Source organism: Pantoea sp. SGAir0180 (assembly GCF_043546245.1).
The window spans coordinates 4,077,115-4,133,862 of sequence record NZ_CP028071.1; the positions used below are offsets into that span (position 1 = coordinate 4,077,115).

General features: G+C 54.9%; 55 protein-coding genes (2 of these 55 cut by a window edge). 35 read left to right on the forward strand and 20 right to left on the reverse strand.

What is annotated here, in order from left to right:
• Window positions 1–324 carry the 3' portion of a glycogen phosphorylase gene (glgP, locus tag C1N58_RS19055; RefSeq protein ID WP_033738164.1) on the forward strand. Its footprint begins 2,124 nt before the window's first position, so the window shows 324 of its 2,448 coding nt (coding positions 2,125–2,448); its start codon lies off the left edge, out of view; it ends in the stop codon at window positions 322–324.
• Window positions 325–1,428: 1,104 nt separating this feature from the next.
• Here the strand turns inward: glgP and glpD are convergent.
• Entirely contained in the window at window positions 1,429–2,934 is a 1,506-nt protein-coding gene (gene glpD / locus C1N58_RS19060; protein WP_394564415.1) for a glycerol-3-phosphate dehydrogenase, read from the reverse strand.
• Between the two features lie 231 nt (window positions 2,935–3,165).
• Between glpD and glpE the strand changes: the two genes are divergently transcribed.
• The 5 genes from glpE (at window position 3,166) to malQ (ending at window position 9,778) form a co-directional block, all read left to right on the forward strand.
• Window positions 3,166–3,492 (forward strand): thiosulfate sulfurtransferase GlpE, encoded by a 327-nt coding sequence (glpE, locus tag C1N58_RS19065; RefSeq protein ID WP_006121025.1) that lies wholly within the window; start codon window positions 3,166–3,168, stop codon window positions 3,490–3,492.
• Between the two features lie 29 nt (window positions 3,493–3,521).
• Window positions 3,522–4,340, forward strand: a complete 819-nt coding sequence (gene glpG, locus C1N58_RS19070) for a rhomboid family intramembrane serine protease GlpG (protein WP_394550221.1) — start codon at window positions 3,522–3,524, stop codon at window positions 4,338–4,340.
• 39 nt (window positions 4,341–4,379) lie between these two features.
• Window positions 4,380–5,138: a DeoR/GlpR family transcriptional regulator gene (locus C1N58_RS19075; RefSeq protein ID WP_006121023.1), complete on the forward strand. Its 759-nt coding sequence runs from the start codon at window positions 4,380–4,382 to the stop codon at window positions 5,136–5,138.
• A gap of 152 nt (window positions 5,139–5,290) precedes the next feature.
• The gene (gene malP / locus C1N58_RS19080) at window positions 5,291–7,696 is read left to right on the forward strand and encodes a maltodextrin phosphorylase (RefSeq protein WP_394564416.1); all 2,406 of its coding nucleotides are present in this window, start codon (window positions 5,291–5,293) and stop codon (window positions 7,694–7,696) included.
• Between the two features lie 9 nt (window positions 7,697–7,705).
• Window positions 7,706–9,778 (forward strand): 4-alpha-glucanotransferase, encoded by a 2,073-nt coding sequence (gene malQ / locus C1N58_RS19085; RefSeq protein WP_277283404.1) that lies wholly within the window; start codon window positions 7,706–7,708, stop codon window positions 9,776–9,778.
• A gap of 37 nt (window positions 9,779–9,815) precedes the next feature.
• Here the strand turns inward: malQ and nfuA are convergent, their stop codons facing one another.
• Complete coding sequence (gene nfuA, locus C1N58_RS19090) at window positions 9,816–10,391, reverse strand: Fe-S biogenesis protein NfuA (protein WP_033741605.1); 576 nt, start codon at window positions 10,389–10,391, stop codon at window positions 9,816–9,818.
• Between the two features lie 58 nt (window positions 10,392–10,449).
• Window positions 10,450–11,130, reverse strand: coding sequence for a DNA utilization protein GntX (gene gntX / locus C1N58_RS19095; protein WP_324020746.1), 681 nt, complete (start codon window positions 11,128–11,130; stop codon window positions 10,450–10,452).
• A 38-nt stretch (window positions 11,131–11,168) separates the two neighbouring features.
• Here gntX and bioH point away from each other — a divergent pair, with 38 nt between their 5' ends.
• A complete protein-coding gene (bioH, locus tag C1N58_RS19100) occupies window positions 11,169–11,945 on the forward strand; it encodes a pimeloyl-ACP methyl ester esterase BioH (protein ID WP_394564417.1) in 777 nt (258 codons plus the stop codon).
• Between the two features lie 169 nt (window positions 11,946–12,114).
• Window positions 12,115–12,384 carry a YdgH/BhsA/McbA-like domain containing protein gene (locus C1N58_RS19105; RefSeq protein ID WP_006121016.1) on the forward strand — a complete coding sequence of 90 codons (270 nt, stop codon included), beginning with the start codon at window positions 12,115–12,117 and terminating at the stop codon, window positions 12,382–12,384.
• Here the strand turns inward: C1N58_RS19105 and C1N58_RS19110 are convergent, their stop codons facing one another.
• The 4 genes from C1N58_RS19110 to yjbE form a co-directional block, all read right to left on the reverse strand.
• Entirely contained in the window at window positions 12,385–14,070 is a 1,686-nt protein-coding gene (locus tag C1N58_RS19110) for a sugar phosphorylase (RefSeq protein ID WP_394564418.1), read from the reverse strand. It abuts the gene before it with no gap.
• Window positions 14,071–14,294: 224 nt separating this feature from the next.
• On the reverse strand, window positions 14,295–16,619 hold the full coding sequence (locus C1N58_RS19115) for a Tex family protein (RefSeq protein ID WP_185200421.1): 2,325 nt from the start codon (window positions 16,617–16,619) through the stop codon (window positions 14,295–14,297).
• Window positions 16,620–16,718: 99 nt separating this feature from the next.
• A complete protein-coding gene (gene greB, locus C1N58_RS19120; RefSeq protein ID WP_033741594.1) occupies window positions 16,719–17,195 on the reverse strand; it encodes a transcription elongation factor GreB in 477 nt (158 codons plus the stop codon).
• Between the two features lie 148 nt (window positions 17,196–17,343).
• Window positions 17,344–17,592 (reverse strand): exopolysaccharide production protein YjbE, encoded by a 249-nt coding sequence (gene yjbE / locus C1N58_RS19125; RefSeq protein ID WP_006121012.1) that lies wholly within the window; start codon window positions 17,590–17,592, stop codon window positions 17,344–17,346.
• A gap of 533 nt (window positions 17,593–18,125) precedes the next feature.
• Here yjbE and ompR point away from each other — a divergent pair.
• Both ompR and envZ read left to right on the forward strand, forming a co-directional pair.
• The gene (ompR, locus tag C1N58_RS19130) at window positions 18,126–18,845 is read left to right on the forward strand and encodes an osmolarity response regulator transcription factor OmpR (protein WP_001157751.1); all 720 of its coding nucleotides are present in this window, start codon (window positions 18,126–18,128) and stop codon (window positions 18,843–18,845) included.
• Window positions 18,842–20,206 carry a two-component system sensor histidine kinase EnvZ gene (envZ, locus tag C1N58_RS19135; RefSeq protein WP_006121011.1) on the forward strand — a complete coding sequence of 455 codons (1,365 nt, stop codon included), beginning with the start codon at window positions 18,842–18,844 and terminating at the stop codon, window positions 20,204–20,206. Before ompR ends, envZ begins: the two co-directional genes overlap by 4 nt.
• 36 nt (window positions 20,207–20,242) lie before the next feature.
• Here envZ and pckA read toward each other — a convergent pair whose 3' ends face one another.
• From pckA to C1N58_RS19160, 5 genes are all read right to left on the reverse strand, one after another.
• Window positions 20,243–21,862 (reverse strand): phosphoenolpyruvate carboxykinase (ATP), encoded by a 1,620-nt coding sequence (gene pckA / locus C1N58_RS19140; protein WP_054686900.1) that lies wholly within the window; start codon window positions 21,860–21,862, stop codon window positions 20,243–20,245.
• Window positions 21,863–22,143: 281 nt separating this feature from the next.
• On the reverse strand, window positions 22,144–23,010 hold the full coding sequence (gene hslO, locus C1N58_RS19145) for an Hsp33 family molecular chaperone HslO (RefSeq protein WP_006121009.1): 867 nt from the start codon (window positions 23,008–23,010) through the stop codon (window positions 22,144–22,146).
• Window positions 23,011–23,056: 46 nt separating this feature from the next.
• Window positions 23,057–23,458, reverse strand: coding sequence for a ribosome-associated heat shock protein Hsp15 (gene hslR, locus C1N58_RS19150; RefSeq protein ID WP_006121008.1), 402 nt, complete (start codon window positions 23,456–23,458; stop codon window positions 23,057–23,059).
• On the reverse strand, window positions 23,455–24,120 hold the full coding sequence (gene yrfG, locus C1N58_RS19155; protein ID WP_394564902.1) for a GMP/IMP nucleotidase: 666 nt from the start codon (window positions 24,118–24,120) through the stop codon (window positions 23,455–23,457). The genes hslR and yrfG overlap by 4 nt, the downstream gene beginning before the upstream one ends.
• Before the next feature lie 57 nt (window positions 24,121–24,177).
• Complete coding sequence (locus C1N58_RS19160; protein ID WP_039342672.1) at window positions 24,178–26,313, reverse strand: intracellular growth attenuator family protein; 2,136 nt, start codon at window positions 26,311–26,313, stop codon at window positions 24,178–24,180.
• A gap of 387 nt (window positions 26,314–26,700) precedes the next feature.
• Between C1N58_RS19160 and nudE the strand changes: the two genes are divergently transcribed.
• A complete protein-coding gene (gene nudE, locus C1N58_RS19165) occupies window positions 26,701–27,267 on the forward strand; it encodes an ADP compounds hydrolase NudE (RefSeq protein WP_006121006.1) in 567 nt (188 codons plus the stop codon).
• A 62-nt stretch (window positions 27,268–27,329) separates the two neighbouring features.
• Here nudE and mrcA read toward each other — a convergent pair whose 3' ends face one another.
• On the reverse strand, window positions 27,330–29,882 hold the full coding sequence (mrcA, locus tag C1N58_RS19170; RefSeq protein ID WP_039342670.1) for a peptidoglycan glycosyltransferase/peptidoglycan DD-transpeptidase MrcA: 2,553 nt from the start codon (window positions 29,880–29,882) through the stop codon (window positions 27,330–27,332).
• Between the two features lie 116 nt (window positions 29,883–29,998).
• On the opposite strand from mrcA, the gene pilM reads away from it, so the two are divergent.
• From pilM to C1N58_RS19235, 13 genes are all read left to right on the forward strand, one after another.
• On the forward strand, window positions 29,999–30,805 hold the full coding sequence (pilM, locus tag C1N58_RS19175; RefSeq protein ID WP_394564419.1) for a pilus assembly protein PilM: 807 nt from the start codon (window positions 29,999–30,001) through the stop codon (window positions 30,803–30,805).
• Window positions 30,805–31,347 carry a PilN domain-containing protein gene (locus C1N58_RS19180; protein ID WP_058701420.1) on the forward strand — a complete coding sequence of 181 codons (543 nt, stop codon included), beginning with the start codon at window positions 30,805–30,807 and terminating at the stop codon, window positions 31,345–31,347. Before pilM ends, C1N58_RS19180 begins: the two co-directional genes overlap by 1 nt.
• Complete coding sequence (gene gspM / locus C1N58_RS19185) at window positions 31,340–31,828, forward strand: type II secretion system protein GspM (protein WP_172913555.1); 489 nt, start codon at window positions 31,340–31,342, stop codon at window positions 31,826–31,828. The genes C1N58_RS19180 and gspM overlap by 8 nt, the downstream gene beginning before the upstream one ends.
• Window positions 31,815–32,210 carry a HofP DNA utilization family protein gene (locus C1N58_RS19190; protein WP_058715068.1) on the forward strand — a complete coding sequence of 132 codons (396 nt, stop codon included), beginning with the start codon at window positions 31,815–31,817 and terminating at the stop codon, window positions 32,208–32,210. Before gspM ends, C1N58_RS19190 begins: the two co-directional genes overlap by 14 nt.
• A complete protein-coding gene (hofQ, locus tag C1N58_RS19195; protein WP_394564420.1) occupies window positions 32,146–33,417 on the forward strand; it encodes a DNA uptake porin HofQ in 1,272 nt (423 codons plus the stop codon). The genes C1N58_RS19190 and hofQ overlap by 65 nt, the downstream gene beginning before the upstream one ends.
• Before the next feature lie 363 nt (window positions 33,418–33,780).
• Window positions 33,781–34,302 (forward strand): shikimate kinase AroK, encoded by a 522-nt coding sequence (gene aroK, locus C1N58_RS19200; protein WP_033741572.1) that lies wholly within the window; start codon window positions 33,781–33,783, stop codon window positions 34,300–34,302.
• 38 nt (window positions 34,303–34,340) lie between these two features.
• Window positions 34,341–35,429 carry a 3-dehydroquinate synthase gene (aroB, locus tag C1N58_RS19205; protein WP_058701419.1) on the forward strand — a complete coding sequence of 363 codons (1,089 nt, stop codon included), beginning with the start codon at window positions 34,341–34,343 and terminating at the stop codon, window positions 35,427–35,429.
• Window positions 35,430–35,500: 71 nt separating this feature from the next.
• Entirely contained in the window at window positions 35,501–36,556 is a 1,056-nt protein-coding gene (locus tag C1N58_RS19210; protein ID WP_054686915.1) for an SPOR domain-containing protein, read from the forward strand.
• Window positions 36,557–36,652: 96 nt separating this feature from the next.
• Window positions 36,653–37,465, forward strand: coding sequence for an adenine-specific DNA-methyltransferase (gene dam / locus C1N58_RS19215; RefSeq protein WP_394564421.1), 813 nt, complete (start codon window positions 36,653–36,655; stop codon window positions 37,463–37,465).
• A 66-nt stretch (window positions 37,466–37,531) separates the two neighbouring features.
• Complete coding sequence (rpe, locus tag C1N58_RS19220; protein ID WP_006120997.1) at window positions 37,532–38,215, forward strand: ribulose-phosphate 3-epimerase; 684 nt, start codon at window positions 37,532–37,534, stop codon at window positions 38,213–38,215.
• Window positions 38,199–38,876: a phosphoglycolate phosphatase gene (locus tag C1N58_RS19225; RefSeq protein ID WP_006120996.1), complete on the forward strand. Its 678-nt coding sequence runs from the start codon at window positions 38,199–38,201 to the stop codon at window positions 38,874–38,876. The genes rpe and C1N58_RS19225 overlap by 17 nt, the downstream gene beginning before the upstream one ends.
• A gap of 17 nt (window positions 38,877–38,893) precedes the next feature.
• Complete coding sequence (gene trpS / locus C1N58_RS19230; RefSeq protein WP_033741566.1) at window positions 38,894–39,898, forward strand: tryptophan--tRNA ligase; 1,005 nt, start codon at window positions 38,894–38,896, stop codon at window positions 39,896–39,898.
• A gap of 353 nt (window positions 39,899–40,251) precedes the next feature.
• Window positions 40,252–41,535: a cytosine deaminase gene (locus C1N58_RS19235; protein WP_039342664.1), complete on the forward strand. Its 1,284-nt coding sequence runs from the start codon at window positions 40,252–40,254 to the stop codon at window positions 41,533–41,535.
• 36 nt (window positions 41,536–41,571) lie between these two features.
• On the opposite strand, the gene tsgA is transcribed toward C1N58_RS19235, so the two are convergent.
• Window positions 41,572–42,750, reverse strand: coding sequence for an MFS transporter TsgA (gene tsgA / locus C1N58_RS19240; RefSeq protein ID WP_006120993.1), 1,179 nt, complete (start codon window positions 42,748–42,750; stop codon window positions 41,572–41,574).
• A 259-nt stretch (window positions 42,751–43,009) separates the two neighbouring features.
• Here tsgA and ppiA point away from each other — a divergent pair, with 259 nt between their 5' ends.
• The 5 genes from ppiA to C1N58_RS19265 all read left to right on the forward strand — a co-directional run bounded on the left by ppiA (window position 43,010) and on the right by C1N58_RS19265 (window position 46,466).
• Window positions 43,010–43,582: a peptidylprolyl isomerase A gene (gene ppiA / locus C1N58_RS19245; protein ID WP_033741562.1), complete on the forward strand. Its 573-nt coding sequence runs from the start codon at window positions 43,010–43,012 to the stop codon at window positions 43,580–43,582.
• Between the two features lie 78 nt (window positions 43,583–43,660).
• Window positions 43,661–43,831: a YhfG family protein gene (locus C1N58_RS19250; RefSeq protein WP_006120991.1), complete on the forward strand. Its 171-nt coding sequence runs from the start codon at window positions 43,661–43,663 to the stop codon at window positions 43,829–43,831.
• Window positions 43,821–44,420: a putative adenosine monophosphate-protein transferase Fic gene (locus C1N58_RS19255; protein ID WP_006120990.1), complete on the forward strand. Its 600-nt coding sequence runs from the start codon at window positions 43,821–43,823 to the stop codon at window positions 44,418–44,420. The genes C1N58_RS19250 and C1N58_RS19255 overlap by 11 nt, the downstream gene beginning before the upstream one ends.
• Window positions 44,421–44,581: 161 nt before the next feature.
• Entirely contained in the window at window positions 44,582–45,157 is a 576-nt protein-coding gene (locus C1N58_RS19260; protein WP_006122311.1) for an aminodeoxychorismate synthase component II, read from the forward strand.
• Window positions 45,158–45,245: 88 nt separating this feature from the next.
• Window positions 45,246–46,466, forward strand: coding sequence for a bifunctional acetylornithine/succinyldiaminopimelate transaminase (locus C1N58_RS19265; RefSeq protein ID WP_033741559.1), 1,221 nt, complete (start codon window positions 45,246–45,248; stop codon window positions 46,464–46,466).
• Window position 46,467: 1 nt separating this feature from the next.
• Here the strand turns inward: C1N58_RS19265 and C1N58_RS19270 are convergent, their stop codons facing one another.
• Window positions 46,468–48,543, reverse strand: a complete 2,076-nt coding sequence (locus C1N58_RS19270; RefSeq protein WP_394564422.1) for a YccS/YhfK family putative transporter — start codon at window positions 48,541–48,543, stop codon at window positions 46,468–46,470.
• A 58-nt stretch (window positions 48,544–48,601) separates the two neighbouring features.
• Window positions 48,602–49,234 carry a cAMP-activated global transcriptional regulator CRP gene (gene crp, locus C1N58_RS19275; RefSeq protein ID WP_000242758.1) on the reverse strand — a complete coding sequence of 211 codons (633 nt, stop codon included), beginning with the start codon at window positions 49,232–49,234 and terminating at the stop codon, window positions 48,602–48,604.
• A 302-nt stretch (window positions 49,235–49,536) separates the two neighbouring features.
• Here crp and C1N58_RS19280 point away from each other — a divergent pair, with 302 nt between their 5' ends.
• Window positions 49,537–49,941 carry an OsmC family protein gene (locus tag C1N58_RS19280; protein WP_033741554.1) on the forward strand — a complete coding sequence of 135 codons (405 nt, stop codon included), beginning with the start codon at window positions 49,537–49,539 and terminating at the stop codon, window positions 49,939–49,941.
• 29 nt (window positions 49,942–49,970) lie between these two features.
• Here the strand turns inward: C1N58_RS19280 and C1N58_RS19285 are convergent, their stop codons facing one another.
• The 3 genes from C1N58_RS19285 to C1N58_RS19295 form a co-directional block, all read right to left on the reverse strand.
• On the reverse strand, window positions 49,971–50,840 hold the full coding sequence (locus C1N58_RS19285; protein ID WP_394550238.1) for a phosphoribulokinase: 870 nt from the start codon (window positions 50,838–50,840) through the stop codon (window positions 49,971–49,973).
• Window positions 50,841–50,901: 61 nt separating this feature from the next.
• Window positions 50,902–51,120, reverse strand: coding sequence for a YheU family protein (locus C1N58_RS19290; protein ID WP_006120556.1), 219 nt, complete (start codon window positions 51,118–51,120; stop codon window positions 50,902–50,904).
• A 4-nt stretch (window positions 51,121–51,124) separates the two neighbouring features.
• The gene (locus C1N58_RS19295) at window positions 51,125–52,141 is read right to left on the reverse strand and encodes a hydrolase (protein ID WP_006120557.1); all 1,017 of its coding nucleotides are present in this window, start codon (window positions 52,139–52,141) and stop codon (window positions 51,125–51,127) included.
• A gap of 52 nt (window positions 52,142–52,193) precedes the next feature.
• Between C1N58_RS19295 and C1N58_RS19300 the strand changes: the two genes are divergently transcribed.
• Window positions 52,194–52,796 carry a LysE family translocator gene (locus C1N58_RS19300; RefSeq protein ID WP_033741549.1) on the forward strand — a complete coding sequence of 201 codons (603 nt, stop codon included), beginning with the start codon at window positions 52,194–52,196 and terminating at the stop codon, window positions 52,794–52,796.
• Between the two features lie 2 nt (window positions 52,797–52,798).
• Here the strand turns inward: C1N58_RS19300 and C1N58_RS19305 are convergent, their stop codons facing one another.
• Window positions 52,799–53,779 (reverse strand): LacI family DNA-binding transcriptional regulator, encoded by a 981-nt coding sequence (locus tag C1N58_RS19305; protein ID WP_006120559.1) that lies wholly within the window; start codon window positions 53,777–53,779, stop codon window positions 52,799–52,801.
• Window positions 53,780–54,014: 235 nt separating this feature from the next.
• Here C1N58_RS19305 and tauA point away from each other — a divergent pair, with 235 nt between their 5' ends.
• The 4 genes in view from tauA to tauD are tightly spaced (at most 10 nt apart) and all read left to right on the forward strand, a layout consistent with a single transcriptional unit that may run on beyond the window.
• Window positions 54,015–54,992 (forward strand): taurine ABC transporter substrate-binding protein, encoded by a 978-nt coding sequence (gene tauA, locus C1N58_RS19310; RefSeq protein ID WP_033741547.1) that lies wholly within the window; start codon window positions 54,015–54,017, stop codon window positions 54,990–54,992.
• A 10-nt stretch (window positions 54,993–55,002) separates the two neighbouring features.
• Window positions 55,003–55,770 carry a taurine ABC transporter ATP-binding subunit gene (tauB, locus tag C1N58_RS19315; protein ID WP_394564423.1) on the forward strand — a complete coding sequence of 256 codons (768 nt, stop codon included), beginning with the start codon at window positions 55,003–55,005 and terminating at the stop codon, window positions 55,768–55,770.
• Window positions 55,767–56,597, forward strand: coding sequence for a taurine ABC transporter permease TauC (gene tauC / locus C1N58_RS19320; RefSeq protein ID WP_394564424.1), 831 nt, complete (start codon window positions 55,767–55,769; stop codon window positions 56,595–56,597). The genes tauB and tauC overlap by 4 nt, the downstream gene beginning before the upstream one ends.
• Window positions 56,594–56,748 carry the beginning of a taurine dioxygenase gene (tauD, locus tag C1N58_RS19325; protein ID WP_394564425.1) on the forward strand. Its footprint extends 685 nt past the window's final position, so the window shows 155 of its 840 coding nt (coding positions 1–155); its start codon is at window positions 56,594–56,596; its stop codon lies off the right edge, out of view. Before tauC ends, tauD begins: the two co-directional genes overlap by 4 nt.

Sequence of the window (56,748 nt, forward strand, 5' to 3'; positions counted from 1 at the left end):
AACCCGCGTAAGTACTATGAAGAAGATGCCGAACTGCACCAGGTGCTCACCCAGCTCGCCTCGGGCGTCTTTAGCCCGCAGGATCCGGGCCGCTACCGTAACCTGTTCGATTTGCTGGTGAACTTTGGCGATCACTATCAGTTGCTGGCGGATTACCGCAGTTATGTGGATACGCAGGATAAGGTCGATGAACTGTATCGTCAGCCAGACGAATGGCAGCGCCGCGCCGCCATGAATATCGCCGGCATGGGCTATTTCTCGTCTGACCGCACGATTCAGGAGTATGCGGATGAGATCTGGAATATTTCGCCGGTGAGGCTGTAGTCTGGCGGTAAAGTTGATATTGAGGGGGCTGGTGACAGCCCCTTTTTTATTGGGGGCGTTGTTCGTGGGGTGAGGGTTTACGGTTGTGCGCCGGGAATATTTTGCCCGCGGGGCGGGGGAGATTACGGTTGTGTGTCGGGAATATTTTGCCCGTGGGGCGGGGGAGATTACGGTCGTGCGCCGGGAATATTTTGCCCGCCGGGCGGGGGGAGATTACAGTCGTACGCCGGGAATATTTTGCGCGCCGGGCGGGGGAGATTACGGTCCTGCACCGGGAATTTTCCGCCCGCCAGGCGACAGGGAGTTTCAGCCTGTCCGTGCAGGCGGCCGGGTTAAGGGGCTCGCGCCAGCCCCCTTAACAATCCCGGCGGCCGGCAGCCGTCGCTGTTCCTTCGTCTCTCACTCCGGCCTGACGGACCGTCCGGATGCGCCGTCCCTGGCGCAGCCGTCCTCTGCGCGGCATCCTGCCGCTCCGTCCTGGCCTCCGTTCCCTCCTCAGCGCGCCGGATGCCGGCAGAAAAATCCCCGCCTGTCAGTCCTGGTTTCTTTTAAAAGCGGGTGTTGTCTGTAGTGAATGTGTGCAGTGGGATTCAAAAAAGTTTTTATAAACAGGTATTGATTCAAAACCAGCAGACTGTAGGACTTTCCGGTCACCTACAGCGACACCGGAAGTGGCTTTAACACAGAGATAGTGAAGCGGGGGTTTGGGGCGGCCTTCCCACCCGCTGAGCGGATGAGGGATTTCCGGATGAGCCGACAGGACGTCGGCGAGAGCCGGGCCGCGCCACGGATGGCGCGTCCTGGCGGTCCGCAGAAATCCTGAAGGAGCGAAGGCACCGCGAAGCGGCGGGTGGGCAGGACGGGAGCCCGGGGTCAAGGGGCCGCGGCGGCTGGCGGCCCCTTGTCGGTCGCCCGCACCGGGCAAGCTGAAACTCCCGGCCGTCTGGCGAGCGAAACCCTCTCAGCGCTTCATGAGCAGTCAGCGACTCAAACCCTCTCAGCATTTTATCAGCCGCTTTCCCACCACCGCGCAGCCGCGCCGGCAAAAAAAACGGCACAACAGGCCGTAACCTGTTGTACCGCGTGCTCAGCGCTGACGCGCTGTTACGAGGCCAGCGACAGCGTCGGCTTGGCCTTTGCCGCCAGCCACTCAGCGATACGGGCCTGCTGGGCTTCGTTGAGCCACATACCTTGCTTGGTGCGGCGCCAGATAGCGTCGTCGACTTCACGCACCCATTCATGCTGAACAAGGTAACGCAGTTCGGCCTCATAAAACTCGTGGCCAAAGTTCTCACCCAGATCTTCCAGCGACGTTGCATCGTTGAGCAGCAGTTCCGTGTTGCTGCCGTAAGTGCGGGAATAGTGGCGCGCCATGTTTTCAGTAATAAACGGATAACGGCGGCGCAGGCTGGCAGCGTAGTCATCACTGGTGCCAGAGATATTACCGCCGGGCAATACGCAGTTCTTCGTCCAGGCCGGGCCAGCCTTAGGATAATACTTCGCCAGTTTCTCCATCGCATGCTCAGCCAGCTTGCGATAGGTCGTTAATTTACCGCCAAAGACCGACAGTAATGGCGTTTTACCGTTTTCATCATGAACGTCCAGCGTGTAGTCACGGGTGATGGCCTGCGGCGAATCCGATTCATCATCACAAAGCGGGCGCACGCCGGAATAGGTCCAGACGATATCGTCAGGCGTTAACTGCTTTTTAAAGTGGCCGTTGTACACTTTCAGGATGTAGTCGATTTCGTTATCGTCGATAGCGACATTTTTCGGATCGCCTTTGTATTCCACGTCGGTTGTGCCGATGATGGAAAACTCGTCCATCCACGGAATGACAAACACAATGCGGTTATCTTCGTTTTGCAGGATATAAGCCTGCTTTTCGTTGTGAACGCGTGGCACCACGATATGGCTGCCTTTGATCAGGCGGATACCGTAAGGCGACTTCAGCGCCAGTCCGTCGTCAAAGAACTGCTTGACCCAGGGGCCGGCTGCGTTGACCAGACCTTTGGCCTGCCAGGTCAAGGTTTTGCCGCTGTCAATGTCTTCTGCTTCGACCATCCACAGGCCATTTTCACGCCACGCGCGGGTAACGCGGGTACGGGTGCGCACTTCACCGCCATGCTTAACCACTTCCTGCGCATTGAGGACGACCATACGGGCATCATCGACCCAGCAGTCGGAATACTCGAAACCACGTTTAATTTCAGGCTTCAGCGCCGAATCCGGCCCAAAGGTCAGGCTTTTACTGCCCGGCAGGCTGGTGCGTTTGCCCAGGTGGTCATACATGAACAGACCGGTGCGAATCATCCAGGCCGGGCGCAGATGCGGACGGTGCGGCAGGCGGAAACGCATCGGGAACGCGATATGCGGTGCCATTTTTAGCAGCACTTCGCGCTCAGCCAGCGCTTCACTTACCAGACGAAACTCATAATGTTCAAGGTAGCGCAGGCCACCATGAATCAGTTTTGAACTGGCGGAAGAGGTCGCGCAAGCCAGGTCCCGCGCCTCTAGCATTAACACCGACAGTCCGCGTCCTGCAGCGTCTGCTGCGATGCCAGCACCGTTGATGCCGCCGCCGATAACGATCAGGTCTTTGGTTTCCACGTTGTCTCCTCCGATGTTCGGAATAGTTCACTTATGTTCGTTTTCGAGCATAATCATAATCGCAAACCAACATTGATGCCAGTATTTAACCGCTTAAAAACAATTTTGCGTGATATGGATAACATTATGTGTGCGGAAAGGTGAGTAGCCACAATTATTGTCAGGTTATTGCCGAGGATTATCGGGTTACACTAGCTGTCATTTTGATGATGAAACATGATGAGAGACACCATGGAAACCTACCAATGTATCGATGTTCACCAGGCGCAGGCGCATCTTGAGCAGGGCGCAGTGCTGGTGGATATTCGCGATGCGCAAAGTTTTGCACTCGGCCATGCCCGCGGCGCCTTGCATTTGTCGAACAGCAACCTCAATGATTTCATCAGCACCACTGACATGAGCCTGCCTGTACTGGTGATGTGCTATCACGGCAACAGCAGTAAGGGCGCGGCGGACTATCTGCATGGTCAGGGATTTGCCACGGCTTACAGTATAGATGGCGGATTTGACGCCTGGCGCGCCGCCTTTCCTCAACAGGTTGCCAGCGGCGCTGAATAAATAAGCGGGCGTAACACGGAGAGTGAGTAATGCGCATTACCCAATTTAATCAGCCGCGCATGGCGCAGGCTTTTGTTGACTACATGGCGACGCGTGGCGTGAAATTGCGTATTGAGCATGAAAGTCACTATGTCATTGTGCTGGATGATGAAAGTCAGCTTTCAATGGTCGAAAACGAACTTCAGGCGTTCGTGCGCGATCCCAATCATCCGCGCTACCAGGCAGCGAGCTGGCAAAGTGGTAAAACCGACAGCGGCCTGCGCTATGAGCGCAGCAACATCTGGGCAAACATACGTGAGCGGGCCGGACCATTGACGACCGTCGTGATGCTGGCCTGTATCGCCGTCTTTATTCTGATGCAGGTGCTGGGCGATCGCACCGTAATGTACTGGTTAGCCTGGCCCGATGCCGATCAGCACTTTGAGGTCTGGCGCTGGTTTAGTCATGCGTTGCTGCATTTTTCGCTGCTGCATATCCTGTTTAACCTGATGTGGTGGTGGTATCTCGGTGGAGCGGTTGAAAAACGGTTAGGCAGCGGCAAACTTTTTGTCATTTTACTGATCTCCGCCCTGCTCAGTGGCTGGCTGCAGGCAAAGTTCAGCGGCATCTGGTTTGGTGGTCTGTCCGGCGTGGTCTATGCATTAATGGGATATTGCTGGCTGCGTGGCGAACGCGATCCTGACAGTGGTATCTGTCTGGAGCGCGGGTTAATCGGATTTGCCCTCGTCTGGCTGGTGGTCGGCTGGTTTGGGGCCTTTGGTCTGGCCATCGCCAATGCCGCGCACGTGGGTGGGCTACTGGTTGGCCTGGCGATGGCATTTGTTGATACGCGCAAGAAAAAACGCTAGTCACAACGAAGAAGAATAAGCCCGAAACAGGAGAGGAATGTGAAGCAGACGCAACGTCATGACGCCATTATTGATCTGGTTCGGCGTCAGGGATATGTCAGTACTGAGGAGCTGGTCGACCATTTTGAAGTCAGCCCACAAACGATTCGTCGTGATTTAAACGACCTTGCCGATCAAAATAAAATTCAACGGCACCACGGTGGGGCGGCTTTGCCCTCCAGCTCGGAGAACACCGCCTGGCAGGACCGTAAAATGATGTGGTCGGCCGAAAAAGCGCGCATTGCCCAGCGCGTTGCCAGCCAGATTCCCGACGGCGCAACGCTGTTTATTGATATCGGCACCACGCCGGAAGCGGTGGCGCATGCGCTGCTGGGCCACAGCGATCTGCGCGTGGTGACGAACAACCTGAACGTAGCCATGTTGTTGATGGGCAAGCCGGACTTCAGAGTCATTATTGCGGGTGGCGAAGTACGTACCCGTGATGGCGCGGTCATGGGCGAAGCGACGCTGGACTTTATTTCACAGTTTCGCCTTGATTACGGCATCCTCGGGATTAGCGGCATTGATATGGACGGATCACTGCTGGAGTTCGACTACCACGAGGTGCGCACCAAGCGCGCCATCATCGAGAACTCACGCTGTGTCATGCTGGTTGTGGATCACTCGAAATTTGGACGTAATGCCATGGTCAACCTGGGCAATATGAGCCAGCTTGATTATCTTTATACCGATAAAATGCCGCCCGCCAGCGTCATGAAGGTGATTGAACAGCACGACGTTCACCTCGAACTTTGCTAATTCCTGCCCGCCAGTGAGTAAACTGGCGTTTTTTACCTCAGTCTGTCGCTTTTTCCCGCACTCACGTATTTAATTAAAACGGTCGCTGGCCATGTTGCCGGCCCATGCGCATGCCATGTTTACCTTACCCATATGGATACAAAGGGAGTGATATGCCACAGCAGAAATTCAATAAATCCCGCTTTCAGGCTGCATTAACCCGCCAATGGCAACATCTTGGCTACACCTCCGCCAGGCAAATGACGCCGCATCAGTGGTGGCAGGCACTCAGTGCCGCAGTGAATGATGTGATCAGTGTGCAGCCCACCGCCCGATCCCTCTCGCCACAACGTCATGTGAACTATCTGTCGATGGAATTTCTGCTGGGACGTCTTACGGGCAATAACCTGCTTAATCTGGGCTGGTTTGATGAGGTAAAAGCCCTGCTGGCTGAACATCAGGTTGAGCTGAGCGAACTGCTGGAAGAAGAAGTCGATCCAGCCTTAGGTAACGGCGGCCTGGGAAGGCTGGCGGCCTGTTACATGGACGCCATGGCGACGGCAGGCCAGCCTGCAACCGGACATGGGCTTAATTATCAATATGGTCTGTTCCGCCAGCGCTTCGCAGAGGGCAAACAGGTTGAAGAACCGGATGACTGGGAGCGCGACACCTATCCCTGGTTTCGCCATAACGCAGCGCTGGATGTGCGTGTCGGGCTGGGTGGAAAAGTGATCAAGCGCGATGAAGGTCGCCTGGAATGGGTACCTGCCCTTTATCTTCGCGGGGAAGCCTGGGATCTGCCGATTACGGGATACCGTAACGGGGTGACGCTGCCGTTACGGCTGTGGAAAGCCACCAGCGAACATCCTTTTGACCTGACGCTGTTTAACGATGGTAAGTTTTTACAGGCTGAACAGCAGGGGATTGATGCCGCCAGCCTGACCAAAGTGCTTTATCCCAACGATAATCACCCACAGGGAAAACGCCTGCGCCTGATGCAGCAATATTTTCAGTGTGCCTGCGCAGTGGCGGATATTTTGCGACGTCATCATCAGGCAGGGCGCAGTATCCATGCCCTGCCAGACCATGAAGTGATCCAGCTAAACGATACGCATCCCACCATCGCTATACCGGAAATGCTGCGTGTATTACTGGATGCGCATCAGCTGAGTTGGGATGAGGCCTGGCATATCACCAGCCGCGTGTTTGCCTATACCAATCACACCTTAATGCCTGAAGCGCTGGAACGCTGGGATGAAAAGCTGATGCGCAGTGTGCTGCCGCGTCATATGGTCATTATCAAAGAGATCAATCGCCGCCTGAAACAGCAGGTTAAACAGCGCTGGCCAGGTGATAAATCGATATGGAAGAAGCTGGCAGTGGTGGCCGATGGTCAGGTGCGCATGGCAAACCTGTGCGTGGTGAGCGGTTTTGCAGTGAATGGCGTGGCGGCCCTGCATTCCGGCCTGGTCGTGACCGATCTTTTCCCCGAGTACCATCAGCTTTGGCCGCAAAAATTCCACAATGTCACGAACGGCATCACGCCGCGCCGCTGGATTAAGCAGTGTAATCCCGCCCTGTCGAGCCTGATTGACGACACGCTTCAATGCGAATGGGTCAATAATCTGACGGCCTTACAGGGGCTGGAGCCCTGTGCGGATGATCCTGCCTTCCGTGAGCGCTTCCGTGCGGTTAAGCGCCATAACAAAGCGCGTCTGGCTACCTACATTGCGCAGCGCACCGGCATCCTTGTTAATCCAGAAGCGATCTTTGATGTGCAGATCAAGCGGCTGCATGAGTATAAGCGTCAGCATTTAGGCCTGTTGCATATTCTGCACTGCTATAAACGCGTTCGCGATAATCCCGATGATGCCAGCATGATTCCCCGCGTGTTTCTCTTTGGTGCCAAAGCCGCACCGGGTTATTACCTGGCAAAAAACATTATCTATGCCATCAACAAGGTGGCAGACGTGGTGAATAACGACCCGCTTGTTGGCGACAAACTCAAAGTCGTCTTTATGCCGGATTACCGCATTACGGCAGCCGAATACCTGATCCCTGCTGCCGATCTGTCGGAGCAGATCTCCACAGCGGGCTACGAAGCCTCAGGCACAGGCAACATGAAGCTGGCATTAAATGGCGCACTCACTATTGGCACGCTGGATGGGGCGAATGTAGAAATCGCCGAACAGGTCGGCGAAGAAAACATCTTTATTTTCGGCCATACCGTGGATGAGGTTAAGGCGCTTAAAGCGGCAGGTTACAAGCCGCAAAAGATCCGCAAGCATAACAAAGAGCTGGATGAATTACTGACGTCTCTGAAAAAAGGGAAGTTCAGTAATGGCGATAAGCATGCATTCGACCTAATGTTGGAGAGTCTGACAAAAAATGGCGATCCCTGGCTGGTGCTGGCGGATTATCAGGCTTACGTCGATGCGCAAAAACGCGTTGAGGCGTTATGGCGCGATCAGGAAGCCTGGACGCGCGCCGCCATTCTCAATACGGCACGAGCCGGGTTTTTTAGTTCGGATCGTTCGATTCGGGACTACCAACAGCGCATCTGGCAGGCGCAACGCTAAGGAATTGCGATGACATCCTCTTCACTTGATAAAGCCGCACTGGCGGCAGGAATAGCGCTGACGTACTTCAATGCGAACGGTGAACCGGAAGCGATCAGCGATGAGACAAAGCGTGCCTTGCTCGCCGTGATGGAAAACCCGCAGAAAGCCAGCAAATCACCGCTGCCGCCTGTTGTGGTCTTCAGCGGTAATCGCCAACGCGTGCTGGCGCCACAGATTGACGGTCGCATAAGCTGGCAGTTGCAGACAGAGAAAGGCAAAACTTTTAGCGGAACACTCGAAGGTGGTGCGCCCTTTACGCTGCCTTCTCCTCTGGGGCAGGGTTATCACCAGCTTACCTTGAGCAAGGGTAAACGTACGTGGCAGACGAGAGTGATCGTCGCGCCGCGCCGCTGTTATCTGCCACCGGCCTTGCGTGCCGGAGAGAAACGTTGGGGCGCGCTGGTTCAGCTTTATACCGTGCGTTCAGCGAAAAACTGGGGCATTGGTGATTTTGGCGATCTGGAATATTTGCTGGAGCAGCTTGCCGCGCGCGGTGGTGATTTTGTCGGCCTGAATCCCCTGCACGCGCTCTATCCGGCCAGCCCCGCTTTTGCCAGCCCTTACAGTCCGTCGTCCCGTCGCTGGTTAAACATTATCTATATCGATGTGGCACAGGTAGAGGATTTCCAGCAGAGCCGCGCGGCGCAAAAGTGGTGGAAAAGCGCGAAAACCCAAAAAGCACTCAGCAAGGCCCGGGAAAGTGAGTGGGTGGATTACGATGCAGTGATGGCGCTGAAGCTGACGGCGTTGCGCCATAGCTGGACTCAGTTCCAGGCTCGGGGTGCGGAAGATGAGCAGAAACAACGCTTTGCCGAATTTATCCAGCAAGGGGGCAACAGTTTGCGCTATCAGGCCGTTTATGACGGTCTGCAGGCAGACATGCAGCGTGAAGGCTCCGCGCTGACAGGCTGGCCTGCCTGGTCCGAAAGCTGGCGTGACTGCCGCTCCGCGGAGGTGCAGAACTGGTGCGAACAGCACGGCGAGGAGATTGCTTTCTGGCAGTGGTTGCAGTGGCTGGCGCAGCAGCAGTTTTCGCAGTGCTGGGCGCGCAGTCAGGCGCTGGGTATGAGTGTCGGCCTTTACCGCGATCTGGCCGTCGGCGTAGCAGAAGGCAGCGCTGAAACCTGGCACGATCCAGAGCTCTACCGGCTGAAAGCGTCCATCGGCGCGCCGCCCGATCGGCTTGGTCCGCTGGGCCAAAACTGGGGGCTGCCGCCGATGGATCCCCATGTTCTGCAGGCCAGAGGTTATCAACCCTTTATCGACATCCTGCGTGCGAATATGCGTGACTGCGGCGCGCTACGTATCGACCACGTAATGGCGCTTCTGCGCCTCTGGTGGGTACCGGCGGGTGAAACGGCGGATAAAGGGGCATATGTGGCTTATCCGGTTCACGATCTGTTAGGTATTCTGGCGCTGGAAAGCCACCGACAGGGCTGTATGGTGATCGGTGAGGATTTAGGTACCGTGCCTGAAGAGATTGTCAGTCTGCTGCGCGACAGTGGCGTCTTTTCGTGGAAAGTGTTGTGGTTTGAACAGGGCAGGCAGGGCCAGTATCGCGCGCCCCGGGCCTATCCACGGCAGTCAATCGCCAGCGCCAGCACGCACGATCTGCCCACATTGACAGGGTTCTGGAGTGGCGGCGATTTGCAGCTTGGCGAGGAGCTTGGGCTTTATCCCGATAAAAAAACTGTCCTCAACCTGCAGCAGCAGCGACTGAAGCAAAAGCAGGCACTGCTCGATGCACTACATAAAGCGGGCGCGGTGCCGGCACGGAGCGCAAAACAGGCGGCGTCGCTGGCGATGACGCCCGGTCTGAATCAGTCTGTGCACCGTTTTCTGGCGGATACCAACAGTGCACTGCTTGGGTTGCAGCCTGAGGACTGGCTGGGCATGACCACGCCGGTTAACGTGCCGGGCACCGTCGATCAATATCCCAACTGGCGCCGCAAGCTGGTGCAGCCACTGGAAAGCATCTTTGCCGATGATGACGTCAATAAGCTGCTGAAAACCGTGACTAAACGGCGAAAGGCGGGATAACGGGAACGCGCGACAGCGGTGCTGTCGCGCGTGAACATCAGTAGAACGAGTGCTCGCCACGCTGGTGCTCAGTAATATCGCGCACGCCTTTCAACTGCGGGAAGGCTGCCAGCAACTCTTTCTCAATGCCATCCTTCAGGGTAACGTCGATCATCGAACAGCCGTTACAGCCGCCACCAAACTGCAGGATAGCAAAACCGTCGTCGGTGATTTCCATCAGCGAAACGCGTCCGCCATGTCCGGCCAGCTGTGGGTTAATCTGCGCCTGTAACAGGTACTCCACGCGCTCAACCAGTGGCGCATCGTCTGAGACTTTACGCATCTTAGCGTTAGGCGCCTTCAGCGTCAGCTGTGAGCCCAGGTTATCGGTGACGAAGTCAATTTCAGCGTCTTCCAGATAGGGCGCGCTCAGTTCATCAACATACGCGGACAGTTTTTCAAACTTAAGTTCAGTATCCGTGGCTTCAACCGCATCGGGTGGGCAGTATGACACGCCGCATTCGGCCGTTGGCGTACCCGGGTTAATCACGAATACGCGAATCTGGGTGCCATCTTCTTGTTTAGACAGCAGTTTTGAAAAATGCTCTTGGGCAGAATCAGTAATTCGGATCATGTCAGTTGCTCAATAGTTGACTAATTTAGTTGGTTATAATACGCCCATCATTCGGGCTCTACAAGGTACGGCACAGGCACCAGATGTGCACGCTGGCTGCGCCTTGCGCCCGGAGCAGCCGGCTGATTTCTTTGACCGTACTGCCGGTGGTGACCACATCATCGATCAGGGCGATATGGCGTCCGGTGACATCGGCTTCAAGATGAAACGCTCCTCGCAAGTTGCGACGACGCTGGCGGGCGCTTAAGTGATGCTGAACGGCACCTGCGCGCCGTCGGTATAACGCCGGACTGAATGCACAGCCCAGCCAGTGAGCCAGGGGTGCGGCCAGCAGGGCCGTTTGATTGTAGCCGCGCCACCAGCAGCGTCGTGAATGCAGCGGAACACACATCAGCAGATCGGGACGGCTCGTCCGTTTGCTACGGTACGCATTCAACCAGCTTAACAAAAGCAAACGCGCCAGCATCACCCTTAGTGCGGTCGTCCCGGAGAATTTTAACTGGTTTACCCATGTGCTGAGCGGGGGCTGCCAGGCGCTGACGCAGACTAACGTCTGCCAGGGTGGCGGGTGACGCAGGCAGCGCCCGCAGGTCAGATTGCCAGAAGCGGCAGGCAGACCGCACACCGGGCATAACGGGGGCAGGCGGGGCAACTGGCGCAGACAGACACAGCAAATGCCGTGCCGGGCAAGACGTAGGGGCAACTGGCATAGCCAACACAGGGCGGGCATTGGTAGCATAGTGGCCTCCTTATTAATGAATGATGGAAGCATAACGGATGAGCTCACTTTACTGGCATACCTGCGGCGAAGGAGATAACGATCTTGTGCTGCTGCACGGTTGGGGACTGAATGCGGAAGTGTGGCAAAACATCGTGCCGCGACTCAGCACGCATTTTCGTCTGCACTTAGTGGATTTACCCGGTTATGGCCGCAGCAAGGGATTTCCGGCAATGTCGCTGGAAGCGATGGCACAGGTGCTTGAGCCGCATCTGCCCTCGCGCGCCACTGTACTGGGCTGGTCTCTGGGCGGGCTGGTTGCCACGCAGCTGGCGTTGAGCGTCCCCGAACGATTACGTGCCCTGATTACCGTCGCCTCGTCACCTTGCTTTACCGCACGCGATGACTGGCCTGGGATTGCCCCTTTAACCTTACATAACTTTCAGCAGCAGCTGAGTCAGGACTTTCAGCGTACCGTTGAGCGTTTTCTGGCTCTGCAAACCATGGGCTCGGAAAGCGCCCGCGCCGATGCACGCCAGCTGAAAGACATTGTGCTGTCACAGCCGATGCCCGACGTAGCGGTGCTGAATGGTGGCCTGCAGATTCTGAGTGAATGCGATTTACGTGACAGGCTTGCCACGCTTTCGCTGCCTTTTCTGCGCATCTATGGCGCGCTGGATGGTCTGGTACCACGTCGCATTGCGCAACAGCTTGACCAACAGTTACCGGCATCGCCTTCTGTTGTGACAGACAAAGCCGCACATGCGCCGTTTATTTCTCATCCTGACGCCTTCTGCCAGCATATTATTTCATTTATCAGCGGATTAGACAGTTAACCCAGACCGTAACTGGCAAATTTCTGTGTAGCGGCAATACTTGATGAGTGAGCAAGGCCGCTGCACTTCTATGCGATTAGTCAGGGAAATGACTATGCCGTTCGATATAGCCTTAAGCGATTTGCGGCTGCTTACATCTCAACAATGGATCATGAATGAGGGTAGACAAATGAAGGTTATGAAATGGGTAGTTGCATCAGTGATGATGGGCGCAGTGTCATTTTCTGCACTGGCGGCGAAAGAAGTCACCAAAGAAGAAGTGCAGAAGATGAATCTGACCAAAATTGGTACCGTAAACACTACGGCAGAAACCACTTCGCCAATGGATGCCAAGAAGAAGCTGTCAAAAGCAGCGGATGAGAAGGGCGGCAAGTACTTCCTGGTGATCGCGGGCCGTGAGCACGGTAAGTTCAGTGCAACTGCGGAAGTGTACAAGTAATTAGCGTAACCACATGAATTGCCAGGCATCCAGCACCACGGGCTGGGTGCCATCCACCTTCTCACCTCTGATCACATCCTGAAAAAGGCGCGCTTCGGGTAACTGCGCTTTAACCTGTCTGCCACTGAGATTAAATACACACAGTAACGCATCGCCGCGGACGGGCTCATCACGCTTCATTATTAACAGCGCATTGTCACTCTGAAAGAGCTTCATCGGATTATCGGGATGGAAAGCGGCCAGACGGCGACGCTGCTGAATCAGTTTACTCAAATGCGTATAAACCTGATGGCGCAAACCGTCCCTGTTCGCCAGCGCGTCTTCAATCTCCGGCATCGCATATTTTTGCCGGTTGATCGCCCGGTTATGGCCGGCTTCGCGTACGCCCTCATAATCGTTACGTGCACCCAGTATGCTCTGGATATAAATGGCGGGTACGCCCGGAAACGCCAGTAAGATAGCGTGCGCTAACATAAAGCGTTTGAGCCGCGTTTCATCGTCATCGCCTTCACGGTTGAGCGCGTCGAAATAGGTCACGTTGATTTCATAGGGGCTGGTCGTGCCATCAGGATTATTTTTGTACGAGATCAGCGCACCTTCCAGCGCCAGATCGCGCACCAGGGCGGTAATTTCCACTTCAGATAAAATACCGCGTGCCGGATTCAGGCCAATACCATCGTGCGATGCCAGGAAATTGAAAAAAGTGGTATTGCCATTGCCTGTCGTAAGGGTACTGGCCCATTGGCGTAACGCACGCGCCGAGCCGGTGTGGATGGCGTGCAGCACCAGCGGCGGCAGCGAGAACTGGTACACCATCTGGGCTTCATCATAACCCTTGCCGAAATAGCTGATGTTGTCTTTATGCGGCACATTGGTTTCAGTAATGATCACGGTGCCCGGTGCAACCTCGTCGGCGATGGCACGAAACAGTTTGACCAGCAGATGCGTTTTTTCGAGGTGAATGCACGTGGTGCCGGGTGTTTTCCACATATAGCCCACTGCATCCAGCCGTACGTAATCGGCTCCACGTTTCAGGTAGTCGAGCAGGACCTCAACCATGCGCAGCAGCACGTCAGGGCTGGCAAAGTTCAGGTCAATTTGATCGGCGCTGAAGGTGGTCCAGACAAAACGAATGTCACCGTTTGCCAGCGTGAACGGGGTGAGCAAGGGCGACGTCCGTGGCCGCGTTACCGCACTCAGATCGGTAGTGGGCGGCAGGCTTATAAAAAAATCATCCCAGCCCGGATCCTGTGCAAGATAATGCTTAAACCATGCGCTGTGCGCCGACATATGGTTACAGACAAAATCGAACATCAGTCGTGTTTCCTGATGCAGCAGGGCAATGTCATGCCAGTCGCCACATAACGGATTGACCTGATGGTAATCGATGACGGAAAAACCGTCGTCGGACGAATAAGGATAGAACGGCAGAAGGTGCACCAGTGGAAAGGTCGACTGCAAATGCTGCTGATAAAAGCGTGAGAAAGTGCGGAGCGTAGGCGTATTCAGTTCGCGAAACTGATCGGCATAGGTAATCAGTACGACATCCTGTTCGTCCCAGTGCGCTTTACGTGGCAATTTTGTGGTATCGCGAGCGTCTGCAATCAGGACGAGCAGGCGTTCACGTAAAGCCTGTGGAAAGGCATCGGCATAAATCGCATCGAGTAAAGCAGTGATTTTTTCCATTTTAAGGGGCTGCCACAGCGGGTGTCGTTATTATCACGGGCGTCTTTTTAGCGTAGCGTCAGGGTGAGGATTTTCAACTTAATCGCACGCGTAGCCAGCGAAAGGGCGCAACGGCGTGCTGGCAGGCAAGGCCTGGCGGAGGGCTAAGAACAGCGTAAAGGGGAAGGGAGGGTGAAGCGTCGCCTCCTTCCGCACCGGGAAAGAGGCGACGTAACCGCCGTTAACTAGCGCTTCTTACCGAAGGCCGCAGCCAGGGCATCACCCATGGCGCTGTTACCTGCTGGCTGACTGGTGGGACGCGCCCGGCCTTTGTTCGCTGCGGGACGTCTTTCCTCACGTGCCGTGCTGCTCTTACCACTGCGGGCATGGCCTTCACCCGGCTGCTCGTCAAGACGCATAGTAAGCGCGATACGTTTACGCTGCAGATCCACTTCCATGACTTTGACTTTGACGATGTCGCCCGCCTTCACGACCTGATGCGGATCGTCCACAAACTTATCGGACAGGGAAGAGATATGGACCAGCCCGTCCTGATGAACGCCAATATCCACGAAAGCACCGAAGTTAGTGACGTTAGTGACCGCACCTTCCAGCACCATGCCCGGCATCAGGTCGTTCAGGGTTTCCACGCCTTCCGCGAACTGCGCGGTTTTAAACTCAGGACGGGGATCGCGGCCGGGTTTTTCCAGCTCTTTCATGATGTCAGTCACGGTCGGCAAGCCGAAACGCGCATCGGTAAAGTCCACAGCGTTCAGATTCCGCAGGCTGGCCGGATTGCCCATCAAATCGGTCAGGGCCTGTTCCGTGGCCGCCAGAATGCGCTCGACGACCGGATAGGCTTCGGGGTGAACCGTAGACGCATCCAGCGGGTTATCGCCGTGATTGATACGCAGGAAGCCTGCGCATTGCTCAAAGGCTTTCGGCCCCAGGCGGCTCACCTTGAGTAACTGCTGACGATTCTGAAAACGCCCGTTTTCGTCACGCCAGCCGACGATATTTTGCGCCATCATGCGCGTCAGACCGGCTACGCGCGTCAGCAGCGGTACGGAAGCGGTGTTCAGATCAACGCCGACGGCATTCACGCAGTCTTCCACGACCGCATCCAGCTTTTTCGCCAGCTGACTCTGGCTGACGTCATGCTGATACTGGCCTACACCGATGGATTTCGGGTCGATTTTCACCAGCTCGGCAAGCGGATCCTGTAAGCGGCGGGCAATGGAAACCGCCCCGCGCAGGGAGACATCCAGATCCGGGAACTCCTGCGCCGCTAACTCTGACGCGGAGTAGACCGATGCGCCCGCTTCGCTGACGATCACTTTTTGCGCCGTGACCTGCGGGAACTGCTTTTGCAGATCAAGGAAGAAACGTTCGGTTTCACGTGAGGCGGTACCGTTTCCGATCGCCACCAGTTCGACCTGGTGCTTCACGCACAGCGCCGCCACGGCCGCCGCCGCTTTCGCGGCCTGGCCGGTATGGGGATAAACGGTATCGGTGGCGACCAGCTTGCCGGTTGCGTCAACGACGGCAACTTTCACGCCGGTACGCAGGCCCGGATCCAGGCCCATAGTGGCACGCATGCCCGCAGGTGCCGCCATCAACAGATCGTGGAGGTTGCGTGCAAAGACGTTGATGGCCTCATCTTCGGCCCGCTCGCGAACCGTGCCCATCAGCTCGGTTTCCAGATGCAGCATCACCTTGATGCGCCAGGTCCAGCTGACCACAGCCTTGCGCCAGCTGTCGGCGGGCGCGTTATTCAGTCTCAGGTTCAGGTGTTCGGCAATCAGGGTTTCGCCATGACTTTCGCGCGGTGGCTCATCAAACTGCGGATCGGCATTCAGCGACAGTTGCAGCACGCCTTCGTTACGTCCGCGCAGCATCGCCAGTGCACGGTGAGACGGTACGGTATGCAGCGGCTCATGGTGGTCGAAATAGTCGCGGAATTTCGCGCCCGCTTCCTCTTTACCTTCCACCACTTTCGATACCAGATGGGCATTCTTCCACAAATAGTGGCGTACTTTAGCCAGCAGCGCGGCATCTTCAGCAAAGCGCTCCATCAGGATATAGCGCGCGCCATCAAGGGCTGCGCGCACATCGGCGACACCGTTATCGGCATTCACATAACCGGCAGCCAGCTGCTCCGGATCGTGCGAGGGATCCTGCCACAATGTCTCGGCCAACGGCTCCAGACCGGCTTCGATGGCGATTTGCCCACGGGTGCGGCGTTTGGGTTTGTAGGGCAGGTAAAGATCTTCGAGTTCTGTTTTGCTGAGCGTTGCATTGATGGCCTGAGCCAGGTCGTCGGTGAGTTTTCCCTGTTCCTCAATGGATTTCAGGATGGCCTGCCTGCGTTCAGCGAGTTCACGCAGGTAGCCGAGGCGGGTTTCCAGCTGGCGGAGTTGCGTATCATCCAGACCGCCCGTCACCTCTTTACGATAACGTGCAATGAATGGCACGGTATTCCCTTCATCCAACAGGCGGACGGCGGCGTCAACTTGCTCGGGGCGCGCCTGGAGCTCACTTGCAATTAGCTGGCTAAGAACATTCATCATCGGACTATTATGCTTTCTGGGTTGAGAAATAGCCGATAGTTATACGGATTGATGGGCGAAAATGCCAGAGAATGGGCCTGCTTTCAGCGATATTCTGAATCAGGCTTCAATATAGCTAATTTCATTAACATACCAGGCGGCCGGCCCGGCTGGCGTCTCAACAATGGCCATATCACCGACCGCTTTTTTTAACAGCGCACGGGCCATCGGCGAGTCAATCGAGATGTAATCCTTACGGCCAAAAATTTCATCGTAGCCCACGATACGAAAGCGTTTCACTTCACCGTCGTCATTCTCGACTTCCACCCAGGCACCAAAAAATACTTTGCCATCCTGTTGGGGCGAATAATCCACAATACGCAGTTGCTCAAGACTTTTGCTGAGATAGCGGACGCGGCGGTCAATCTCGCGCAAACGCTTCTTATTGTACTGGTAATCGGCATTTTCACTCCGATCGCCCAGGCTGGCAGCCCAGGTCACTTTTTTGGTGACCTCGGGTCGCTCTTCCCGCCACAGATAATCAAGTTCAGCTTTTAAGGTGTTAAAACCTTCACGGGTAATCAGTCGCGTTCTCATGTACTGCAGCCGGTCAAATCAAAAGAGCTTCAGTGTAAAGCAAATCCGGTGTGACGAAAAAGGGGGCGAGAAAAGGGTTTTTAACAGGCTAAAAACCCTTTTACTGCGCTTCACGCTCAGGGAAGCACAATGAGGCGAGGAGGCTGACTTATTTACCCGCTTTGGTCGACGTCGTGGTTGAGGTGCTGCTGCTGTTACCATCACCGCCGCCACCGCCTGCGGTCGCCAGCGCTACGCCCAACAGCGCGCCAATGGCACCAATACCGATGGCATTGGAGTTGCCCTGAGCGGTTGTGGTGGCCTGTGCACCGGCGGCTTCACCGGCTGCAGGGGCGGCATAACTTTGGCTGATGCTGGACAAGGCCAGTACGCTCAGCAGTAAGATCGTTTTTTTCATGTTTTCCCCGTAAAGCGACAGATTGGCGTTGCTTTAGTCTGGGTGATATCAGGCAGTACGCAAAGTGAGCTTTACTGATTGAATTATTGGACTTTAGCTGCAAGTGGACTCATTAAAAGCGGATCTCATACTAATCCGAGAACGGTCGCGTATTATCCTGTTTTTTTGCGGAAGAATATGCTGTTATCAGAGTCATAAACCGCAGCTTGCCGGAGAAGCGGGCAATAACAGATTCGATTTAAGTCAAATTTTCTGGCAACCCGTTGTTTTTGTTAGCGCGATTATCACTGGTACGGTGTTAAAACCAGTAAATAGCGGAATTTTAGCCAATATTTCAGATTTGCCGTATTCTGTCCCACGGAGGACGAAACGGAACGGCTTCTCCGTCAGCAGAACGTGAATTTAAATATAAGCTGCTGTTTAATATGCTTTGTAACAATTTTGACTAGAATATAAACCATTAAACACTGTCGCTGTGCCACATGTTTTTTTAACAATATTGGCTCAGGCAATCGCGCCTTTGGGAGTTAAAAATGCAAGAAAACTACAAGATCCTGGTCGTCGATGACGATATGCGTTTACGCGCTCTGCTTGAACGCTACCTTACCGAACAAGGCTTTCAGGTGCGCAGTGTCGCCAACGCCGAGCAGATGGATCGTCTGTTAACCCGCGAATCCTTCCATTTGATGGTGCTGGATCTGATGCTGCCTGGCGAAGATGGGCTGTCGATTTGCCGTCGTCTGCGTAGCCAGAGCAACCCCATGCCTATCATCATGGTCACGGCTAAGGGTGAAGAAGTGGACCGTATCGTGGGGCTGGAAATCGGTGCGGACGACTATATTCCCAAGCCATTCAACCCGCGTGAACTGCTGGCGCGCATTCGTGCCGTGCTGCGTCGTCAGGCCAATGAGCTGCCCGGTGCGCCTTCGCAGGAAGAAGCGGTCATCGCGTTTGGTAAGTTCAAGCTCAACCTGGGCACGCGGGAAATGTTCCGTGAAGATGAACCTATGCCGTTAACCAGCGGCGAATTCGCCGTGCTTAAGGCGCTGGTGAGTCACCCACGTGAGCCGCTGTCGCGCGATAAACTGATGAACCTGGCCCGCGGTCGTGAATACAGCGCCATGGAGCGTTCCATTGACGTTCAGATCTCTCGCCTGCGCCGCATGGTGGAAGAAGATCCGGCTCACCCACGCTACATCCAGACCGTTTGGGGCCTGGGTTACGTCTTTGTACCGGACGGCAGTAAAGCATGAGGCGGTTGCGCTTCTCGCCACGAAGTTCGTTTGCCCGCACCCTGCTGTTGATCGTTACCTTGCTGTTTGTCAGCCTGGTAACGACCTACCTGGTGGTGCTGAACTTCGCCATTCTTCCCAGCCTGCAACAGTTCAATAAGGTTCTGGCGTATGAAGTCCGTATGCTGATGACGGACCGTCTACAACTGGAAGATGGCACGCAGCTGGAAGTGCCACCCGCGTTTCGCCGCGAAATCTATCGTGAACTGGGTATTTCGCTCTATACCAATGCGGCAGCAGAGGAGAGCGGACTGCGCTGGGCACAGCACTATAAGTTCCTCAGCGATCAGATGGGGCAGCAGCTTGGTGGCCCGACCGATGTGCGCGTCGAGGTTAATAAAAACTCCCCGGTTGTCTGGTTAAAGACCTGGCTGTCGCCCGATATCTGGGTGCGCGTGCCGCTGACTGAAATTCATCAGGGTGATTTCTCGCCGCTGTTCCGCTATACCCTGGCGATAATGTTGCTGGCGATCGGCGGGGCCTGGCTATTTATCCGCATACAAAACCGCCCGTTGGTGGACCTGGAACACGCCGCACTGCAGGTCGGCAAAGGCATTATCCCGCCGCCACTGCGTGAGTATGGCGCGTCAGAAGTGCGCTCGGTCACGCGCGCGTTCAACCAGATGGCGGCAGGCGTTAAACAGCTCGCTGACGACAGAACGTTGCTCATGGCGGGCGTCAGCCACGATTTACGTACGCCGTTGACCCGTATTCGCCTCGCCACGGAGATGATGAACGAGCAGGATGGCTATCTGGCCGAATCGATCAATAAAGACATCGAAGAGTGCAATGCCATCATCGAGCAGTTCATTGACTACCTGCGCACCGGTCAGGAAATGCAGACCGAACTGGCCGACCTGAACAGCGTTTTAGGTGAAGTGGTGGCCGCAGAAAGCGGTTACGAGCGTGAAATCGAAAATGCGGTGATGGCGGAAGAGTTGATGCTGGAGATTAATCCCCTTTCCATTAAACGTGCGCTGGCTAACCTGGTGGTGAACGCAGCACGTTATGGAAATGGCTGGATCAAGGTCAGCAGCGGTCGGGAACTGCATCGCGCCTGGTTCCAGGTTGAAGACGATGGCCCGGGTATTAAACCCGATCAACTGGCCCATTTGTTCCAGCCCTTTGTGCGCGGTGACAGTGCGCGTAGCACCAGCGGTACCGGTCTGGGACTGGCTATCGTGCAGCGTATTATCGATGCACATCAGGGTTCGCTGGAAATTGGCGACAGTGAGCGGGGAGGATTACGCATCCGTGCCTGGCTGCCGTTAGCAGAAACCCCGGAAGCGGTTCAAAACAGCGGCAATCTTTCGCTGAGCTAAAACAACGGCGCGGCGGTTCAGGCCGCGCCGTGGCGATTAGCGCTGTGGACCGGCTTTAACCAACGCGGCACCTGCCGCATTATCGGTATACTTCTCAAAGTTAGTGATAAAACGCTGGGCCAAATCATCCGCCGCAGCGTGCCACTTCGCTTCACTTTCCCAGCTACGACGTGGATCCAGGGTGTCTTCATCCAGATCGCCCAGGGTTTTAGGGACCTGAAGGTTGAATACCGGCAGCGTTTCCGTTGGCGCATCATCCAGTTCACCGGCCAGAATCGCGTTGATAATGGCGCGGGTATTTTTCAGCGAAATGCGTTTTCCACTGCCGTTCCAGCCGGTGTTAACCAGATAAGCCTGCGCACCGGCCGCTTCCATGCGCTTTACCAGCACTTCTGCATACTGCGTGGGGTGCAGTGTCAGGAAGGCGGCACCAAAGCAGGCTGAGAATGTTGGCGTGGGGGCGGTCACACCACGTTCCGTGCCGGCAAGCTTGGCGGTGAATCCCGACAGGAAATGGTACTGCGTCTGCTCTGGCGTTAAACGGGAGACCGGAGGCAGTACGCCAAAGGCATCGGCGGTCAGGAAAATCACCTTCTTCGCATGACCTGCTTTGGAAACCGGCTGCACGATATTATCGATGTGATGAATCGGATAGGAGACGCGGGTGTTTTCGGTTTTGCTGTCATCCGCAAAATCGATACTGCCGTCTTCACGCACCACCACGTTTTCCAGCAGCGCATTGCGGCGAATGGCGCGGTAGATTTCGGGCTCGGCCTGCTCAGAAAGATTAATCGTTTTGGCGTAGCAGCCGCCTTCAAAGTTAAACACGCCGTCATCGTCCCAGCCGTGTTCATCATCGCCAATAAGCTGGCGATCCGGATCGGTAGACAATGTGGTTTTACCCGTGCCGGACAGACCAAAGAACACCGCCACGTCACCGGCTTTACCCACGTTGGCCGAGCAGTGCATTGACGCAATGCCTTTCAGTGGGAGCAGGTAGTTCATGATTGCGAACAGCCCTTTTTTCATCTCCCCGCCATACCAGGTGCCGCCAATCAGCTGCATCCTTTCCGTCAGGTTAAAGGCCACGAAGTTCTCAGAATGCAGTCCCTGCGCCTGCCAGTCCGGATTGGTGCATTTTGCGCCGTTCATGACCACAAAATCCGGCGTGAAGTTATCCAGTTCGGCAGCGCTGGGCTGGATAAACATGTTTTTCACAAAGTGTGCCTGCCAGGCCACTTCGGTAATAAAGCGTACGCTCAGGCGTGAGTCAGGATTGGCACCGCAGAAGGCATCCACAATAAACAGACGCTTACCTGAAAGCTGCTGCGTCACGCATTTTTTCAGCGCTTGCCAGGTTTCCTGCGACAGAGGCTGGTTATCGTTTTTTCCGGTGCCTTGATCGTTCCACCACAGCGTATCGCGCGTGGTGTCATCCCGGACGATGTACTTATCCTTAGGCGAGCGCCCGGTAAACACCCCGGTATCGACTGCGATTGCGCCGCTTTGCGTCAGGGTGCCACGCTCAAAACCTTCGAGCTCCGGGCGCATCTCTTCCTGAAATAACGTGTCGTAATCAGGGTTGTGAACCACCTCAGTGGTATCGGTGATGCCCAGATCGGCAAGGGCTTTCGAGGTCAGGCCGTTAACGCGCATTTTACTGCTCCTTAAATCGGTGTCTGTTCTGTACGGGCAAAAAGAGTTTGGGATCGTGTCGGTCAAAGGCCGCCCGGTCAGGCGAGGAGACAGATCGCGCGCAGTGTACTCTACTGAGTCTGAGGGGGAAGGTATGTTCTTTTAAAAATGCGACTCAGGGCGCGTTAAGGTCGTGTTTCGAACGTTTTTAAGATGTTAAGAAAGTAAAAAAAGATAATTTATCAAGTAAATTAAGGGCATAGCAAAGCAGAGGTGAGGGCGGCAGAACCGCCCTGGTCGGATCAGTGAAGACGGTTGCTGTTTTCCACGGAGTTGCTGCGGATACCAGCAATATCGACAGCATCGAAAACATAATGCGATCCGCAATAGTCGCAATGCATATCGATTTTGCCGTCTTCGGCAATAATCTCATCGACTTCTTCCTGCGGCAGCGTTTTCAGGACCTCGCCGCAACGTTCACGCGAGCAGGTACATTTGTAGATCACCGGCTGGGGATCGTAAACGGTCACTTCTTCCTGATGGTACAGTCGCCAGAGCACATCAGTTGCCGGCAGGTCGATCAACTCTTCTGTTTTAATCGTCTCTGTCAACGTAGCGAGATGGTCGAAATCCTCTTTATCCGTGTCCTGCGCGGGCAGAACCTGTAACAGAATCCCGGCGGCGCCTGCATCGCTGGTGCGGATAAACAGTCGGGTTGGCAGCTGTTCTGAACGCATGAAGTAATCTTCCAGGCATTCGCTCAGCGTGTCACCTTCCAGACCGACCACGCCCTGATAGCGCTCACCTTTTTCTGGTGTAATCGTAATCACCAGATAGCCATTGCCCACCATGCTCTTAAGCGTGCTGTCGTCAGGGATCTCGCCTTTCATTCGCGCGACACCGCGTAATTCCTGCTGATTATTCCCATTGATCACGGCCAGCGTCAGCGGACCATCGCCCTGCAACTGCACGGTGATCTCACCATCAAATTTCAGCGTCGCGGTAAGCAGGCTGGTTGCCACCAGTAACTCACCCAGCAGGGTTTGCACAGCGGGTGGATAATCGTGGTTTTTAATGGTTTCACGCCAGGTGTTTGAAACGTTGACCAGTTCGCCGCGAACAGCAGCATTTTCAAACAGATAACGGCGCAGTTGATCGTTTACAGACATAATTTTTCTCTCTTTGGGCGGGCGGTGAGCGGCATCAAGGCCTGTCTTACTCATCACCCGATAACTTAAATTTCATCAAATCGCGGCGCTCTTTTTTGTCAGGCCGGCGATCGGGATGGGGCATAGTCAGCGCATTCATTTTGCGCGCCAGCGCCATTTTTTCGCGCTTCTCAATGCTGGCGTCCGTTTCACGATAAAGCTGCTGCGCTTCACTGGCCGGGCGCCGCTGTTCGCTGATCCCGGTAATTACGACGGTACGTTCATCATTGCCCTGGCGCAGTGTTAGCTCCGCATCACGTTCAACCAGCTTACTTGGTTTGCTGCGCTGACCATTGTAATGAACCTTACCGCCTTCAATCATCTCGCGCGCAATGGAACGGGTTTTATAGAACCGCGCCGCCCAAAGCCATTTATCAAGACGAACACCGTCTTCAGATTTTTCTTTCATAGCTGCTCCCAGGCCTGGATCACTGTGCAATAATGGCTTATCGCATAGTGACGCTGAAAGGGTTGTTCGGGACGACCGGAATCAGGATTACGGATGCCTAAACACCAGCCGATTCCCCAGGATTTAGCGACATCAAGAAGGATTTCGTTGTCATCAATGAACAATGTTCGTGATGCATCAAAGCCCGTGTGTTGCGCGACCGCCTGCCACAAACGTTGATCTTCTTTCGGATAGCCAAAGATATGGGTGGAAAGTAATAAATCAAGGTGTGGTGCTAAACCTGTTTGTCGTCGTTTAACGTCCAGATTCCAGGGATGCGCATTGGTCAGCAGAATAGTGCGCTTACCTGCGCGCCGCAGCATCTGCAGAAAAGGCAGCGTATCGGGCCGTAAGCGGACGCGATGACGGTGTGCCCAGAGCATCGCGTGGATATCCAGTTGCAGGGCCTCTGACCAGTAGTCCAGACAATACCAGTTTAGCGTATGGGACACGGCCTGATATTTTTCTTCCATCAACTGCCGCGCGTGTTTGACAGGGATGCCCCGATGCGCGCTCAGCGCATCCGGCACCTGTTCCCGCCAAAAGACGCGGTCAAACGCCAGATCCAGTAACGTGCCGTCCATATCCAACAGCACGGTATCAATATCAGAACCGTTACACATCATGGCGGATTTAACCATTGCCTTTTCGCGCAACAGGGTAGCACAGTTGCAGGCCGGTCAGAATACGGAGCGCACGCCCTGTATAGTGCTGAGGGAAGGGTTAAAGCACGTGTCGTAGTATTGCTGAATCGCGAGCATACGCTGACGATTCAGATGCATACGACGCAGCGCCAGCAGGCCGTTAGTGAGGCCACAGGCCAGGAGCACGATTAACAGCAAGGCGGCACCGAGATAGCGCCATTTTGCCATCGCATCAGGTTCATTATGCAGGGCGATATGGCGCGTGCCGTTGGCATCTGTGTAGATGTTCGTGATGATGCCCGTCGCGCTGAACGGCGTGTGCAACAGCAGTGAGGACAGACGTTGCAGCTCCTGCCATTGTGAGGCCGCATCCAGATCAAACAAGGGAACCGCGGGCTGAGGCTGGTTGACTAACTGATGCCCTTCGTCGCTGACAATCACAAACCCGCCCGGCGGTGGGCTGTTGAGATTTTCTGTGGCACGACGCGTTTCACGATAAAAGAAGGTCGACGTCGCGGTGTGCACCAGATTTTCCAGCGCTTCCGCGCTGACAGGGCGCAGCAGGACATTCATCCCGTTAAGTTGACCGGAATCGGCGCGGCTGACTAATGTGTCCCAGTCTTTGGCATTGCCCAAATTCACCAACGCGTTTTTAAGCCGAACACAGTCCTGTGCCTGGCTGCACAGCGCCTGCGTTTTCAACACCAGATCGGAAAAGTCATCCAGCAAAATCATGCCTGATTTCTGAATCGCAGACGCTAACTGCGGATTCAGTTTGGGGTCCGTATTGGTTTCGGGATGCAGCTGTTTTGTGGTGGTTTCCAGAAGCGCGGAGGCTTTCTCAATAATATCTGAGTGAGGCAGTGGCAGAGGCGTAGCGTTATTCCAGTAGATCTGCGAGCAGTCGAACGGCATGTAGATATAAGTGCGATTGCTTTGATAATTGCCCGGCACGGCACACATGCCGGTCCCGGTAACCTTCAGGCTGTCACCCACTTTCAAATCTTCACGACTCAGTTGATTGACGCTACTGACATCAAGGCTGTCAGTACCTTTTACCCATGCAAGGCTGAGCTTGATGGGCATACTGAGCGGTATCCAGGTGAGTAAGAAGGCCAGAACAATAAAGGCACCGCAGGCCAGAACGACATTTTTCCGCCAGCGCTGAAGCGGAAAGTTTTTTACCTCGTCCTGCAAAGAAAGAAAACGGCCCTGACGCACCACCTGACGGTTAAGATAAATTTCGACGTCTGTAACCTGTCCCAGGTCGTGTGCGACGTAAGGCTGCCAGTGCGCAGGATAAATCAGGTCGATAATTCCCAGCGTGATGTTGCTCTGCTCTTGATTGGACTCGCCAAACAAGCCCCAGCGTTTTGGCGCGCCGCGCAGGCAGTGGATCTCACGCAGACCATTTTCACCGGGAATCCGGTACATTAACCACAGACTTGCGGCGACCATCGCGCTGGCAATCACCACCAGCCAGATCATCAGACTTGTGGGTAATAACAAACCAATAAAAAACATCATCAACGCAAACGAGATGATAACGGCCTCGCGCGTGCCATCCGGGCGGGACAGTCGATACTCTTCCAGGGTTTCTTTGCGCACCCGAACTAACTCAACGTTTTCGCTTTCGGCCTTACGGATAGAGGCATTTGTGGATGCCGGACGTATCAGATTAGGCAGTGACTGCTGATCAATCGCGTAATCCACCAGCGAGTGGCCGTTTAACGAAATGATGAGTGGGATCGATTGCGTACGGATCAACTCAACGTAATTTTCATCGGTGATGTACTGTTCCCACAGCGGCGGCAAATGGACTTCAACTTCATCCAGATAGTAGCGCCACTTATGCGGATCGTCGGTGGAAAGCCCATAGCGGGTAATCGCGCGGGTAACCGGATAAACATTGTTGCTCTGGGCGGTCAGCACCAGCTTTTCGTGCCGACGACGGGATTCACCAGGGCTGAGAATACGGGGTTGTTTTTCCAGGGCGGCAAGATACTGCTCTACGGCTCTGCGCTCTCTTTCAGTCAGTTTACGGCAGGGCGGGCTGATGAATGGCAACGGTTTCGCCAACGGCGGCCTGCGCCGCATAGCGTACCAAAATCCAATACCTGCCAGAATTGAACAGGTTAGCACTAAGGCCAATATAATAATTATTGTGCTCATGCTTTGCTCAATTCAGCCAAAATACTGCCTTCACTTTAGACTTACGTCCCCAGACGCGCCCCTGATTTCAGGCGATTGATGGGAGGTTAAACAACTCTGACAAGTTTAACAACAAACAAAATTGTACTGTAAATCATTTGATTAGGCGTTATTACAGCACACAGTGCCAGAATAGTAACTATCATGCACATAGTATTGTATCGGCATTGTCTGAATTTTGAAGGCAGATATTGACTAACGCAAATTTTTTGTGCCCGAAATAGAGCCGTTATTGCATAGAGAAAACGTGGGCTGCGTAACCGGATGACGTCATTGAGTCGCACAATGCTCCACGGTTAGGTATGCTAATTCGCTACGGAGTGCTGGCGCAGCAAGTTTGAGGCTGATATGAAAAAGTCGTTAAAAAAACCTGACATCCTCAATGTAGAAACCGTAGCACGTTCACGGTTGTTTACTGTCGAAGCGGTCGACCTGGCCTTCAGCAATGGCGCCCGGCGCATTTATGAACGCATGAAACCGTCGGAACGCGAGGCAGTCATGATTGTGCCCATTATTGATGATCATCTGATTCTGATCGAAGAGTATGCCGTGGGCCTGGAAAGCTATGAACTGGGCTTTCCAAAAGGCTTAATCGATCCGGGTGAAACGGTCAATCAGGCGGCCGACCGTGAACTGAAAGAGGAAGCGGGATTCGGGGCTGGCCAGTTGACTTTGCTGGGTAAACTGACGATGGCACCGTCCTATTTTTCCAGCAAGATGAACATTGTGGTTGCAGAAGGGCTTTACCAGGAGAAGCTGGAAGGGGATGAGCCTGAGCCGCTGGTGGTCCACCGTTGGCCGTTAAGCAACATGCTGGCGTTACTGCAGGAGCCTGATTTCCGCGAAGCGCGCAACGTCAGTGCGTTGTTTATGGTGCGTGAGTGGCTGGTGAAGCAGGGCCGTCTGCATTACTGATTGAGCACCAGATTTCCGGGCGGTATAAAGCGGAGAGGCGGCCAGGCCGCCTCTCACGTTTATCAGAACAGTTCGTGACTTTCGCCATTGTCCATGATGGTCGTGCCTGCATCATGAACCGAATATTCGGTTGGCTGTGTTCCGTTGATAAAGTACTCCTGACGTGTGTTTCCTCCGCCATTGGCCAGCTTGCCCGTACTGCGGTCAATGGTCACGGTAACAATGCCCTCAGGCGGCGTTAACGGCTGAACAGGAACACCTTCAAGGGCCACCTTCATAAAGTCATCCCATGCAGGTTGTGCACTCTTCGCCCCGCCTTCATAGCCCGAAATCTGATCGGGAATGGCACCAGAAAGCGTACTGCGACCCAGATCGCGACGCGCATCATCGAAGCCGATCCACACCGAGGTCACCACGCCCGGGCCGTAACCCGAGAACCAGGCATCTTTGGAGCTGTTAGTCGTCCCTGTTTTCCCGCCGATATCATTACGTTTCAGGTCGCGTCCGGCACGCCAGCCGGTGCCCATCCAGCCTGGCTCACCAAAAATATTACTGTTCAGTGCGCTTTTGATCAGGAAGGACAGCGGTGTGTTAATCACGTGCGGCGCATACTGCTGCTCGCCACCCTGCTGAGGCTGGGCGGGCACTTGCTCCAGCTCAGGCTGCGGCACGGCTTGATTTTGCTGTGGGGCGGACGGGGCAACGTTCTCAACGCTTTCCGCATTCAGCGCCAGCGCTTTTTTGGTTTCACCGTAGATCACCGGTAAGTTGCACTGCGGACAGGCAATTCTGGGTTTCTCTTCGAAAACGGTCTGTCCCTGTTCATTTTCGATCTTACTGATGAAGTAAGGATCGATCAGGAAGCCGCCGTTAGCCATGACCGAATAGCCCCGCACGACCTGCAGCGGTGTGAACGACGCGGCACCCAGGGCCAGCGATTCGGTATGCACAATATTCTGTGCCGGGAAGCCAAAACGCTGGAGATACTCTGCGGCGTAATCCACGCCCATTGCACGCATGGCACGAACCATGACAACGTTTTTAGACTGCCCCAGCCCCTGACGCAGACGAATCGGACCATCGTAAGTGGGCGGAGAGTTCTTTGGACGCCAGTCCGCACCGGCACCGGCATCCCAGCGAGAAATCGGTACGTCGTTCAGAATGGAGGCCAGCGTTAACCCGCGATCCATCGCCGCGGTATACAGGAACGGCTTGATGTTTGAACCCACCTGGCGCAGCGCCTGAGTCGCGCGGTTAAACATGCTCTGGTTGAAGTCAAAGCCCCCGACCAGTGCGCGAACCGCACCGTTATTAGGGTCCAGTGAAACCAGCGCCGAGTTCACATCCGGTACCTGGCCTAGCCACCATGTATCGCCGACCTGGCGTACCCAGATCTGCTGGCCCGGCTGAAGCACCTGTGCAATGCTTTTGGGTGTCGGGCCCTGTACTGTGTCCGATTTAAAGGCACGCGCCCAGCGCACGCCCGCCATCGTCAGTGACACATTGCTGCCATCCTTCATCATGACGGTAGCTTCGTCACTCTGGACATGCGTTACGACGGCCGGATGAAGCGGCCCGTACAGAGGCAGATTTTTTAATGCTTTAACAATCTGCGTTTGCCCCCAGGCTGGCTCGCCGACTTTCCACAGCACGCTGGTAGGGCCGCGATAGCCGTGACGCATATCGTAGGCGATGACGTTGTTCTGCACGGCTTCCTGCGCGGATTCCTGCAGACGGCGCGTCACGGTGGTGTAAACCTTGTAACCATCGGTATACGCATTATCGCCATAGCGTTTCACCATTTCCTGGCGCACCATCTCGGTCAGATAGGGCGCGGAGAAGACGATTTTCGGGCCATGATAGCTGGCGACCAGCGGCGCATTACGTGCTTCATCATATTGCTGCTGGGTGATGTATTTCTGGTCCAGCATACGAGCCAGCACCACATTGCGCCGGGCGACAGCACGACTGTGGGAATACAGCGGGTTAAAGGTTGACGGGGCTTTCGGCAGCCCGGCGATGGTCGCCATTTCACTCAACGACAGCTCGCCAACGGGTTTGCCAAAATACACCTGCGAGGCTGCGCCAACGCCATAAGCCCGGTAGCCGAGATAGATTTTATTCAGGTAAAGCTCAAGAATTTCGTCTTTATTCAGCAACTGCTCAATGCGAATCGCCAGAAAGGCTTCCTTTACCTTACGCATCAGGGAGCGTTCCGGACTGAGGAAAAAGTTACGCGCCAGTTGCTGTGTGATGGTACTGGCCCCCTGGGACGCATGGCCTGAAACCAGCGCAACGCTGGCGGCACGGAAAATCCCGATGGGATCCACACCGTGATGCTCATAGAAGCGGCTGTCTTCCGTCGCAATAAACGCATGGACCATGTCAGGTGGAACCTGCTGCAGGCTAAGCGGAATACGGCGCATTTCACCATACTGGGCGATAAGATCGCCGTCGGCGCTGTAAACCTGCATAGGGGTTTGCAAACGCACATCTTTCAGTGTGTTAACGTCGGGTAACTGGGGCTCTATATATTTGTACAAACCATAAATCGAGCCAGCTCCCAGCAAGATGCAACACACTGCAAGGATTAATAAATACTTTACGAACTTCACCTGAGATTTCCCATCTGTTGTCGTTTGGGCAGTTTATAAGCAACCGCGCAGTAGTATAAAGGCAAGCCAGACGCTTTGATATGTCCATTTTTCCGGACGATAAGGAGATCGCGCGCATGGCTTTTCACACCTGGCAAATTGGACTGGATATTCAGAACCGGCAGTGCTGTGCCCTTGCCATCCTGCGTCGTCGCCGGGGTTGGCAATTATGCCACTGGTGGCAGCAACGGCTGCCGCAAGATACGTTAAGAAACGGTGTGCTGCAATCTTCCCCTGCATTGCTGTCTGTATTAAGCCAGTGGCGTAAGGTGTTACCACGGCGCTATACGTTACGGGTCTGTCTTCCCGCGCACCTGGCACTACAGCAACCGCTTTCTCTACCTGATCCGCCCTTAAAAGAACCCGCACTGGGCCGCTTTGTCCAGGCATCCGCTCAGCGTCTTTTCCCGGTGGACCCCAGTGAACTGGCCCTGGATTACCGTGTCGATACCAACCTGGAACGGCTAAGCGTCACGGCTGCACGGCGGGATGTCGTTACGCAGTGGCGGACACCGCTGGAGCAGGCCGGCCTTAAATGCTCTGTGTTTGAACTGGCGACGAACGCACTCAACATCGTCGCAGAACAGGCGCAACTGGCTGCGGGAAGTGTAGTGGTTTTACGTCAGGATGCACGTTACCTGTGGAGCGATGGCGTCAACGCCGCACTTTTTGCCGGAGAGGGTGATTTTGACGCGCTACGTGAGCAGGCTTTTCCCCACGCGACGTCGCTTTATTATTGTGATGCCGATAACGCATTGCCGCCGGCTGGCACGGTGCCGTTTTCTCCCCTGCAAACATTTCGCTATCAGCAGCCACCTTTGCCCGCGCATCCGGGGGCCTTCGTCCTGGCCGCCGGGCTGGCGTTGCGGAAAGAGGATTGCTGATGGTCGCTGTGAACCTTCTTCCCTGGCGGCACTGGCGCTGGCAGCGTCAACGGCGTCAGAGCTTACGTATGCTGGCTGTCACATCAGGACTGGTCGTGCTGCTGGTGGCAGGGCAGTGCTGGCGGGATCATAAGGCGCTCAGACGGGTTCAGCGTCAGCATGTCGGCCTCAGTCATGCCCTTAAGGCCGCTGAACAGCAGGTGGTGCAGCAACAGCGACTGCTGAAACAACTGGATGAGGCGCAGCAGCGCCGCCACTGGCTGCACCAGCAGAGCAGGCAGTTTCACGTCTGGCAGCAACTCTGGCTTGCGTTGCCTGCTTTGCTGCCTGACGGGCTGTGGTTAACGCGACTGGATAAACGGGAAACGTCGTTACAGCTGGAGGGCAAAGCGCAGCATATGCAGGAGATTCGCGTCTTTCGTCAGCGCTTAAGCGATGTGGCGCTGTTTTCACAGATCAAACAAGGCAATGTGCAACGCCAGCCTGAAGGGGAGTATCGCTTCGTCTTGCATATTCGCCTTAAGGAGGCGACTAGTGAGTAGCCTTACCGGGCACTGGATGCGGTTAGCTCCACCGCTGCGTTATGGCAGCCTGTTGGCGGGCGCGGTCTGCCTGCTGTGTGTGGCCTGGTGGACCGTGCTACAGCCGCAAAAACGGGTGCTGGCTGATGCCAGGCATCAATGCGTGCAGCAGCAGGCGCACCTGCAACAGCTGCAGCGACAGTTTGCCCGCTATCCCGCCCTTGCTGTTTTACAGGCACAACTTCAGCAGATTCAGATGGAAAAGCCAGCTGCGTCATCGACGCTGGAGGCGATTATCGCAGAACGGGGTGCAGCGCTTGAGCAGTGGCTGCCCGATGAACAGCCTCGAGCCCTCACTTTCCATCTGCAATGGGCCCAGTTTCCGCCGTTGTTTTCAGCGCTTTCAACGTCTGCAACGGCGTTTCCTGATCGCTTTCAGTTAACCGCTCATTCTGACTATCTGGTGGCGCAACTCTGGCTGGACGCTGATGAAACCCATTAGTGTTGTTCTGCTGTTACTCAGCTGTGGCGCTGGCGTTGCGCAGGCACGGGATCCGTTTCGTCCCCTTCCTGGCGCGGCTTGCCTGGCGGAGGTTGAACCTCTCAGCGAATGGCGTTTGCAGGGCATCATTGGTCGTGCTCCCCGGTTTCAGGGCTGGCTACTGACGCCACAGGGCAAATCTGTTCACGTCCTGAGCGACCAGCCTTTTCCGTTGTTCCCCTGGCAAACCCTCCGGTTTACTTCCCGTTCGCTTCAGCTATTTATTCCGGGCAGTTGCCCGGCCCAACGTTTCACGTTTCATCTCAAAGGACGCCTGCATGATAAGGATAGCGATTCTGACACTCCTGCTGTTTTGCCAAATCCCCGCTCACGCCAGCCCTGATGAGGGCCTGAGCCTCGCGTTTGATGATGCGCCGATTGAGCGCATTTTACAGGCGCTGGCTGATTACCAGCAGATCAACCTGATGATCTCCCCTGAGGTTAACGGAACGCTGTCACTGCGGCTGGACAACGTCTCCTGGCAACAGGCACTGTCGCTGGTCGCGCGGATGGCGCAACTGACTGTGCTGGAAGAAGATAACGTTCTGCTGGTTTATCCCGAGCGTTGGCAGCAGCAGCGGCGCGAAGCAGAAAAGGTACAACAGGCGGAAGCGCGTCAGCAGCGTCCTTTAATGCAGCGCAGGATCAACCTGCTCTATGCCAGTGCCAGTGAGGTGCATCGCAGCCTGCAAGGGGAACGCCAGTCGCTTATGACATCGCGCGGGAGCGCCTCTGTGGACACGCGCACCAACAGCCTGTTGCTGCGCGACACTGAACCGGCGCTGCAAGACACGGAGCGCTGGATTCAGGCGCTGGATGTGCCGCTGGAACAGGTTGAGCTGGCGGCCCATATCGTGACGATTAGTGAAGAGAATCTGCATGAGCTGGGCGTCAACTGGCGACTGTCTGAGGATAGTGAAAGCCTCAGCCGGGCTTTACATCACCCGCTTCTGGCTATTCCCCTGGGGCTGACCTCGCCCGCTGTTTCGCTGGGCGTCACGTTGTCGCGGACAGGCGGCAGAGTGCTGGATCTGGAGCTCAGTGCGCTGGAGCAGGAAAACCAGGTTGAAATCATCGCCAGCCCACGGCTTTTTACGTCGCATCAGCAAACCGCGTCGATTAAACAGGGCACCGAAATCCCTTATGAAGTCTCAGCCGGTAACAGCGGCGCAACCAGTATCGAATTCAAAGAAGCGGTGCTGGGCATGGAAGTCACGCCCACCGTTTTAGGCAGTGGCCGCATTCAGTTGAAAATACGTATCAGCCAGAACGTGCCGGGGCGCGCGGTTCAGACCAGCGCCTCGCAGGTGCTGTCGATTGATAAGCAGGAAATGGAAACGCAGGTGACGGTTAACGACGGGCAAACACTGGCCCTGGGCGGTATTTTCCATCAGCAGCGCACTCAGGGGCAAACGCAGGTGCCGTTACTTGGCCGTCTGCCTGTCGTGGGGGGATTATTCCGCCAGCAGGCTGAAGAACATAAAAAACGCGAGCTGGTGATCTTCATGACGCCGCGATTGGTCAGGGAAGCAGCGCTTACGGCACGATAAAACGGAAAATGTGCCCTTAAAGTTTAACTGCGTTGACGCAGGACAGGAATTAGCTTACAAGGTTTAGCGATTTTTAACACGTTGTAAGCGTCTGAGTTGGAAGAACCCGGCAAGCAGATGAGCGAATTCCTCTGTACGCAGTCATGTCACAACGCTTTACTGACGCCTTACAGTTTCGCGAACAACAGGCCAATTCAGAAATGGATGTGCTGTAAGCAATATAATCGGTTGCCAAACAGCCTTGAGTGTTGAGATAATTTTTCGTCTGACTCTTGCTAACGCTCATGAGGTCTCAGTTCCTGTCCCGCCAGTAAAATGCTGAAAGCGGGGTATCATTAACGAATTCTTAGTAATACCGACAAAATGGCAGAGAAACGCAATATCTTTCTGGTTGGGCCGATGGGTGCCGGCAAAAGCACTATTGGCCGTCAGTTGGCTCAGCAACTCAATATGGAGTTCTTCGATTCCGATCAGGAAATTGAGCGACGCACCGGAGCGGATGTGGGCTGGGTTTTTGACGTTGAAGGCGAAGCTGGCTTCCGCGATCGTGAAGAAAAAATCATCAATGAACTGACCGAGAAGCAGGGCATCGTCCTGGCGACCGGCGGTGGCTCCGTAAAATCCCGGGAAACACGTAATCGTCTCTCCGCCCGCGGCGTCGTGGTTTATCTTGAAACCACTATTGAGAAACAACTGGCACGTACGCAGCGTGACAAAAAACGCCCCTTACTGCAGGTCGAGTCGCCACCGCGTGAAGTACTTGAAGCGCTGGCAGCTGAACGCAACCCGCTGTATGAAGAGATCGCCGATGTTACCATCCGCACTGACGATCAAAGTGCAAAAGTGGTGGCGAATCAGATTATCCACATGTTGGAAAAAAGTTGATCCAACGTTTGAAAGCTCTTTGACAGGTATCGAGCATCATGGAGAAGATCACCGTTTCATTGGGGGAACGCAGTTACCCCATCACTATCGCCGCCGGACTGTTTAATGATCCGGCTTCTTTTTGGCCGTTAAAAGCGGGTGATAATGCCATGCTGGTCACGAACGAGACGCTGGCACCGCTTTACCTGGATAAGGTCACGGCGCGGCTAAAGGCGGCGGGAGTGAAGACGGATCAGGTGATTTTGCCCGACGGTGAGCAGCACAAAACGCTGGCGGTGATGGATCAGGTTTTTACCGCCCTTCTGCAAAAGCCCCACGGGCGCGATACCACGCTGGTGGCGCTGGGTGGGGGCGTGATTGGCGATCTTACCGGTTTTGCTGCGGCAAGCTATCAACGTGGTGTGCGGTTCATTCAGGTGCCGACCACGCTGCTGTCTCAGGTTGACTCGTCGGTTGGCGGAAAAACGGCGGTTAACCATCCTCTTGGCAAAAACATGATAGGTGCGTTTTACCAGCCCGCTTCGGTCGTGATTGATACGGAATGTCTCCGGTCACTGCCTCCGCGTGAGCTGGCGTCCGGTCTGGCTGAAGTGATTAAATACGGCATCATTCTGGACGGTGAATTCTTTCACTGGCTTGAGCAAAATCTTGATCGCCTCCTGGCACTGGATGAAGCCGCGCTGGCCTGGTGCATCCGTCGTTGCTGTGAGCTGAAAGCCGAGGTTGTCGCCGCGGATGAGCGTGAAAACGGTCAGCGCGCATTACTGAATCTGGGTCATACTTTTGGCCATGCCATTGAAGCGCATATGGGCTATGGCAACTGGTTGCATGGTGAAGCGATTGCCGCTGGTATGGTGATGGCGGCGCGAACCGCGCAACGTCTTGGTCAGTTCAGCGAGCAGGATTGCGAACGCGTTATCGCGTTACTGCAGCGCGCCGGTTTGCCGGTAAACGGACCGGTTGAGATGCAGGCCGAAGACTATTTGCCCCATATGATGCGCGATAAAAAAGTGCTGGCGGGCGAATTACGTCTGATACTGCCTTTGGCGATAGGCCGCGCTGAAGTGCGTGGTGGCGTGGCTCATGATATGGTGATGGCGGCAATTAATGACTGCCAGAAATCTTGATATTCAGCAGGTAAGTGGTGACGCGACGCGCGGGTGCGCAGTGCGAACGGCCGCTTTACGGAGGAGGCAAAATGGATGAGTTCAAACCGGATGATGAGTTAAAACCTGACGCCAGTGACCGTCGTCCCTCGCGCCCACGTAAATCGTCCTCTGCGACGAAAGCTCCGGTCTCGCGCCAGCACGTCATGATGGGCGTCGGTATCCTTGTGTTGCTGCTGCTCGTGCTGGGCATTGGCTCAGCGCTCAACGGCGCTGACGACAGCAAATCCGCGTCGTCCGCTACTGACAAAGGCACCGCCACCAGCGGGGCCGCAGGATCGGGCAACGGAAAAAATATTGATCTCAGTGGCTCCACCGCCATGAGCGGCGGTCAGAACGCCACGGGAATAGCACAGCCTTCCACCGGCACTCCGAATGCAGCAGGAGCGGAACCGGCAGCGGGGGCGACAAATGCGCCACGTGATATTTCCATGCCACCGGTTGCATCCACACCCACGCAGGCAGCCCCGGTTGAAACCCCGGCTAATCAGCAACGCATTACATTACCCGGCGACCTGAACAGCGCATTGACCAACCAGCAACAGCAGGTGGATGGCGCCGCACAGGGTGCAGAAGGCAGCAGTTCTCTGCCGACCGCACCCGCTACGGTGAGTGGGAAAGCAGGTGCAGCGGCGAGTCTTCCCGCTACAGGTCGTCAAAACGCCGCGCAGGCACCCGTCACGCCGCGTCATACGCGTGAGCCTGCCAGAACGGCGTCTAAACCCGCAGCCAGCGAGCATAAAACCCACACAACGCCAGCGTACTCATCCGTGAATAACGCGCCGGCAAAAGCGGCGGGCAGTAGCGCAACGGCCAGCAAATCAGTACCGGGCGGCAACTACACGTTGCAGTTGAGCGGCGCATCTAAAGCGGAAAGCCTGAATGCCTGGGCGAAGAAGCAAAACCTGAGTGCGTACCATGTGTATAAAACCACGCGCAATGGTCAACCCTGGTATGTGCTGGTCAGTGGTTCTTACGCCACGCCGGCCGACGCAAAGCGTGCCGTTGCGACATTGCCTGCAGAGGTACGTGCACAGAATCCCTGGGTGAAACCGGTCAGTCAGGTCAGGAAAGAAGCCAGTCAATAAGTGATGTGGGGCCTGCCCATGCGGGCCCTGTTTTAAGCGCAGATCTGCTGTCGGTTCAACCACAGCCTCACAATAAGATGTAATTACCACGACAGCATGAAAAAAAATCGCGCTTTTTTGAAATGGGCGGGGGGAAAATTTCCCTTAGTCGAAGAGATCCACCGTCATTTGCCGCAAGGTGATTGCCTGATCGAACCCTTCGTTGGCGCGGGCTCAGTGTTTCTTAACACCGATTTTGAACGCTATCATCTGGCCGACATCAACAACGATCTCATCAATCTCTACAATATTGTCAAAACGCGCACGGCGGATTTTATTCGCGATGCGCGTTTACTGTTTACCAGCGAAACAAACAGCGAAATCCGTTATTACCAACTGCGCACGGAGTTTAACCTCAGTCATGACGCTTATCAGCGTGCGCTGCTGTTCCTCTATCTGAATCGCCACTGCTACAACGGCCTGTGCCGCTACAATCTGCGTGGTGAGTTCAATGTGCCGTTTGGGCGCTATCGTAAACCTTACTTCCCGGAAGCCGAGCTGCTCTGGTTTGCCGAACGGGCGCAAAAGGCGACGTTTGTCTGTGAATCCTACGATGTTACCCTGAACAATGCCCAAAAAGGCTCTGTGGTATATTGTGATCCGCCGTACGCGCCGCTGTCCGCAACGGCTAACTTCACGGCTTACCACACCAACAGTTTTAGCCTGCATGAGCAGCAGCATCTGGCGCAACTGGCCGCAAAGCTGGCGTCTGAGAGTCAAATTCCGGTCCTGATTTCTAACCATGATACGGAACTGACGCGTTGCTGGTATCAGGATGCCGTGTTACATGTGGTCAAAGTCCGGCGTTCTATTAGCCGAAGCATAACCGGTCGCACCAAGGTCGACGAACTGCTGGCACTCTATAGCTAGTCTGTTTCGTCCGCGACCAGGGTACTACGCCAGCCATCATGCTGGCGCACAACAGTGGAGAATCGGATGAAACAATATTTGCTGGCCCCTTCCATCCTTTCGGCAGACTTTGCTCGCCTGGGTGAAGACACCGCGAAGGCACTGGCGGCCGGAGGCGACGTGGTTCACTTCGACGTAATGGACAACCACTACGTGCCGAATTTGACGATGGGACCGATGGTGTTGAAAGCGCTGCGTGACTATGGCATCACAGCCCCGATCGATGTGCATCTCATGGTGAAGCCAGTGGACGCGTTAATCCCCGAGTTTGCCAAGGCTGGCGCGACCTACATCACGTTCCACCCCGAAGCGAGCGAGCACGTTGACCGCACGCTGCAGTTAATCAAAGAGCACGGTTGCAAAGCAGGCCTGGTCTTTAATCCTGCCACTCCGCTCAGCTATCTCGACTATGTGATGGATAAACTGGACATCATTTTGCTGATGTCGGTGAACCCCGGCTTTGGTGGTCAGTCATTTATCCCCGGCACGCTCGACAAGCTTCGTGAAGCGCGTAAGCGGATTGATCAGAGCGGCTACAGCATTCGCCTTGAAGTCGACGGTGGTGTGAAGATTGATAACATTGCGCAAATCGCGGCAGCGGGTGCAGATATGTTCGTTGCCGGTTCGGCCATCTTTGGCCATCCGGATTACAAGAAAGTGATCGACGACATGCGGAACGAGCTGGAGAAAGCGAATGGCTCATTTCACTGATATTCGTGGGCTGGCCTTTGACCTGGATGGTACGCTGGTCGACAGCGCGCCGGGGCTGGCGGATGCGATCGATTTGACGCTGGCAGACCTGGCGTTGCCTGCTGCTGGCGTGGCGCGCGTATCAACGTGGATTGGGAATGGTGCCGACGTTATGATGTGCCGTGCGCTGACCTGGGCGCTCGGACGCGAGCCACACCCGGACGAGCAGCGTGATGCGCGTGTGCTGTTTGACAAACATTATGCCAGCACGGTGGAGGCGGGCAGTACCCTGTTTCCTCAGGTCAAAGAGACGCTGACACGGTTACAGGCCACAGGCATGCCGATGGCGATTGTGACCAATAAGCCGACGCCGTTTGTCGCGCCGCTGCTGCAATCGCTGGGAATCGACCAGGCGTTTTCGTTGATCATTGGTGGCGATGATGTGGTGGTTAAAAAACCGCATCCTGCCGCGATTTTTCTGGTGTTGGGTAAATGGGGGCTGCTGCCCTCACAACTGCTGTTTGTCGGGGATTCACGCAATGATATTCTGGCCGCGCAGTCTGCCGGCGTACCCAATGTCGGCATGACGTTTGGCTATAACTATGGTGAACCTATTGCCAGCAGCCAGCCCGATCTGACCCTTGACTCTTTTGACGAACTTTTGCCCGCTATCGGGCTGTAATTTATCAGGACATAAGCATGAGCAAACCCATCGTTTTCAGCGGCGCACAGCCGTCCGGCGAACTGACCATTGGCAACTATATGGGTGCGCTGCGTCAGTGGGTGCAGATGCAGGACGATTTCCACTGCATTTACTGTATCGTCGATCTGCACGCCATCACCGTGCGCCAGGATCCGGTTGCACTGCGTAAAGCCACCTTAGATACGCTGGCGCTCTATCTGGCCTGCGGCATCGATCCCGAGAAGAGCACCATCTTTGTTCAGTCGCATGTGCCGGAACACACGCAGCTCAGCTGGATTCTGAACTGCTACACCTATTTCGGTGAGCTGAGCCGCATGACCCAGTTCAAAGACAAATCCTCACGCTATGAAGAAAACATCAACGCGGGTTTGTTCAGTTATCCGGTGCTGATGGCTGCCGACATTCTGCTTTACCAGACCGCGCAGGTACCGGTGGGTGAAGATCAGAAACAGCATCTTGAGCTGAGCCGTGATATTGCGAGCCGGTTTAATGCGTTGTATGGCGATATCTTTAAGGTGCCGGAGCCGTTCATTCCAAAATCAGGCGCACGCGTGATGTCGCTGCTGGAACCGACGAAAAAGATGTCTAAGTCGGATGATAACCGCAACAATGTGATCGGCCTGCTTGAAGATCCCAAATCGGTGGTTAAAAAGATTAAGCGTGCGATGACCGACTCTGAAGAGCCGCCGGTTATCCGTTATGACATTAAAGAGAAAGCGGGCGTCTCGAATCTGCTGGACATCCTGTCAGGCGTAACCGGTACGCCGGTGACCGCGCTGGAGCAGGCGTTCGAAGGCAAAATGTACGGGCACCTGAAAGGCGCGGTCGCAGAAGCCGTATCGGGCATGCTGACAGACCTGCAGGAACGTTATCATCGCTTCCGCAACGACGAGGCGTTGCTGGAAAAGGTGATGCGTGACGGTGCACAGAAAGCCCGTGCCCAGGCGCAGGAAACCCTGAAAAAAGTCTATGAAGCGGTCGGATTTGTTTCTCAACCCTGATCGGTAACGTTGTAAGTCAAACGGCGAGCGAAGGCTCGCCGTTTTGATTTTCCCCCCGGCGTAATGGGCGGCGCAGGCTGACCACACTGCCGACAAAGGAAAATGACGGCCAGGTACCACGCGCAAACGGAGCGGAACGTGTGCCAACCCTTCTTGCGTTTCGCTTTCGGTAATCATGTCATCTTATTCGTCCCCGACCTTTTGCTCCCGCGCCTGACCTGTCCGCAGAGGCAGGGCGCCGGTTCGGCCTCGTACGCGCTAAGTGATTTAAATAACGAATAAAGTCATCTGGAGCAGGGCAGAGAGATCGTGTTAGCTTTACTTCGCAGCGCTTAACGCATGAGGAGCCCGGAATGACAACAGCACCACTTCGCTGGATAAACAATCTGCGTTTGCCCACCCGGGAAGGGCTGTGGCAGATAGAGATCGTGGAAGGAAAAATCGCCCGCATCACGGCGCAGCCTCAGCAGCTGTCAGCCGAGGGCGCAGCACTCGATGCGGAAGGCGGCCTGGCGTACGCGCCTTTTATTGAGCCTCATATTCACCTGGATACCACCCAAACGGCGGGTGAACCGGCCTGGAATCAGTCCGGCACGCTGTTTGAAGGTATTGAGCGCTGGGCAGAGCGGAAAGCCTTATTAAGTCATGAGGATGTAAAACGGCGCGCGATGCAAACGCTGAAATGGCAGATCGCGAATGGCATACAGTTTGTGCGCACGCATGTGGATGTGTCCGATCCGACGTTAACCGCCCTCAAGGCTATGCTGGAACTGAAAGCGGAGATGGCGCCCTGGATCACGATTCAAATCGTGGCGTTCCCGCAGGAAGGCATTCTGTCTTACCCTAATGGCGAAGCGCTACTTGAAGAAGCGCTGCGACTCGGCGCGGATGTCGTCGGCGCGATTCCCCATTTTGAGTTCACGCGGGAGTACGGCGTGGAATCCCTGCATAAAGCGTTCGCGCTGGCCAACCGTTACGACAGGCTGGTGGACGTGCACTGTGACGAAATTGACGATGAGCAGTCACGCTTCGTCGAAACCGTTGCCGCGCTGGCACACCGTGACGGGATGGGTGCGCGCGTCACGGCAAGCCATACCACAGCGATGCACTCGTATAACGGGGCTTATACTTCTCGTCTGTTTCGCTTACTGAAGCTCTCCGGCATCAACTTTGTTGCCAATCCCCTGGTGAATATTCACCTACAGGGTCGCTTTGACAGCTATCCCAAACGCCGCGGCATTACCCGGGTGAAAGAGCTGCTGGAGGCGGAGATTAACGTCTGTTTTGGCCATGACGACGTGTTCGATCCCTGGTATCCGCTGGGTACAGGCAATATGCTTCAGGTGCTGCATATGGGATTACATGTGTGTCAGCTGATGGGGTACGAGCAAATTAATGCCGGGCTCGATCTGATTACACGCAACAGTGCCAACACGCTGAATTTAGCAGAGTACGGTATTCAGCGTGGTCATGACGCCAGTTTTATCATTCTGCCCGCAGAAAACGGTTTTGATGCGGTCAGGCGGCAGGTGCCGGTGCGTTATTCGCTTCGGCGTGGAAAGGTCATCGCGGCGACGCAGCCCGCAGAGAGCAAAATCTGTCTGGAAACGTGGGAAGCGGTGACCTTCAGGCGTTGAAGCAAAGGGCGGCGCGTTGCCGCCGCCCTGAGAGGATTAATGCGTGATATGACCGTGCGAGCGGTGTTTGGTCACCAGGCCCAGCAACGCACACATGATAAACACCACGGCGTACAGGCCATTTGCCGTTAGCAGCGCGCTGTGCACGCCGCTGTTTTTCACAATGGGTGACGTAACGACGAAGGTCAGCATGGTACCCACGGTGCCACAGGTCAGAATAAAGTTAACCAGCTTGGGAGACGCGACTTTGGTTTGTAGAGAGCCGAGCGTAATGATGGTGGTATAGATCGCGCTTGAGCTGAAGCCCAGCGTCAGAATAATCCACCGCAACATGCTTGCATCCTGGCTGCTTACGAACCAGTACATCAGCACCGTGGCCAGTCCTGCCAGTACCATCAGAATACGTTGCAGATCGAAGAAGCGCAGCAGGAAGCTGAATACCCACATGCCGACCATATAAGCGGTCCAGAAGCTTCCTACCAGTTGACCGGCATCATCAATATTCATGCCCATCACTTTGGTGGCATATTCAGGCACCCAGGAAATAAAGCCGAGCTGGCCAAGAATGTAGCATAAGGCGGCAATCGCCAGTAACAGTACGCCCAGCCCCCATTTTTCTTTTTCAACCGTTGGGCTGTTTTCTGGCTTACGCAGAACCGGAAACTCCACGAATAACGTCATGATAAAAATACCGACGTAAATGACGCCAATGCAGACGTAAACCCAGTACCACGGCAGATGACGTGCCAGTAAAATGCCGGCCAGAATCGGGAAAATGGTGCCAGCCATACTAAAGAAGGAGTCCGTGAACAGCAGGCGTGAACCCCGTTGGCGGCCTTCGTACATGTGGGTAATCAGGAACGTCCCAATCGACATGGTGATACCACTGACGACGCCCAGTACGAACATGCACAGCGAAAATACCGACAGATCCCGGCTGGTCATCAGTCCGATAACGGCTAATACCATCAGCACAAAGCCAAAAATCAACTGGCGTTTGAGCGGCACAATGACCATCAACCAGGCATTAAGGAAAACGGCAGCCAGGATGCCACTGTTCAGGAAAGTGAAGGTGTTACCCATACTGTCGATGGGAATCTGGAAATCTTTCGCGATATCACCCATTACCATACCGGTGACAATCACCAGGGCACCGGTGAGCGCATAGGAAAGAAAGCTAATCCAGGTAAGGCCGATACGATTACGATTTGTCATGTTCTGAACCTGTTGGGAAGCGGGAGCGCTGAAGCGGCAGAAATTGTAAACGGAACCGTGATCTTAATAAACTAAGAGTGAAAACTGTTGTCATTCATTTCATCAATACTGTGATTTTAGTCACGAAGCGGAAGCAATCTTTTTCAGGCGTTTTTGGGTGCGTTTAGCGTAAATATAGGTAAAACGCTGGCTCTTGTATTACATGCTCTTTACAATCAATATCGTTTTTGAGCTAGCTCTCCAAAGTAAGGAATTACTCATGTTTAAACGTACTTTGACAGCGGCAGTTGCCCTGTTAGCGCTCTCTTCTGTTTCTGCCTCAGCTTTAGCGGCCAAAGGTGATACGCATGTCCTGCTGACCACTTCTGCCGGTAACATCGAACTCGAACTGAATAATCAAAAAGCACCGATCTCCGTTAAAAACTTCGTTGATTACGTTAACAGTGGTTTTTACAACAACACGATTTTTCACCGCGTTATCCCGGGTTTTATGATTCAGGGCGGTGGCTTTACCAATGAAATGCAGCAAAAACAAACCAATGCGCCGATCAAAAATGAAGCGGATAATGGTCTGCGCAACCTGCGCGGCACCATCTCCATGGCGCGCACCTCCGACAAAGACAGCGCCACCAGCCAGTTCTTTCTGAACGTCGCTGACAACGCCTTTCTGGATCATGGTCAGCGCGATTTTGGCTACGCCGTCTTTGGTAAGATCGTGAAGGGCCAGGACGTCGTGGACAAAATCTCTCAGGTGCCAACCAAAGATGTCGGGCCTTACCAGAATGTTCCCGTCAAGCCGGTGGTCATTTTGTCGGCAAAAGTCCTGCCCTGATTGTCTTGATTGCCATCCCGTTTCCGGCAAAGGGAAAATTTGCTCTTATACTTAGGGCAAACCTGAGCAGGAGGCGGTATGGCAAATACACTCACAGACAAACAGAAGGCAGCGCTCTGGCGACAGCGGCGGAATGCCAGCTATCGGGCAAGCTGTCGGCTTGAAGGCTTTACCCTGACGGAACCGGAGGTTAAGGGTGAAGAGGCGGAAGCCCGTCTGGCCTCATTAAGGAGGCAATATGGCTGCTAATACTGCCGTCACGCAGGATCCCTACCTGTGGCAAAACGACACGGTCCTCAAAAACCGTCTCGATATTCATGATGAGGCACAGTTACGAAAAGCGGAACTGAGCTTTAGCGCCGCCCGGCTTGCCACGCTTGAACTGGGCCCACCCAAAATCGGCCTGCCTTACCTGTGTCACATTCACCGTACGCTGTTTCAGGATGTCTACAGTTGGGCCGGCGAACTCCGCACGCTGGACATCTGGCGCGACGAAACCCCTTTTTGTCACTTCGAATATATCGAAAAAGAGGGTAATGCACTCATGGCCGCGCTAGAAGAAGAGAACGGCCTGGCCGATCTGCCTTTAGCTGAGTTTGCGAAACGCGTCGCCTGGTATTATTGCGAAATCAATATGCTTCATCCTTTTCGCGAAGGTAATGGCCGGGCGCAGCGTATTTTCTTTGAGCAACTGGCCCTGCATGCAGGTTACCTGCTGGAATGGGAAAAACTGAATCCGGAAGAGTGGGTCAGCGCCAGTCAGGCCGGTGCGGCAGGGGATTTACAACCGCTGGAAGACGTCTTTGCCAGCATCGTCAGCGAAGCGCATCCTGTCTGAACCCCGTTCCCGCCAGGGAGGCGAGCGCGTCTCCCTGCGCCTGATAGTCTGTTTTCCTCACATCACACTCACGTCACACCGCATGATAAGATACGGCTCTGGTCCTCATTCCGGATGCCGGGCCTTGTACGTATCCTTCTGATCTGCCTGAAATCATAACCATGCTGCTGCTTATTGATAATTACGATTCTTTCACCTGGAACCTGTACCAGTATTTTTGCCAACTGGGCGCGAACGTTCAGGTGGTAAGAAATGATGCCATCACTCTGGATGAAATGACGGCGTTGCCGTTAACCCACCTGGTGATTTCACCCGGCCCCTGTACGCCCGATCAGAGCGGGATCTCATTACAGGCCATTCGCCACTTCGCCGGTCGCCTGCCGGTGCTGGGCGTTTGTCTGGGGCATCAGGCCATCGCCCAGGTGTTTGGTGCGCAGGTCGTGCGTGCGCGCGAAGTCATGCACGGTAAGACGTCTGCTGTTCAGCATAACGGCTGTGGTGTATTTCGCGGTCTGAATCAACCGCTGACCGTAACGCGTTATCACTCGCTGATTGTGAAAGCCGATACGCTGCCTGATGAATTTGACGTCACCGCATGGAGTTTACGTGACGGTCAGCCCGACGAAATTATGGGCATCCGTCATAAAACGCTGGCACTGGAAGGCGTGCAGTTTCATCCTGAAAGTATTCTCAGCGAACAGGGACATCAACTGCTCGCTAATTTCCTGCAACAGTAAAGTTGTGTTTGCCTTTAAGTGATTTTTTATGCATATTTCATGATTATTATTTCATCATGAACCAACTCATCAGTTTGCGAGGTTGTCAATGGCAGCGGAAAACATTGCGGTAACACGGGAAACGTTCGATCAGGTTATTTTGCCTGTTTATGCACCTGCGCAGTTTGTACCGGTAAAAGGCAAAGGAAGCCGGGTGTGGGATCAGCAGGGTAAAGAGTATATCGACTTCTCGGGTGGGATTGCCGTCACCGCGCTGGGCCATTGTCACCCGGCGCTGATTGAAACCCTGAAGAAACAGGGCGAAACCCTGTGGCACACCAGCAATGTGTTCACCAATGAACCGGCTTTGCGCCTGGCCAGCAAACTGATTAACGCCACCTTCGCGGACAGAGTGTTTTTTGCCAACTCCGGCGCAGAAGCCAACGAGGCCGCGTTTAAGCTGGCGCGTTATTATGCCTGTAAACGTCATAGCCCGTTTAAAAGCAAAATTATTGCCTTCCATAATGCCTTTCATGGCCGGACGCTGTTTACGGTCACGGTAGGCGGCCAGCCAAAATATTCCGACGGTTTTGGCCCAAAACCCGCTGACATTGTGCATGTGCCCTTCAACGATTTGGCGGCAGTGAAAGCCGTTATCGACGACCACACCTGTGCGATTGTCGTTGAGCCCATTCAGGGTGAAGGTGGCGTCATGCCGGCCACGCCAGAATTTATGCAGGGGCTGCGTGAGCTCTGCGATAAACATCAGGCGTTGCTGGTGCTGGATGAAGTTCAGAGCGGTATGGGGCGCAGCGGTAAGCTGTTTGCTTATGAGCACTACGGCGTCACGCCAGACATTCTGACTTCGGCGAAAGCGCTGGGCGGTGGTTTTCCTGTCAGCGCGATGCTGACCACCGAGGAGGTGGCGTCAACGATGGCTCCTGGCGTGCATGGCACCACCTATGGTGGCAATCCGCTGGCCTGTGCGATTGCTGAAACCGCGCTGGATCTGATCAATACGCCAGACGTGCTGAACGGCGTGGAATCCCGTCGCCAGCAGTTTGTCGAGGCACTCAAGGCGATTGATGCCCGTTACGATCTGTTTAGCGATATTCGCGGCAAAGGCTTACTGGTAGGCGCGGCCCTGAAGCCGCAACATGCCGGAAAATCACGCGATATCCTCAATGCCGCCGCGGCTGAAGGCGTTATGGTGCTGGTGGCTGGTACGGATGTGATGCGTTTTGCCCCTTCACTGATTATTGAACCCGCCGATATTGAAGAAGGCATGGCGCGCTTTGCCAAAGCGGTCGGGAAAGTCCTGGCTGCCTGAGTTATTTTCGACCCATACTGCGAATCAGCCAGCGACCATGATGCGGTCGCTGGTTCCACGCCAGCGATGAGATCGTGTGCATCACCTTAAGATGATCCAGAATGCGCCTGATGTGCTGCTCCAGTACTGTGACCGGTCCCTCGTTGATATCTTCAATTCCCTGTAACAGATCGGTTTGCGAACTTTCGCCGTCATATTCAAGCCGCTGCTGGCAACGCTGCAGCGCAATTTCACACCATTGCAGATAGTGCTCCGCCAGCGTAGGCGGCAGCATGGTATGTTCGCGTGCCAGAATCGTCATGGCGTTGATGTGCTCAACGATAAACTGGCTGTGCGTGACCCATAAACGCATATCCTGTAAATAGCGTGCGTTAAACCCCGGCTCCTGCATCGCCTGATTTAGTGAGTTAAAGACTGCATTGTGGGCCTGATTAACGTTAACGCGCTGATAGGCGAGTACCTCGGGAGACTGTTCCGGACCAAGCAACATGCGTAACGCGTCCTGGAAAGCCTCAAGCACATCATGTGCGTTCTGTCGTAGCAGGGCACTTTGCCATTGCGGCCAAAGCCATAACGTTCCGCCAAACGCAATCAGGCAGCCCATCAGGGTATCCAGCAGGCGCGGCAGTAAGAATTGTGCGCCGTTAAGTGACAGAAGTTGCAGGGTATATACCGCGGTGACCGTGAACCCCACCATCGACCAGCCGTAAAACTGGCGGGTAAAGCGATAGCTGATAAAGGTAATCACCAGCATGATGCTCAACACCAGCGGTTCAGGGACATCCAGCCGCAGCGAGGCTGCCGCAATCACCAGCCCGGCAAAGGTGCCCAGCGCACGGTGCTGAATACGCACCCGTGTGGCGCTGTAGTTACTCTGGCTGACAAACATAATGGTCATCAGAATCCAGTAGGGTTTGGGAATCGAAAAGAACAGCGCCAGCCCGCTACCCAGCATCAGCATCACAGAAAAACGTCCGGCCGTGCGCAGGGCAGAAGAGCGCAGCGAGAGATAGCTTCTGAGTGCGGGCAGAAGCGGTAAACGGCGCTGGCGATCCGCCATCAAATCACGCTGATAAAGGGGCTTTTGTGTACGCAGTACCCGTGCGATGCGGCTGAAGTGATAAAGGCAAAAATTTCCTACCGGATTGTCCGGGTGCTGACGGGCGATTTTTTCCAGTGCCCCCAGCTGCTTGTCCATATCAAAGCGACTGGACAGTTGGTGGTACAGGATGTTGTCTGCCAGCTCACGTAAACGGGCGGAAATGGTTTTCGCATTCCAGCGAATCACGGCCTCAGCATGGCTTTGTTCTACCAGTTTTTGCACTTCTTCTGGCTGATGCAGGCTGACAGAAATGTGTTCCTGTAAATCCAGTGCGACCTGAAAAGCGCGGGTCAGTCGCTTATGACTGTGATCGCGGCTGGCGGACAGCATATGCATCTGCTGATAACAGGTGTTGATGAGGTCGATTGCTTTTTGTTGCCGCGCCAGCAACGGTGGTAGCGCCTTCTCCGGATCGGTAAGTTGCGTCAACAAGGTGTACTTGGCGTCACAATAGTTCGCCAGTTCGCGGTAAATCAGACTCAGGCTTTCACGCATTGGCTGCTCTTTCCACAGCCAAAACCAGAACCAGTTAAACAGGCCATACCACAGCGTACCGCCGATGTAGAGCAGGGGCGGTACGTAAATGGGCATGCGGCCAATCAGGCTGGTGGTAAATATCGCTGCGATCAGTGTGGCAGGGAGTAACCGTGCGTGCAGTGGGCTGATTTCACCTGTCACGCCCAGCAGCAAAGGCAGAGCGAAAAGAATAAGCGGTAAGGGCACGTCTTTAAACAGAAGCCACTGCATCAGTAAGCTACCCAGGGCAAACAGGCTGCCGCCGACAATCAGGCGTTTAAAGAAGCGTTTGTGGGGTGTATCCAGACCGGCAATATTGCAGCAGGCAGGCACCAATGAGAACAGCAATCCTTTTTGCAGATCGCCAAACAGCCAGCCGAGCGCGACGGGGAGACACAACACCAGTGTCTGGCGCAGGGCATAGTTAACTTCAGGGTGATAAATTATTCTTCGCCACATCGGCTCAACGCAAATAATTCACGGCATAACGTTGCCATTATGCCGTGAAGAATAAAGCTTAGCGCGTGCCGTAAACAACAATTGTTTTGCCGTGTGCGGAGATCAGATTCTGGTCTTCCAGCATCTTCAAAATACGTCCCACGGTTTCACGTGAACATCCCACGATTTGGCCAATTTCCTGACGCGTAATTTTAATTTGCATGCCGTCAGGATGCGTCATGGCATCCGGCTGTTTCGCCAGGTTGAGCAACGTCTGCGCAATGCGACCGGTGACATCAAGGAACGCGAGGTTGCCCACTTTTTCCGATGTGACCTGCAGACGGCGCGCCATTTGCGAGGAGAGGCGCATGAGGATGTCCGGATTCACCTGAATCAGCTGACGGAATTTTTTGTAGGAAATCTCTGCCACTTCGCACGCGGTTTTCGCACGTACCCAGGCGCTGCGCTCCTGACCTTCTTCGAACAGGCCAAGCTCACCAATAAAGTCGCCCTGATTCAGATAGGACAGAATCATCTCCTTGCCTTCTTCATCCTTAATCAGTACCGCAACGGAACCTTTAACGATGTAGTAAAGCGTTTCCGCCTTTTCACCTTGATGAATGAGCGTACTTTTGGATGGATACTTGTGAATATGGCAATGGGACAGGAACCATTCAAGTGTAGGGTCTGTTTGCGGTTTGCCGAGAACCATTCGCTATTATCCTCTGTTGTAATCGTGCCCAAAATACAGGGCTCTGTTTCCCTGCCAGGCGATGTAAGCGTTAAGCGTCTTTCCATTCAGGAAATTATTCGGGCTGCATTCGGCGCAGTGCGCATCATTCTTCCCGGCTTCGTCTTCGGATGACGAAAAATATTTTCAGCTCTGTTTGTAGCACAGCTTACGTCGACTGTCTTGTGTTGTCTCGCTTCAGCAAGATGGCGTTTTCTCTGGATTGCTGTTTCCCAGGCAAAAGCGTACGCTGAGCCAAAACAGGGTATTCTGAGGTCAAAATTATGCAGGCACGCGTCAAATGGGTTGAAGGGTTAACATTCCTGGGGGAATCATCGTCCGGCCATCAGGTACTGATGGATGGCAATTCTGGCGATAAAGCGCCGAGCCCTATGGAGATGGTGCTGATGGCGGCAGGGGGATGCAGCGCCATTGACGTTGTGTCAATTTTGCAAAAAGGCCGCAACGATGTGGTTGATTGCGAAGTGAAACTATCGTCTGAACGTCGGGAAGAAGCCCCCCGCATCTTTACCCATATCAATCTGCATTTTATCGTCAGCGGCAACGCACTTTCGGATAAAGCCGTGGCACGCGCTGTCGATCTGTCAGCGGAAAAATATTGCTCTGTCGCCATCATGTTAGGCAAAGGCGTCAACATTACCCACAGCTACGAAGTGATCGCGCTATAATCTCACAGAGGCCAGGCTGGCCTCTGTGGTTATTCAATCCGTTTCCCTTCCATGAGCCGTTTTACTAACGGCGCCATAATTAACTCCATCGCCAGTCCCATTTTGCCGCCGGGTACCACCAGCGTGTTGATATTGGAAATAAACGATCCCTGCAGCATGGCCAGCAGATAGGGAAAATCAATGTCTTCCAGCCCCTGAAAGTGGATAACCACAAAGCTTTCATCCAGCGAAGGGATGGTGCGCGCGGCAAAGGGATTAGAGGTATCCACCGTGGGGACGCGCTGAAAGTTAATATGGGTTCGTGAAAACTGCGGCGTAATGAAATTGATGTAATCTTCCATGGAACGCACTACCGAATCCATCACCGCTTCGCGTGAATGGCCACGCTCGCTGGTATCGCGCACCAGTTTCTGAATCCACTCCAGGTTGACGATGGGCACGACGCCGACCAGCAAATCGACTTTTTCCGCCACATTGTGTTGTGCAGTCACCACGCCGCCGTGCAAGCCTTCATAAAACAGCACATCCATATCCGGAGGTAACGGTTGCCAGGGCGTGAAGGTGCCGGGAACCTGGTTCCAGGGAACGGCTTCATCATAGGTGTGCAGATACTTACGCGACTGGCCCTTACCGTGTTCGCCGTATTCGATGAACGTTTGCTCCAGCAGGCCAAAATCATTCGCCTCCGGGCCAAAGTAGCTGATATGTCGCCCCAGATCGCGCGCTTTTCGGATAGCCATGTCCATTTCGGGTCGGGTAAAGCGGTGAAAACTGTCCCCTTCCAGTTCGGCAGCGTGCAAACCGAGTTGCTGAAAAATTTTACGGAACGCCAGGCTGGTGGTGGTGGTTCCCGCACCGCTGGAGCCCGTTACCGCGATAATCGGATGGCGTGCAGACATAGTTGAAGTCCCTGTGACGTCGGGCGATGAGCATTGTTAGCACGATTTTCCGTTCGTTGCATCAGCCACGAAACTCGCTTTTGCGCATGATGTTGACCGACTCGTGCAGTTCCGACCATACCAGAACGACCTCGCCGTGCTCCAGCTGACGACGCACATCGGCGACTTTTTCCGTCAGGCTGAGCTCCTGCTCGCCGTAATCCGTGCCTTCACGCAAAACAAACGCTTCGATAAGATTTTCAAGGGTTTCGGGAGAAACCTGTTCCCAGGGAATAATCACAGAGTCAGTTATCCAGATAAGAGGAAATCCACTGTGGCACGCGCTGCTCCAGCCACAACCGAGGCTGACGCAGGGTGCCACTGACGAAACCAACATGCCCACCCTGCTGTGTCAGCTGATAGGTAATAGTGGCAGATAATTGCGCAGGCTGCGGGATCACCTCATCGCTCATGAACGGGTCATCTTTTGCATGGATGATGAGCAGCGGTTTTGTCACGAACTTAAGGCGCGGCATAGCGCTGGCGCGACGGTAATAATCCGTGGCGTCGGCAAAACCATGCGCCCGGGCCGTGATCGCGTCGTCAAAGTCTCGCAGACGGCGCAGGGCGTTAAGCTGAATGAGGTTCACCGGCAACGTGTCGGGCCAGGCCCGCAGTTTACGCTGGGCATTCTTTTTTAACTGGCTTAACAGGTAACGCTGATAAACCTGTGAAAAGCCGCGCTCAAGTCGGGCGCTGCAGGGTTCCAGCATCAGGGGCGCAGACACAATCACGCCCGCGTCAATCAGGGCTTCATCACCTTGCTGGCCTAACAGGCAACCGAGCATATTCCCGCCCAGCGAGAAGCCGACAGCAGTTGTGGGCACCCGGCCCCAGCGCGTCGTCAGCCAGTGCAGGAAAAAACGCGCATCCTCGGTTTCACCGGAGTGGTATATCCGGTTCAGACGGTTCGGCTCACCGCTGCAGCCGCGAAAATGCATTACTACCGCCAGCCAGCCACGCTGTTTGCACTGCAGCATCAGGCCATGAATATAGGGACTGTGGAAACTTCCTTCCAGGCCATGAAACAGCACCACGCGCGGTTTATGCCGGGCAAACTGAGGATCTTCACTCCAGGCCAAATCAACAAAGTCACCGTCAGGTAAATCCAGCCGCTGCCAGTGTGGCGTTAACCTTTTCGTCCGCCGTATCAGCCGCGGCAGAATGGTTTGCAGGTGCGGGTTGCCCAGACCGGGCAGGGGAATGAACGCCGCGTCGTCAGGGCCCGAAAATTTCATGTTGTAAAGGCTTGTCTGTTCCATATCACACTGTTAGCTTCGATAAGTTTTCACTAAGGGAGGAGAACCCGGGTTAATGGAACTCAGTCTGTTTTTATCATTATTAGGCTTTCTTTGGGTCGCGGCGATTACACCCGGACCTAATAATATGTTACTCACCGCCTCGGGGGCCAATTTTGGTTTTTTGCGCACCCTCCCGTTGATGATCGGCATTATGATCGGCATGCAGCTAATGCTGCTGCTGGTAGCGTTTGGCGTGGGTGGATTGATACTGCTTTATCCCTCCCTGCATCTCATCCTGAAAATTGCCGGTAGCCTTTACCTGCTGTGGCTGGCCTGGAAGATTGCCACCGCAGCCTATGAGAAGCTGGAAACCGATGCGGCACCTGTCGCACCTATGCCGTTCTGGCAGGGAGGCTTATTACAACTGATCAACCCCAAAGCCTGGCTCATGGCGCTGGGTGCCGTCGCCAGTTTTAGTCTGGCCGGTGCGGGCTATCGCCATTCTGTCCTGTTAATCAGTCTTGGCATGGTTATGGTCAATCTGGTTGCAGGCGTTATCTGGATGGGCTTTGGCGCGATGATCGGCCGTATTTTACGTAGTCCCCGCGCCTGGAAACGCTTTAACCTGAGCATGGGGCTGTTAACGGCGGCCTGCGTATTGCTGATCTGGCACTGAGCTTAGCTGGATGCGCGCTCCAGGCGCGTCCAGGGCAACACTTCGCGAACAACCGGCGCGTGCGGCTGGCGAATTTTTTTCAGCAACAGCTGCACGCTGCGCGCGCCCAGTTGATACATGGGCTGTTCAATGGTGGTTAACGGTGGATTCAGGCTGCTGGTAAAGGGAATGCCGTCAAACCCCACGACGGCAAGGTCTTCCGGGACACGCAGGCCCGCCTCCAGCGCTGCATGCACCACGCCAACCGCCAGCACATCAGACACGGCAAATACCGCATCCGGCGGCTCCGCTAAACGCAACAATTCCTGCAATGCCCGACTGCCTTCTTCGCAGGTAATGCCTTCGGTATAGACGACATTCGTCCAGTCTGACCCCGATTGCGCAACGCCTTCTCGATAGCCTTGTTCGCGATATTGAGAATAGAGATAACGCATATCGCCATTCACCAGTGCAATGCGCTTACGGCCCCGGCCGGCCAGATAATGGACGGTATCACGTGCGGCGTCCAGATGATCGATGGAGACGGACGAGGCCGCAATCTCGGGATCAAACTCACAACACTGAATCCAGGGCGCATCACCGATAATATCGATCAGGCTTTGCAGCCCGGCGGCGGCATCCATCGTAATCACGCCGTCCACCACCTTGCCGGTCAGTAAGGTCAGGTAGGCCGACTCACGTTTAAACTGTGAGGCCGAATTGCACAGCAGAATATGGTAGCCGTGCATTTCTGCTTCAGCTTCGATGCCCTGAACAACTCGGGAGCAAAAAGGGTTCGTGATATCGGAGATCAGGACCAGCAGCATATGACTCTGCGAGGTTCGCAACTGACGCGCCAGCAGGTTTGGCTGATAGCCGCTTGTGGCAATGGCATCCAGCACTTTCTGTCGCGTATCTGCTTTTACCCCAGGATGCGCGTTAAGCACGCGGGATACCGTGGCTTTAGACACGCCAGCTAACAGGGCAACTTTGTCGATCGACATCGAACTCGCAAGCCTCACCGGGGAGCAAATAATAGCGCATATCAATAGCACAACCAGGATGTGAGCGCCTGACAAATTTATGGCTTTTTGTCTGAAATTTAATTTGCGTATAACGGCAATCTATTGCAGATGATGATCTAAGAATTTCTTTCTATTAGGGATAACTTTTAATTCCTTTATGAAATTACTTCTGCCAGCAACACTGCCCACATCATAAAAATGATGGGGAAAAATCATGCAAAAAGGGCGACTCACGATTCTGGCGGCGGTCCTGTCAGTGCTGGCGTTTCAGGCCAACGCGGTCAACGTAACGGTGGCTTATCAGACCTCCGCTGAACCCGCTAAGGTGGCGCAGGCGGATAATACGTTTGCCAAAGAGAGCGGTGCGACGGTCGAATGGCGCAAATTCGATAGCGGATCAGGCGTGCTTCGTGCGCTGGCATCAGGCGATGTCCAGATTGGCAATATTGGTTCCAGCCCACTGGCCGTTGCGGCAACGCAGCAACTCCCCATCGAAGCCTTTTTACTGGCTTCTCAGTTAGGCAATTCTGAAGCGCTGGTCGTGAAGAAAACAATCACCCGTCCCCAGGACCTGATCGGCAAGCGGATCGCCGTGCCCTTTATTTCGACCACCCATTACAGCTTGTTAGCGGCATTAAAACACTGGGGGATTAAGCCGTCTCAGGTTCAACTGGTCAATCTGCAACCGCCTGCGATTGTGGCGGCCTGGCAACGCGGGGACATTGACGGTGCTTACGTTTGGGCACCTGCGGTGAATGAACTGGAGAAAGATGGCACCGTTTTAACGGATTCGTCGCAGGTCGGGCGCTGGGGCGCACCGACACTTGATGTCTGGGTGGTACGCAAAGACTTCGCGCAGCAGCATCCGGATATCGTGACCGCCTTTGCCCGTAGCGCTATTGAGGCGCAGAAAGCCTACCTGGACCATCCCGAACAGTGGCTTAAACAGCCTGATAACCTCAGTAAACTTTCGCGCTTAAGCGGCGTGCCCGAGCAACAAATTCCTGGACTGGTTAAGGGCAACACCTATCTGACCGCCGCCCAGCAGGTGGCGCAACTGCAGCAGCCGGTGAACAAAGCCATCGTGGACACGGCGCAATTCCTGAAAGAACAGGGCAAGGTGCCGCAGGCCGGTAATGATTACAGCGCCTTTGTCACGAGTCGTTTTGTTGCGCCCCTGGTCAAGCCCTGAGGACATCGTCATGTTGCGAATAGCCCATCTGAACGCGAGCTATGGCGGACAGCCGGTATTACAGGACATCTCACTGTGCGTGGAGGATAACGCGCTGGTCGTTGTGCTGGGACCGTCAGGCTGTGGCAAAACCACGTTGCTGAACCTGATCGCCGGGTTTTTACCGGTCGAGTCCGGCAGTATTTCTCTGGACGGCAAGGCGATTCAGGAGCCAGGCGCCGATCGCGGCGTGGTGTTTCAGCATGAAGGCCTGCTGCCCTGGCGGAATGTGCTGGATAACGTCGCTTTCGGATTACAGATTGCCGGTATGGCGCGCCAGCCGCGTGAAGCCCTTGCACGGCAGATGATAAAAAATGTTGGGCTGGAAGGCGCTGAAAAGCGGCATATCTGGCAGTTATCTGGCGGACAGCGTCAACGCGTTGGCATCGCCCGCGCGCTTGCTGCCGATCCCCGCCTGTTACTGCTCGATGAACCGTTTGGCGCACTTGATGCGTTTACCCGTGAACAAATGCAGACCTTGCTGTTAAGGCTGTGGCAGGACAGCGGTAAACAGATCCTGCTGATTACGCATGACATTGAAGAAGCCATTTTTCTGGCGAGCGAGCTGGTGCTGCTCTCTCCGGGGCCCGGTCGGGTACAGGAAACGCTGACGCTGAATTTTGGCCAGCGTTTCGTGGACGGCGAACCCTGCCGCAGCATCAAGTCTGATCCCGATTTCATCGCCCAACGGGAATATGTGCTGAACCGGGTATTTGCACAACGGGAGGCATTTGCATGAGTGCGATCATTAACGATGTGCCGACCCGCGCCCGGCTTCGTCGCCTGCGCTGGCCTTTCTCCCTGACGGCCACGCTGAGCACAGTGAGCCTGCTTGTGCTGTTGTTCATCTGGTGGAGCGTGACCACACTGGGGCTCATTGCGCCGCTGTTTCTGCCGTCGCCGCAGCAGGTGCTGAGTAAGTTACTGAGCGTTGCCGGTCCGCAGGGGTTTATGGACGCGACGTTGTGGCAGCACCTGTCAGCCAGCCTGACGCGCATGCTGATTGCGCTCAGCGCGGCGGCATTAACAGCCATTCCGGCGGGCATTGCGATGGGCGTCAGCCCGGTTTTACGTGCCCTGATCGATCCCCTGATTGAGCTCTATCGGCCCGTGCCACCGCTGGCGTATTTACCGTTGATGGTCATTTGGTTCGGTATTGGTGAAACATCGAAAATACTGCTGATCACGCTGGCGATTTTTGCCCCGATAGTGCTGTCGACTGTGGCCGGTGTTCGCAACGCACAGCAGGTTCGTCTGCGCGCCGCGGCATCGTTGGGGGCGAATCGCTGGCAACGGCTGCGCTGGGTCATCCTGCCGGGTGCCTTGCCAGAGATACTGACCGGCTTACGCATTGGATTAGGTGTGGGCTGGTCAACGCTGGTGGCCGCCGAGCTCATTGCTGCCACGCGTGGGCTGGGCTTTATGGTGCAGTCGGCAGGGGAATTTCTGGCAACGGATGTGGTGCTGGCAGGGATCGCGGTGATTGCCATTGTGGCATGTAGTTTAGAACTGGGTCTGCGTGCGCTACAGCGCCGTCTGACGCCCTGGAACGGAGAGCAAAAATGAACGAAAAGTTAGCGATTACGCCTCTGGGCCCCTTTATCGGCGCGCAGGTCGGCAACCTTGATGTCTCGCGTCCACTCAGTGACGCGCAGTTTGAGCAGCTCTATCACGCCTTGCTGCGTCATCAGGTACTGTTTTTACGTGATCAGGTGAT

Excerpts from the sequence above, each read along its gene's own strand:
- yrfG (WP_394564902.1), bottom strand. The coding sequence starts at position 24,120 with ATGTGTAACGGTTCTGATATTGATACCGTGCTGTTGGATATGGACGGC.
- dam (WP_394564421.1), top strand. The coding sequence starts at position 36,653 with ATGAAAAAAAATCGCGCTTTTTTGAAATGGGCGGGGGGAAAATTTCCC.
- rpe (WP_006120997.1), top strand. The coding sequence starts at position 37,532 with ATGAAACAATATTTGCTGGCCCCTTCCATCCTTTCGGCAGACTTTGCT.
- C1N58_RS19285 (WP_394550238.1), bottom strand. The coding sequence starts at position 50,840 with ATGTCTGCACGCCATCCGATTATCGCGGTAACGGGCTCCAGCGGTGCG.
- pckA (WP_054686900.1), bottom strand. The coding sequence starts at position 21,862 with ATGCGCGTTAACGGCCTGACCTCGAAAGCCCTTGCCGATCTGGGCATC.
- tauC (WP_394564424.1), top strand. The coding sequence starts at position 55,767 with ATGAGTGCGATCATTAACGATGTGCCGACCCGCGCCCGGCTTCGTCGC.
- C1N58_RS19235 (WP_039342664.1), top strand. The coding sequence starts at position 40,252 with ATGACAACAGCACCACTTCGCTGGATAAACAATCTGCGTTTGCCCACC.
- C1N58_RS19280 (WP_033741554.1), top strand. The coding sequence starts at position 49,537 with ATGCAGGCACGCGTCAAATGGGTTGAAGGGTTAACATTCCTGGGGGAA.
- ompR (WP_001157751.1), top strand. The coding sequence starts at position 18,126 with ATGCAAGAAAACTACAAGATCCTGGTCGTCGATGACGATATGCGTTTA.
- yjbE (WP_006121012.1), bottom strand. The coding sequence starts at position 17,592 with ATGAAAAAAACGATCTTACTGCTGAGCGTACTGGCCTTGTCCAGCATC.
- ppiA (WP_033741562.1), top strand. The coding sequence starts at position 43,010 with ATGTTTAAACGTACTTTGACAGCGGCAGTTGCCCTGTTAGCGCTCTCT.
- bioH (WP_394564417.1), top strand. The coding sequence starts at position 11,169 with ATGAGCTCACTTTACTGGCATACCTGCGGCGAAGGAGATAACGATCTT.
- C1N58_RS19180 (WP_058701420.1), top strand. The coding sequence starts at position 30,805 with ATGGTCGCTGTGAACCTTCTTCCCTGGCGGCACTGGCGCTGGCAGCGT.
- malQ (WP_277283404.1), top strand. The coding sequence starts at position 7,706 with ATGACATCCTCTTCACTTGATAAAGCCGCACTGGCGGCAGGAATAGCG.
- malP (WP_394564416.1), top strand. The coding sequence starts at position 5,291 with ATGCCACAGCAGAAATTCAATAAATCCCGCTTTCAGGCTGCATTAACC.
- hofQ (WP_394564420.1), top strand. The coding sequence starts at position 32,146 with ATGATAAGGATAGCGATTCTGACACTCCTGCTGTTTTGCCAAATCCCC.
- nfuA (WP_033741605.1), bottom strand. The coding sequence starts at position 10,391 with ATGATCCGAATTACTGATTCTGCCCAAGAGCATTTTTCAAAACTGCTG.
- C1N58_RS19295 (WP_006120557.1), bottom strand. The coding sequence starts at position 52,141 with ATGGAACAGACAAGCCTTTACAACATGAAATTTTCGGGCCCTGACGAC.
- envZ (WP_006121011.1), top strand. The coding sequence starts at position 18,842 with ATGAGGCGGTTGCGCTTCTCGCCACGAAGTTCGTTTGCCCGCACCCTG.
- C1N58_RS19225 (WP_006120996.1), top strand. The coding sequence starts at position 38,199 with ATGGCTCATTTCACTGATATTCGTGGGCTGGCCTTTGACCTGGATGGT.
- aroB (WP_058701419.1), top strand. The coding sequence starts at position 34,341 with ATGGAGAAGATCACCGTTTCATTGGGGGAACGCAGTTACCCCATCACT.
- C1N58_RS19250 (WP_006120991.1), top strand. The coding sequence starts at position 43,661 with ATGGCAAATACACTCACAGACAAACAGAAGGCAGCGCTCTGGCGACAG.
- C1N58_RS19265 (WP_033741559.1), top strand. The coding sequence starts at position 45,246 with ATGGCAGCGGAAAACATTGCGGTAACACGGGAAACGTTCGATCAGGTT.
- C1N58_RS19160 (WP_039342672.1), bottom strand. The coding sequence starts at position 26,313 with ATGAGCACAATAATTATTATATTGGCCTTAGTGCTAACCTGTTCAATT.
- C1N58_RS19270 (WP_394564422.1), bottom strand. The coding sequence starts at position 48,543 with ATGTGGCGAAGAATAATTTATCACCCTGAAGTTAACTATGCCCTGCGC.
- C1N58_RS19305 (WP_006120559.1), bottom strand. The coding sequence starts at position 53,779 with ATGTCGATCGACAAAGTTGCCCTGTTAGCTGGCGTGTCTAAAGCCACG.
- tauB (WP_394564423.1), top strand. The coding sequence starts at position 55,003 with ATGTTGCGAATAGCCCATCTGAACGCGAGCTATGGCGGACAGCCGGTA.
- tauA (WP_033741547.1), top strand. The coding sequence starts at position 54,015 with ATGCAAAAAGGGCGACTCACGATTCTGGCGGCGGTCCTGTCAGTGCTG.
- C1N58_RS19115 (WP_185200421.1), bottom strand. The coding sequence starts at position 16,619 with ATGATGAATGTTCTTAGCCAGCTAATTGCAAGTGAGCTCCAGGCGCGC.
- crp (WP_000242758.1), bottom strand. The coding sequence starts at position 49,234 with ATGGTTCTCGGCAAACCGCAAACAGACCCTACACTTGAATGGTTCCTG.
- trpS (WP_033741566.1), top strand. The coding sequence starts at position 38,894 with ATGAGCAAACCCATCGTTTTCAGCGGCGCACAGCCGTCCGGCGAACTG.
- C1N58_RS19110 (WP_394564418.1), bottom strand. The coding sequence starts at position 14,070 with ATGGAAAAAATCACTGCTTTACTCGATGCGATTTATGCCGATGCCTTT.
- hslO (WP_006121009.1), bottom strand. The coding sequence starts at position 23,010 with ATGTCTGTAAACGATCAACTGCGCCGTTATCTGTTTGAAAATGCTGCT.
- C1N58_RS19190 (WP_058715068.1), top strand. The coding sequence starts at position 31,815 with ATGAAACCCATTAGTGTTGTTCTGCTGTTACTCAGCTGTGGCGCTGGC.
- pilM (WP_394564419.1), top strand. The coding sequence starts at position 29,999 with ATGGCTTTTCACACCTGGCAAATTGGACTGGATATTCAGAACCGGCAG.
- tsgA (WP_006120993.1), bottom strand. The coding sequence starts at position 42,750 with ATGACAAATCGTAATCGTATCGGCCTTACCTGGATTAGCTTTCTTTCC.
- C1N58_RS19210 (WP_054686915.1), top strand. The coding sequence starts at position 35,501 with ATGGATGAGTTCAAACCGGATGATGAGTTAAAACCTGACGCCAGTGAC.
- gntX (WP_324020746.1), bottom strand. The coding sequence starts at position 11,130 with ATGCTACCAATGCCCGCCCTGTGTTGGCTATGCCAGTTGCCCCTACGT.
- C1N58_RS19260 (WP_006122311.1), top strand. The coding sequence starts at position 44,582 with ATGCTGCTGCTTATTGATAATTACGATTCTTTCACCTGGAACCTGTAC.
- hslR (WP_006121008.1), bottom strand. The coding sequence starts at position 23,458 with ATGAAAGAAAAATCTGAAGACGGTGTTCGTCTTGATAAATGGCTTTGG.
- greB (WP_033741594.1), bottom strand. The coding sequence starts at position 17,195 with ATGAGAACGCGACTGATTACCCGTGAAGGTTTTAACACCTTAAAAGCT.
- glpE (WP_006121025.1), top strand. The coding sequence starts at position 3,166 with ATGGAAACCTACCAATGTATCGATGTTCACCAGGCGCAGGCGCATCTT.
- nudE (WP_006121006.1), top strand. The coding sequence starts at position 26,701 with ATGAAAAAGTCGTTAAAAAAACCTGACATCCTCAATGTAGAAACCGTA.
- aroK (WP_033741572.1), top strand. The coding sequence starts at position 33,781 with ATGGCAGAGAAACGCAATATCTTTCTGGTTGGGCCGATGGGTGCCGGC.
- C1N58_RS19255 (WP_006120990.1), top strand. The coding sequence starts at position 43,821 with ATGGCTGCTAATACTGCCGTCACGCAGGATCCCTACCTGTGGCAAAAC.
- C1N58_RS19300 (WP_033741549.1), top strand. The coding sequence starts at position 52,194 with ATGGAACTCAGTCTGTTTTTATCATTATTAGGCTTTCTTTGGGTCGCG.
- glpG (WP_394550221.1), top strand. The coding sequence starts at position 3,522 with ATGCGCATTACCCAATTTAATCAGCCGCGCATGGCGCAGGCTTTTGTT.
- C1N58_RS19105 (WP_006121016.1), top strand. The coding sequence starts at position 12,115 with ATGAAGGTTATGAAATGGGTAGTTGCATCAGTGATGATGGGCGCAGTG.